The sequence below is a fragment of the uncultured Adlercreutzia sp. genome (genome assembly GCA_910585575.1).
In the GTDB taxonomy this organism is placed as follows: Bacteria; Actinomycetota; Coriobacteriia; order Coriobacteriales; family Eggerthellaceae; genus Adlercreutzia.
The window spans coordinates 27,364-69,633 of record CAJUFS010000004.1; the positions used below are offsets into that span (position 1 = coordinate 27,364).

The following is a 42,270-nucleotide window of genomic DNA, read 5'->3' on the forward strand; positions in this document are numbered from 1 at the left end:
ATATCGTATTTTTTTCAATCACAGAATTCCGAACCTCGCGAAAACGAACGCCATGCGCCGTAGTAGTGATCTTGTTGTTGGCCACGGTAGCGCCACTCATATAATAGCTTCCCTTTTTGATTGCATCTCTATCTGCACCTTTCTTTAAGTTACTCGTCAACGTAAGACCGGCAAGATAGATCCCATCGCTTTCATACCCGAAGTAGCTGTCTTTCCCCTTTATATTTAAAACATTGTTTTCAATGACAATATTTTGATTAGCCAGCGGCGTTTTGTAAGCATTGGGTGTTGATGACTTAGTCTTTCCTTCCGCCGCCAAAGAAGACCCGAAATGAACCCCTTTTTCGAACATCGAGTAAAGCACGATACCACGAGGAGCATTGTCAATCCGGTTTCCACTTATCGTACAGTTAACATAATTCAGCCCATGGACTGCAGCGCTCGTCATATTGGTAAATGTGTTATCAGAGATGACGACTCCAATAACAGGATTGTTCACAACAGCCGTATGGCTGCCTACACCACGCGGAACATTTGAAAAAGAGCAACGAGTTATGGTGACATTTTTGAGAGGAATATCTTCGGAGCGATAGCCCCTCATGTGACGCTGACTCAAAATGTCAAGCTGTATAGCCTCAGGCTCTGGCATTGGATTGTCGGCGGTTAGTACCTGATTGGAAAAAGAACAACCCGTTACCGTCAACCCATCAATGCCAGCCGCCTCCATAAGATGGGAGTTCTTTACATTTTTGACAACCGTATTCTTAAGAACGAGGTTTCGGCCATGGCCCATTTTTACAACAGTTCCCGCTGTATTCTTCCCATCTAAGACGCCTCCCTCGATGGAAATATTTTGATAGAAATAACCCGTCCGCGTATCATCGTTGTCCCCAATCTTTACAACGTTGACGTTTGCGGTGGTTCGTTGCAGCGTAACGCCAGTGAGGATCAGCTTAGTATTGCTGTACAAATGCAAAGCAGTAGAAAGCTTATATGTTCCTTTCGCAATGGTCACCGTGTAGGGGTTCGAAGACGTGGCCCGGCTTTTTGCTTCATCCAGCTTCGCCTGAATGGCTTTTGACGCATCAGAATAAGGCTCTGGACTTACAGTCACACTGACCGCCGCGAAAGCAGACTGAAAGCTCGCGAAAACAAGAACGGAACCGAGCAACAGCATTGCAAAAAAGACCGAAAAGGCCCTCACAGTGACACGAGACATGAAACCCCTCCTCTTTCAGGTTTTGCTCGTATTTCTACCATACCATCCGTCAACAAGCAAGCTGACGGTGGCATCGGAAGCCGACGGTATAGCAACCTTTCAATTGTTGATCACGCCTTACGCGAAACTTGTTCGGGCGCTTCACCTCTTTAAAGAAAGAAGCTATCATTGATCAAGTTCTATTTCGTTTTCTCGAGATGAAAGACCGTCTACCGTGAAGAAACTTTTGGTGAAAGCAGGGTCTAGCTGCCTCAGACTTGCATATCATTTTTGTCGCCTTTTCCCAGTACAAAACCGTATCGTCTGCATTAGCCGTCAAAGCGATGAAGCCCCTCTCGATTTTCAGCTCATAGCCAATTACTGTTGCGCACGCACCCCGCCAATCACCGCCATCCTTCTTCCAAAGCAACTTCGATCTCCTGTCACCTATCTACCGGAAATGCTTCGTCAGGTTTATTACATCGCTACCAGCAAGGCAGTTGTTCTTGACTCCTATTGCATCGTCGTAAGCCTCCTTGGAAGCAGCATCGAAGCACCTGTCGTTCAAATCTGGCACGCATTAGGCAACATGAAAAAGGCCGGCTATACTGCCCTGAGCGATTCTTCGGAAGAGGGGCGCGATCCCCGCCTTGCCAACTTACTGCATATGCACGAGGGCTACAATGCCATCGCAATTTCATCTTTGAGTTTTTCGAGAGACTTTGCGGCGGTCTTCAATGCCGATCCATCGATCATCTTCGAAGCACCGCTGCCACGCGCCGATCTTCTCACATCAGCTGATGGGCGCTCTCGAGCGCGCAAGATGTTTTTCGATAACCATCCCGACCTCAAGGGCAAGCAAGTCATAGTTTACTGTCCGACCTTCCGACGCTCACCATCGCCCGACGCGAACCGCGCGATAAAAGCACTTGTAGGCGAAATCGACTACTCTCGCTATGCCCTCATCTACAAACCACATCCTGTAGATACTCTGACCATCGAAGATAGCCGTCTAACGGTGCTCGTAAATCACGACCCGGATCCTTTATTTGTCGCGGATTATGTTGTAAGTGATTACTCTACCGTGATCTATGAAGCAGGGCTCTTGAATATCCCGGTATTTCTCTATGCCTACGACTGGGACAGCTATCGAGAAAAAAGAGGACTGAACATCGATTTGGAGCACGATGTTCCCACTCTCTTCACGCAAGACCCTCGCCTTATTGTAGAAGCCATCGAGAATAACGATTTCGACGCCAACGCCTACAAGGCATTTACCCAGCGCAATGTCGCGCTCCCGGCCCAGGGTACCTGCACCGAGCATCTGTGCGAGCACATCCTCGCCCTGGCCGAGAACCGCTAGTTCATCCCCTCGTAAAAGGCCACGGCCTCGTCAATGGGGCCATCAAACATTTTCGAGCCCTTCTCCAGCACGATGCCACGCTTGCAGAACTCTTCAGCCGCACCCGACGAATGGGTCACGAACAGCACGGTGACGTTCTCGTCCTCCATGATCTCGCGCACACGAGCATAACACTTCTCTTTGAAGCGTTTATCGCCTACCGCCAGCGCCTCATCCACTACGAGAATCTCCGGGTCGGAAGACACAGCCAGGCCAAAGCCCAAGCGAGACTTCATACCCGAAGAGTACATGCGCACAGGCTGATCGATGTACACACCCAAATCGGCAAATTCGATGGTTTTGGGAATCAGCTCTTCCAGCTGCTCATCGGTAAAGCCCATGGCCTTGCCGCGCAGACGCACGTTCTCGCGTCCCGTGAGAGCCTTGTCGAAACCGGCAGTTAATTCCAGGAGGGCACTTACGTGTCCGTTGACGGTTACTTTGCCCTTTGTGGGATACGCAACCCCCGTCACCATTTTCAAGGCCGTCGACTTGCCAGCGCCGTTTTCTCCGAGAAAGGCCACCGCCTCGCCCCTTTTGATCTCGAAGGACAAATTATTGTTGGCGTTCACTGAAGTAACCAGCTTGCGCTTCTTCTTGCCCCAGAAGATACTGGCAAATCGCTGCTTATCATCTTTGTATAGCTTATACGTCTTCGTCACATGGTCGAACTTGATAGCCACCTCGTCGGAAACGGGGGTGCCGTTCTCGTGCACAGGGGCTTCGCCTTCCGCCTCGACCTCTTCGCGGACCTCCTCGTTCTCCCCTGGCGTAGCAATCACCAGCTGGTCTTCAGCGGGATACTCGCTAGATGACATCGGGCACCTCCTCTCGGGTGCGCTTGTACACCACAAGCATTACCGCCAGCATAGCCGCGAACACAATGGCGAAACCAGCAATAGCCATAGGATTCTCCCAGATCCACGTTTTGTCGTACACCGCGCAGCGGAACAGAGAAGCGATAAACGTAATTGGGTCGAACATCAGAATAGTTTCGAGCCATCCAATGCCCAAATCATACACATTAAAGATAATGCCCGACAACCAAAACAGCGGCGTGGATAGCGTCACAATGAGGTTCTTGAAATCCTTGCTAATAGTCGATAACAAACTCGTGGTCAGGGAGAACATATAGAAGAACACGAACATGAGCACTATAGCCACAGGAATTTGCAGTAAATACCAATCCAACGGCTGCCCAAAGAGGAAGTACACGAGCAGCAGCAGCGCCACCATGCCAAGGTGAATGACCATTTCGGCAAGAGCGAAAATAGTCGGAATTCCCGCCAGCGGAAACTTAATCTTGTTGACCAAATACTTGAATCGGGCGAATACGTTGCAGCCCGTACCCAGCATAGTCTGGATATAGAACCATGGCACCAAACCACCCATGAGCCACAAGATATAGGGCGGCGCGCCCGGTTCGTCAGATCCCGACTTCAAGCCGATTTCCAAGGCAAACCAAAATACAGCGATATACACAATGGGTTTAATGAACAGCCATGCAGGCCCCAGCACGGTTCCGCGGGCCTGCTTGCGCAGGTCGAACATGGCCAGGCTGAAAATCTGCTCACGTCGTTCCCACTGAGACCGGATGATATTGATCAGGGTAGACACGTTCCTCGATTCCCTCCGCCTGTATTGCGAAGCAATATTTTACCATGAGGTTTCCGTCGCCGCAGAACAACCATCCCACTCGTCGGCAGAGACTTCCTATCTCCCATGCTTCCCGTAGAACTTCGGCTTGTCTTCTTGACGCGTGTGACGGCCGTGGTAGTGGTGGCGCAGCACCTTGTCGAAGATGCCCAGCTTCCACAGAATGAGGAACGACGCGGCAATCATCACCGCCATCACCACGAATACCGTGATGCCGTGGGTACTCGACATCACCCAGGCCCCCACCCCCAGAAGCGTCGTCCAGGCGTACACGATGACCACGGACTTCCGCACACCGTAGCCCTTGCGCAGCAGCATGTGGTGCAGGTGCTTGCTGTCGGCCTGCTGGATGGGCTGATGGTGGTACACACGGCGTATGATGGCCGCGCCAGTGTCGGCAATGGGAATGGCGGCGATGACGATGGGCACCGCCATGACGATCACCGTCGGCGAGCGCATGACGCCCATGAGCGAGATGACGCCGATCATAGCTCCCAGCAGAAGCGAGCCCGAGTCGCCCATAAAAATGCTCGCGGGCGCGAAGTTGTAGCGCAAAAACGCCAGGGTCACGCCCAGCAAAATGATGGAGAGCATGGCCGTCTCTTCAAGACCGCGCCCGAACGCAATGATGAACAGGAAAAACGATGCAATGGCGGTAATGCCCGCCGCCAAGCCATCAAGCCCGTCGATAAGGTTGATGACATTCATGAAGCAAACCAGGTACAGCACGGTCAGAGGGTAGGACACCCAGCCGAACTCGATGTAACCAGCACCGAACGGATTGGCAATGCTCGAGAGCAGCAGCCCCGATGCGGCAATGATGGCAGCCCCGAGCACCTGGCCGAGGAACTTCACGCCCGGCTTCAGCGAATACACGTCGTCCATCGCACCTACCAGCACAATGACCAGCAGACCGACCATGACACCGCCGTGGTTGATGCTGTGGTCGGTGCCATGGACATAGAACCCGTACCAGCCCAGGAAGTACTCCCCGAGAATTTCCACCACCAGCGCCACGGCGATACCCATGGCCATGGCAATGCCGCCCATGCGCGGCACGGGCTTCTTGTTGACGCGCCGTTTCGACGGATAGTCAACGGCGTCCAAACGTAGTGCGAGCCTTCTTGCCAACGGGACGCAGATGTACGTCACAGCGAAGGCAATCAGGCCCAGCACCATAAAATGTCGTAGCGTTACTCCCACTCAGGTATGACGCAATTAGAACTCAAGACCCTGAAGCCACTCGGTGAGAGCCTCCAAAGTTTCATCGGTCACACCCAAGCGCTGCTCGCGCTCCTGCAGATACTGCTCGCGCTCGACGAACTGCGTCAGCTGCTCGTCACTGAACTCGGACAAGTCGATGTCGCGCACATCGACGATGCGCTTGGCGAAATCGGGCAGCTTGTCGTTCATAGCCGTGATCTTCACCACATCGCCCGTATGGGGCGCCTCGACGTAGTAGCCGTCGCCCAGGTACATGGCCACATGGTGCACATTGCCGCCGTCGCCGAAGAAGAGCAGGTCACCGGGGAGCAGATCCTGGAACGCCACCTCTTCGCCCACATCGCACTGATAGTAGGTGGTACGCGGCAGCTCGATGTTGAACACCTCGCGATAGCAGTACTGCACCAGGCCCGAGCAGTCAAAACCGGCCGGCGTGGTGCCGCCCCACAGATAGGGCACGCCCAAAAACGACGTGGCCATGGCCGTCAGGTCGTTCAGTGTGCGCTCCTCGCGCACCGGCAGCGCCGCACCCTGGGCGATAAGCTCGTCAAAGCCCTCGAACCGCTGGGCGTTCACCTCGTTCTGGTGCTGCTCCATGGCCGTTTCGGCCTCGGGAGCCTCGGGCTTCTCCAAATACACCGGCACGTTGTACAGCTCTTCAGCGGCGCGGGTCTGCTCTTCCCAGTTGGCCAGGGCCTCCTGGTACTCGTCGTTGGCACCCAGGTACTCCTGGTACTCGGCTACCAGCGCGTCGTAGGCTTCTTTGTCCTTGACCGGGTCGAGCGTGACCTCTTCGCCCGTCTCCTCGTCGACCACCGGCACCACGAAGGTGTCCGTCAACTCGTAGGTGAGCGGCACGTCGAAACGCGTGAGATCGTAGGTCTCGATGAGGTCCTGCAGCTTCTCGGAGTAGAAGATGTCCGTAGCATAGCGCCCCACCAGGAAGTCCGCCGCGTCCACAAAGGTTTCGGTGTTGGACTTGTGGGCACCCGCGTAGAAGTCGCCCATGGAATTCGACAGCAGGTCGGCATAGTCGGACAGCGACTCGTCCACATTCGCGTACTGGCGGAAATCGGACAAGATGGAATAGGTGCTACCCGTGCCGTCGTCCTCGCGCGTGGGCAGCTGCACGCTGTTGCCCTTGTACACGCCCTTGATGCCGAACAGGTTGTTGTTGGGCGCCTGGGCCAAAGTGGAGTTGCCGGAAGCAGACTCGAGAATGGCCTGCGCGATCATCACGGAAGCGTACAAGTCGTTTTCGGCGGCAATGGTGCGAGCCGATTCGCCAATCAGGGAAATGAACTTCTCGGTGGTCAGGTCTTCGCTGTAGTGGCGCGCCACGTAGGCGGAGTTGTCCATATGGGTGAAGCTGATGGACGGCACCATGGCCGCCGCCTGCTTGAGGGGCGTCTGGGCCTTTCCCTTGGCCACGGCCGTGGCATGGGTGGTGGCCGTAATAGCGGAGGCGCCGTTGGCGCTCGGCTTCTGCTGGCCATCCTTCACCGGATCGGAGGTGTCCTCCTTCTTGTCGGACACCGTCGGCTGAGCCGGCTTCTCGGGCTCGGGAGTAGGCTTGACCTCCGGCGTGGGCTCGGGAGCAGGCTCCGGGCTGGGCGTGGGCTCCGGATCAGGAGTAGGCTCAGGGTCCGGAGTCGGAGCGGGCTCGGGCTCGGGAGTCACCGGATCGGTCTCACCGTCACCGCCCTCGGTCTCACCGTCACCGCCCTCGGTCTCACCGTCGCCCTCAGTCTTGCCGCCGTCGTCGCCGTCGGTCTCGCCTTTGTCGCCCTCAGAGGTATCATCCTTCTGAGAGTCGTCATCAGCACCCCCGTTATCGCCCATCGTCGCGTCATCATCGTCGGCAGCGCTGTCGTCCTTCTGCACACCGTCGTCAGTCGCATCTTCGTCGGCGGCAACGTTGTCGTTCGAAGTATCGCCCTTGGAATCGCCAGAAGTCTCGCCAGCAACCTCGGCGGTCACCGACCCGTCAGCCGGAACTTCCTTGTCAGCGCCTTCCGTCTTGTCGGCGTCTTCCTGATCAGACGAATCTTTGGCCGCATCGGCCTTCGCCTGGGCTGCGGCTTTCTTAGCCTCGTCCTTGACCTTGGCGTCTGCCTCGGCAGCCTCTTTCTCGGCTGCGGCGGCGGCCTCATCGGCGGCGAGTTTGTCCTCCAGCACCTTGCAAAGGTCGTCGAACTCGACCTCGGTCAGGAAACCGTCCTTATGAGCCTGGGCCAGCGAAGACTCCGAGGTGATCTTGCCATTGGCAATCCACTCAGACGCCTGCTTTGCAGACTCGGGGACGGGAACCTCTTTCCCGTCCTGGCGCTTCCCGTTGTCATCACCGGCGTAGCTGGTATCGTACGTTGCGGCCACACCGCCCACAGGGGCAACGATCAGCGCCGCCGCCGTCAACAGCGAAACGGCCTTTTTCGATGATGTCATCGTGCCTCCTACTATAGTCTTCTCTCTCGTGCGCACGGTTTTGGGTGCGCAAAGCCAAGCTTTTCCAGCTTCGAAAGTCGTATTATAGCGCGATGAAATCCGCTGTCCAACGGGTAAAACGCCTTTCAGGAACATTTCAGAAGAGCGTCATTAACAGCTCGTCAGGCTCATCCGAACAAAAACGCAAGACTGACCAGGTATTTTTCTGTTAAGCAAGTTAGCCATTATAAACATTTCGCTTGAGAAAGAAACTCACAAAACTTCCTCTAAACGGATGTTTTCGCTGATGAACGGGGTCATTAAATAAGGCGCTTGGCGAAGGACGGCGCGTGGTAGTCGAAGTTCGATCGCTTCACCTGACCGCTGCCCGTGGAGGCATGGATATACTCGCCGTCGCCCACGTAGATGCCCACGTGGTACACGCCGCTGCCGCTGCCCCAAAAAAGCAGGTCGCCGGCAACCAGGGAGTCCATCGACACCGACGTCCCCAAAGCGCTCTGCTCGGCCGCCGTGCGCGGCAGCGAGCGACCCAAGGCATGCTCGTACACCCAACGGGTGAATCCCGAGCAGTCAAAGCCCGAAGGCGTGGTACCCCCGTATACATAGGGAACGCCCTGGTGCTTCAGCGCTTCGGCGACCACCGCCTTGCGATCAGCCTTCTTCTGGGCCTTGGCCTTCTTGGCAGCCGCCTTCTTTTCGGCGCGCTCGGTGGCCTTTTCGGCCACATCGGCCACATAGTCTTTGATTTCCTCGGCGTACTGAGACGTCTCGGTCATGAAACCGAGGGCCTGGGCCTCGGCAGGAGCGGCGCTTACTAACAGAGCCGCAGAGAGCAGGGCGGCCGCCACCGCGGCAGAAGCGCCCTTCAGGCAGTTCTTAAAAGTAACCATGGCCCGATACTTTAAAGACCGCCGCGCTCCTTGCCAACCGCCTCCACAACCCCCACGCGTCCGGCACAGAGAGCCAACAAATCCCCTCCGCACCGTCTCCATTCATGAGGGAAGCTATTAGACTTCCCGAGGCACTTCACCCGTCTCAAGCAGGTGCAGCAACTGAGCCTCATCGAGCACCGGCACGCCCAGCGAGACGGCCTTGTCGTACTTGGAGCCGGCGGACTCCCCCGCCACCACGAACGACGTCTTCTTAGAAACGCTCCCCGACACCTTGGCCCCCATGGCCTTCAGCCGCGCCCCGGCCTCATCGCGGGTCATGCCCGAATTCACCAAGGTGCCCGTCAGCACGAAGGTGAGCCCCGCCAGCACCTGGGGCACCTCCTCGCCGGGGACCAGCGTCTCGGCTGCCATGGTGACCCCGGCAGCGCGCAGTCGGTCAATGACGGGCAGGTTGTCGGGCGTGCGGAAGAACAGCCAGATGCCATGGGCCATCTTCGGGCCCACGCCGTGCACCTCGGCCAACTGGTCCTCGCCGGCGGCCATAAGCGCATCCATGGACGGGAACGCATCGGCAATGAGCTCGGCGGTCGTTTTGCCCACGTGGCGGATGCCCAGGCCGAACAAGACGCGCGCAAAAGAGCGTCCCTTCGAGGCCTCGATGGCGTCCACCAGCTTCTTCGCCACGGTATGCCCCAGGCGGATGGGCTCGCCCTCTTTGTTCACGCGGCCCATGTTCAGGGAGGCCAGCTCGTCCTCGGTCAGCGAGTAGTAGTCGGCCACGTCGGCCAAACGCCCGCTCTCTACCAGGCGCGAGACAATCTCCTCGCCCATGCCGTCGATGTCGAGAGCACCGCGACTGGCCCAATGCAACAGGCGCTCCAAAGCCTGGGCCGGGCAGTCGATGGAAATGCAGCGGAACGCCACTTCGCCCTCGTCGCGCACCACGGGGCTTCCGCAGCTGGGGCACACGCTGGGCATTTCCCACACCCGTGCCTCGGGGCTGCGCAGCGAAAGGACAGGGCCCAGCACCTCGGGAATGACGTCGCCGGCCTTGCGCACAATGACGGTGTCGCCGATGCGCACATCCTTGCGGTGCACTTCGTCCAAGTTGTGCAGCGTGGCGCGGGCCACCGTCGACCCGGCCACTACCACCGGCTCCAGCTCGGCCACCGGCGTCAGCGCGCCGGTACGGCCCACCTGCACGGTGATGTCGCGCAACAGCGTCGTTTTCTCCTCGGGCGGGAACTTGAAGGCAATGGCCCAGCGCGGGGCGCGAGACGTAAAGCCCATGGCGCGCTGACGGGCGAACTCGTTCACCTTCACCACCACGCCGTCGATCTCGTAGGGCAGCGACTCGCGGCGCTCAAGGCAGGCCTCGCAGAACGCGCGCACCTCAGCCGCCGACTCGCACAGCTTCACGTCGGGATTCACATGGAAACCCGCCTCGCGCAGCCACTGAAGCAGCTCCCACTGACCGGTCACTTCGAGCGAGCGATCGTCGGCAATGGCGTACATGAAGGTGGACAGATCGCGCATCTGGGTGATAGCCGGGTCCTTCTGGCGCAGCGAGCCGGCAGCGGCATTGCGCGGGTTGGCGAACGGCTGACGTCCCTCGCTTACGGCGGCGGCGTTCAGCAGCTCGAAGCTCTTCTTCGGCATGTACACCTCGCCGCGCAGCTCCACGCTGTCTACCCCGGGGGCGATGGCTGCCAGAGCGCCCTCGCGCAAGCGCAGGGGCACATCGCGCACCGTGCGCATGTTCACCGTTACGTCCTCGCCCGTGGTGCCATCGCCGCGGGTGGCCGCGCGCAGCAGCACGCCGTCCTCGTAGGTTAGGGCGATGGAGCTGCCGTCAATCTTCAGCTCGCAGCACAGCGGCGGCAACGTGCCCCCGCAGGCCTCGGCCGTGCGCTCCATCCACGCGTCCAGCTCGTCAAGATCCATGGCGTTGTCCAAGGAGTACATGCGCTGCTCGTGGATTACCGGCGCGAACTGCTCGCCCACATAGCCACCGACGCGCTGCGTGGGCGACGAAGGATCCACCAATTCCGGATGAGCCGCCTCCAACTCGCGCAGCTCGCGCATCAGGGAGTCGAAAGCCGCGTCAGAGATTGTGGGGTTGTCGAGCGCATAGTACTGGTAGCTGTGATGCTCGATCTCCTTGCGCAAAGCTGCCGCCCGCGCCGCCGGATCTTCCCCAAACAAAGAAACCTGCCCATCCGCCATGCTGTGCCCTTTCGTACAAAGAGGGCCCGGACGAATCCGGGCCCTGGAATTTCGCGGTGACTATCTTACCACTAGTGGTTCTGCACCATGGTAATGTTCGCCTGGGGCAGCGTGACCCCGTACACCGCCATCTGCACGCCGCGGGCCATCAGGAAGAAGCCCAGGAACAGCGCAAAGGTGCCGGGGAACAGGAAGAACGCAATGCCGCAGAGCACCGAGACGATACCGGCGAACAGCGTCCAGCCCCAGCCGGACAGCTCGCGACGGAAGCGCACGGCCGCCACAATCTCAAAGATGCCATAGGCGCAGACGAAGATGCCCATCACCCACGGAATAACGACGGCCGAGGCAATGGGGTGGATGATAAACAACACGCCCAGCACGATATCGCAGATGGCATAGGCCAGCGCCCAGCCGGACAGGCCCTCGCTCTTGCGATAGCGGAAGTACGCGTAGGCATCCACAATGCCGGCGGCCAAGAACATGCAGCCCGCGATAATGGCGATGGAGACCAACGTCAGCCCCGGCACCATCAGCAATACGAAACCGATGATGATCAACGCGATACCGGCGGCGAACATGCCCCAGTTACGTCCTACTTTCATGTCCATAACGATCACACTCCTAGACCCTGGTTGTATACTGAATACGTCATCATTGTAGGAGCGGGACAACCCGTAGACGGCCTGCACGGTTGACGCGTTGCCGACAGGAATGCGCGACGTAAGCAGGGCGTTTGATGACCATTTTTCTCAACTAAAGGATACCCATGGACGTTACCCTCACACCTGGTCGCAGCAACGAAGATTTGGCGGCGCTGTTACCCTTCCCCGTCGCCGAGGCCAATAAGTATACGCGCGGACACCTGAACCTGGTGGCGGGCAGCGCCGCCTACCCGGGAGCCGCCTGTCTGGCGGCCGCCGGAGCCACCCGCGCCGGCGCCGGCTACACCGAGGTCTTCTGCGCCGGCAAATCCATGATCACCGTGCGCGCCTGGATGCCGTCGCTAGTAGTGCGCGATTGGCGCACCTGGCACCCCGCGCGCCTGGAAGCACCGAAGCCGGGGCATCCCACCGCCTGCGTCATCGGCTGCGGGTTCGATCCCGAAGACAGCGCCCCGGAGCCGCTCGTCATGGAAACCCTGCGCGCCTTTCCCGGGCCCGTCCTTATCGACGGCGGTGCCCTGGCGCTCTTGGCCACGCCCACGGGCCTGCGTCTCGCCGCGGAGCGCGCCGCGGCCGCCCCTGGCTCAACGGGCGAAGGCGGAGCCGCCGCGGCAGGTCCGCTCGTCCTGACGCCCCACGGCGGCGAGGCAGCGCGCCTCGCCCGCGGCGCGCGCCTCCCCTCGTTCGGCAGCGACACAGCGGCCCTGGCCGTCGCCATCGCCCGCGCCTACGAGGCCGTCGTGGTGCTGAAGGGACCCGTCACCTATATCGCCACAGCCGATGGGACGGTGGAAATCATGGACCGCGGCACCGCAGCCCTGGCGAAGGCCGGCACTGGCGATGTGCTTGCGGGTATTCTAGGGGCGCTCCTGGCCCAAGGCCTTGCGCCCGCCGATGCAGCGGCCCTTGGCTGCGCCCTTCATGCTGAAGCCGGGCGCGCCGCCGCCGAGCAGCTTACGCCCATCTGCGTCACCGCCGAGGATGTGGCCAACGCGCTGCCCGCGGCTATCCGCGCGCTTACGCAGTAACCGTCAGCTGGGCCACCACGCGCTCGAGCACCTTGATGTCGATGGGCTTCGCCACATGGGCGTTCATGCCGGCCTCCAAAGCCTCGCGCTCGTCCTCGGCAAAGGCGTTGGCCGTCATGGCCACAATGGGAATAGCCGCTGCGTCGGGACGCCTCAGGGCGCGAATGGCCCGGGCGGCGTCGTGGCCGTTCATCACCGGCATCTGCACGTCCATGAAGATCATGTCGAACTGACCGAGCGCGCTGGAGCGGAACTTCTCCACGGCTTCCTGGCCGTTCTCGGCCACCTCGCTCGTGGCGCCGTGCATGTCCAAAATAGCCGCGATGATCTCGGCATTCAGCTCGTTGTCCTCGGCCACCAGGAAGTGCTTGCCCTCTAAAGCGTGCTCCAGCACCTCGGCCGAGGGGCCGTCGGCCGCCTCGGGGGTCTGGCCCTCGTCCAAGGCCGGCGGGAAGTCCAGATCGATGATGAAGGTGCTGCCCCGACCCAGCGTGCTTTCCACGGAGATGGTGCCGCCCATGAGGTCCACCAGGTTCTTCGTGATGGCCATGCCCAAACCGGTGCCTTGAATTTTGCTGGTAGCCTGGGTTTCCTCGCGGGAGAACGAATCGAAGATGGTGCGCAGATACTCCTCCGACATGCCAATGCCCGTATCGCGCACGATGATGCGCAGATGCTGCAGCTCGCCATGGCGCTTGAGCGACCCATCAATGCGGAAGAGGATGGAGCCGCCATCGGGGGTGTACTTCATGGCGTTGGACAGCAGGTTCATGAGAATCTGGCGCAAGCGCCCCTCGTCGCCCACCAAAGCCTCGTGATCGAGCGTGCCCATCTCGACGGTGAACTCCTGGTGCTTCTCGTCGGTTTGCGGGCGCATCATGGCCTCCACGGCCTCCACCGTCTCAGGCAGGCGGAACACGCTGGCAGCCAAGGTGGTTTTGCCGGCCTCAATCTTGGACATGTCCAGCACGTCGTTGATGAGCCCCAGCAAATGCTGACCCGACGTGGCAATCTTGTGGTTATACTCCCGCACCGCCTCGGGGTTTTCGGCGTCGCGGTCGATAAGGGTGGAGAAGCCCAGGATGGCGTTCATGGGCGTGCGGATGTCGTGACTCATAGAAGACAGGAAGCTGCTCTTGGCCTGATTCGCCTCTTCAGCCGCCTGCTTGGCGTCCACCAGCTTCTGGCGAATGTCATGCTCGTCGGTGACATCGGTCAGCGAGTAGATGATCTTCTCCTGGCCGTCGAGCTTGACCCCGTGGCTGGTGATGCGCAACCACATGGAGCGACCCAGTTTGCTGTTAAAGCACTCGAACTCCCAGCTGCGCAGCGCATCGGGCATGCCAGAGTGAACGATGGCCGCCACCTTGGCGTAGGCCTCGTTGGGGCTCAAGGGATCAATGACGAAGAACTCGCGGGCCGGGATGCCCATGATGTCCTTGATGTTCTCGAACACCGCCTCCACCGTGCGCTCTTCCCCGTCCACAATAAAGATGGCCGTGTCGATATTCTCGCCAATGGCCTGGTAGAGGCTTTGCACATAAAGCTCGTAGCGGTGCTCGCGGCGCCAGCGGTACACGAAGAGCAGCACCAGGGCCGCCACGGCCACGGCCACGGCCACGGCTAGCACGGCCACCATGCGCGTGGTCAGACCCACAATTTCCGTACCGTCCTTCTCCACCACCGAAAGAGGCAGCAAGGTTACCAGCGACCAACCGGGCTTCGCCTCGAGGGGCGTGCTGTAGACGAACTGCTGCTCGCCATCGAAGGAGAGCACCTGGCTGTCCGTCGTGGCGTCCGCAATGTGGCTGAGCAGCTGGTCAACCTTGGCATCGCCATTGCCGGCCTCTTTCAACAAGGAGGTCAGGTCGCCCTTTTGGGCATCGGCGGCACCGCGATTGGCATCGAGCACAATGGTGCCTGCGGAGTCCACCACGTAGGTCTCGCCTGCATTGGTATACGTGGTGTCGTAGGAATTCTGCAGCTCGTCGGCGGGAAACGAGACGTACACCGCGCCAAGCACCTCGTCCGAGGCCAAGTCGCTGTTATCGCCCGGTTCCCGCTCGTCTTTCGAAAGCGGCGCGTAGAACAAGATGCGGCGCTCCCCCGAGTGGCCGAAGTACACCTCGGTGGACCCCGTCTTGCCCTCAAGACCGGGAGCGAACAGCTCTTCCTCGCGCTCGGCGGGGTAAAGGTCCGACTCCGTCGACGAGCACCACACCGTGCCGTCTTTCATGCGCACCCAGCCCGTCGAGGCCCCATGGGTAGCCAGGAAATCATCCACCTGATCGGGGATCTCTTCGGCCGGGGCATGGGAGAGATAGTGGGCCAGGCTCTGCACCCCATCCTGATCGGCGCGCAGGCACTCGTCCAAGTACCGCGCCCGGGAAGTGGTCAGCTCCATGACCGATGTCGTGGTGGTGCTGCGCACCAGGCCCTGAATGCTGTCGCGATAGAAGAGGCTCGTCGCCACAACGACGGCAGCCAGCAGCGCCACGATCACCAGGACCATGGCCATGATTTTACGGCTGTCAACCTTGACGGCGTGCATAGCTCCCCTTCAGCGTTACGCGGCAATAGCCGTGGGAACGCCTGCGCGCGCCCGGGCCTCTAGCTCCCCAGTATAGCAGGGAGACCCCTATCGGCAGCCTGTGAATAGCCCCGCCCCGAAAGCGGTCGTTACTCCACTGTTACCGATTTCGCCAGGTTGCGCGGCTGGTCCACGTCGCAGCCGCGCTTGACGGCCACCTCGCGAGCCAGCAGCTGCAGCGGTACGCTCGCCGTGATGGGGCTGAAAACGTCGCGCACCTTCGGGATGTAAATGACATGGTCGGCATGCTTTTTGATGTCCTCGTCGCCCTCGGTGGCCACGGCCACGATGCAGGCGCCGCGAGCGCGGGACTCCTGCAGGTTCGACACCACCTTGTCGTAGACCGGGCTGTTGGTGGCAATGGCGATGACCGGGAAGTTCTCGTCGATGAGCGCGATGGGGCCGTGCTTCATCTCGCCGGCGGCGTAGGCCTCGGCGTGCAGGTAGCTGATCTCCTTCAGCTTAAGCGCCCCCTCATAGCTGGTGGCGGCGCCCATGCCGCGCCCGATGAACAACGCGCTCTGGGCATCCACCATGGCCTCGGCCGCTTCCTCCACGGCCGGGCCGCACTCGGCCAGAATGCGCTCCACCTGCTCGGCGGTATCGGCCAGCTCGCTGAACAACAGCTTGATCTGGCCCTGGGTCAACTCGCCCTGGGACTGGCCCAGCAGCATGGCCAGCAGCGTCAAGGACACCACCTGGCCCAGGAAGCTCTTCGTGGAGGCCACGGCAATTTCCTTGTTGGCCTTGGTGTAGATGACGCCGTCGGACTCGCGGGCCACGGGGCTGCCCACCACATTGGTGATGCCGAACACCTTCGCGCCGCGCACGCGCGCATCGCGGATAGCGGCCAGGGTGTCGGCGGTCTCGCCGGACTGGGACACAGCCACCACCAGGGTGGTGGGGGTGATGATGGGGTTGCGGTAGCGGAACTCGCTGGCCACTTCCACCTCGCAGGGGATGCGAGCCCAACCCTCGATGAGGTTCTTTGCGATGAGGCCCGCGTGGTAGGACGTCCCGCAGGCGATGACGTAGACACGGTCGATGAGGTTCAGCTCCTCGGCGGTCATGTCCAGCTCGTCGATGACGAGGCTGCCGCCGGACAGGCGCCCGGCCAAGGTGTCGCGGATGACGCGGGGCTGCTCGTGGATTTCCTTCAGCATGAAATCGGGGTAGCCACCCTTCTCGGCCACGTCGATATCCCAGTCCACGTGGGTGGTTTCGGGCTCGATGGCGTTGCCGGCCTCGTCGAAGTAGGCGATGCCCTCGGGCGCCAGACGCGCCATCTGGCCGTCGGCCAGCACCACCACATCGCGAGTGGCGTCGATCATGGCGATGATATCGGAGGCAACGTAGCTGCCGTGCTCGCCACGGCCCACCACGATGGGCGAATCCTTGCGGCAGGCGATGATAGTGCCCGGCTCCTGCTGGGCCATAACGGCCAGACCGTAGGCGCCCACCAGCTGCGCCGTGGCCTCGGCCACCGCAGCGCGCAGATCGCCCTCGCCCGTGGCCAGCATGCGATGGTAGGCCTCTTCCACCAGGTGCGCCACTACTTCGGTGTCCGTGTCGCTCTTGAACACATGGCCGCGGGCCGTCAGTTCCTCGCGCAGCTCGGCGAAGTTCTCGATGATGCCGTTGTGCACCACGGCGATGTCGCCGGCGCAGGACGTGTGCGGATGGGCATTGGCCTCGGAGGGCTTGCCATGAGTGGCCCAACGCGTGTGGCCGATGCCGCAGGTGCCGGTCATCTCGAAGTGCGTGAGGGTGTGGGCCAGCTCGGCCACCTTGCCCTTGCGCGTGACCACCTGAATGCCGCCGTCCTGCTCGACGGCCACGCCGGCCGAGTCATAGCCGCGGTACTCCATGCGCGTCAGGCCCTCCAGCAAGATGGGCGTAGCTTCCTGGGCACCGGTGTATCCGACGATTCCGCACATAAACTGCTCCTATCACAACAGGCGGCTCGGCCGCCCCGTTCACAACCGCGACGCGCTTCAGCCGCGCCAACGAACTGCTTCAACCTCGTTGGCACCAGCAGAGCGTACGGCCCGGCCGCGCCCACGGCGCGCTTCGTGTTCATATCGTCCGCCCATTGTACCGAACCAGGCCAAGCCCGAGGAGCCGCTTCACGAAATCAGGACGGGGCTGCGAAGCGCTTTGGTATCATGCCTTTACAGCAAATCACCCGCGCTAAAGGAGCCCCATGGCCCGCTCGAAGAAATCCCAAGCCATCGTCGATGGCGCCCTGTCCATGGCCGTGCCCGACGATTCCGTCGGCCTCGGCGTCGACATCGTGGAAATTGCCCGCATGCGCAAGATCATGGACCGCTCCCCTACCTTCGTGGAGAAAACCTACTCCGCGGCCGAGCGCGCCTACTGCGATGAGCACACCCATCCCGAGGTGCACTACGCCACCCGCTTCGCCGCCAAAGAGGCCGTCCTTAAGGCCCTGGGCACCGGCTTTTCCGGCGGCGTGCACCCCCTCGACATCGAGGTGCGGCGCACCAACAAGGGGCGCCCCTACGTGGTGCTCACCGGACGGGCCCGCGAGATTGCCCGCGAGCAGGGCGTTCGCGAGATCCCCCTCTCGCTGTCCTTCACCCATACCGATGCCGTGGCCTGCGCCATGACCATCACCGAGGACTCCATCGCCGCCCAGGAGCGTCGCCGCGACCCCATGGAGGAGCTGACCAAGCAGTTCAAGGAAGCCCGCACCATGCTCGACGACCTCCCCGCCAGCGGAGACAGCAAAAGCGAGTAGGCAGTCGCGGCCTCGGGCAGCGCCTCCCCAGCGCGCCGCGATGGCCGCGGGCCCCAGCCCCCCTCAAAACAAAGGGCCGGCCAGGATTCACTCCCGACCGGCCCTTTCTTTTCTTGCAAGCAACCTTACCCGCGGACTTCGGCTCCGGTGGCTTTTTCCACCTTGGTGACCAGCTTGCCGTGGGCCTTCTCCACCTCTTCGCTCGTCAGCGTGCGATCGGCAGCGCGATAGGTGAGGCTGTAGGCCATGGACTTCTTGCCCACGCCCACGCGCTCGTCGTCGCGGTACACGTCGAACAGGGCCACGCCCTCCAGCAGCTTGCCGCCCGCCGAGGTCATGACCTGCATCATCTTCTCATGGGACACGTCCTCCCCCACCACGAAGGCCTGGTCGACAGTGACCGCCGGGAAGGTGGGCACGTCCACATAGGGGCGCGCGGGCTGCGCGGCGCGCACCAGGGCATCCAGGTCAAGCTCGAAGGCCACAATGGGCGCCTGGGCACCGAAGGCCTCGGCCACCAGCGGATGGATCTCGCCCACCCAGCCCACAACCGCGCCGTTGGCCATCATCTCGGCCGCACGGCCCGGCTGCAGCTGCGGCGCTTCCTCGGCCGTCAGCGCGCGGAAGCGCACCTTGGGCAGCGCCAGCTCGCGGGCCAGGTTCTCCAGCACGCCCTTGCCGTCGAAGAAGTCGAAGGGCACGGCCGGGCGGTTCCAGGCGGCCTCGTCCATGGCGCCGGCCAACACGCCGGCCAGGCGCTGGCGCTCCTTGGCCTTCTTGCGCCCCTCGGCGGCGAAGAACACCGTGCCGATCTCGTAGAGCTGGATGTTCTTCACGCCGCGGCTCTGGTTGTAGGCCACCGAGCGCAGAAGACCGGGAATGATGGACTGGCGCATCACCGACTGATCGGCGTTCAGCGGGTTCAGCAGCTCCACGGCCTGACCCAAGCCCTCAGCCGGCAGGCGCAGGCGCTCGATGTCGCCGGGCTCGGCGAAGGAGTAGGTCATGGTCTCGTTCATGCCGGAAGCGCGCAGCGTGTCGTTGACCAGGCGCCGCGTCTGCTGCTCGTCGGTGCGCGTACCCACGCGCTTGCGGCCGCCGGGCAGCGTCGGCTCGATGCGGTCCATGCCCCACAGGCGCAGCACTTCCTCGTACAGATCGATCTCGCGCTCCAGATCGGGGCGGAAGGTGGGAGGCAGCACCTGCAGGGTGTCCTCGTTCTCGCCCGCGGACACGGCGCAGCCCAGACGCACCAGGATGTCACGCACAAACTCAGCGGGAATCTCGGCCCCCATCATGGCGTTGAAGCGCGGAATGCGGAACGGCAGCGGCGCCGCTTCGGTGGGCAGCGGGTACACGTCCACCACGCCCGGGCGCACCGTGCCGCCGGACACCTCGGCCAGCAGGGCCGCGGCGGCCTGCGAGACCACCTCGCACAGGTTGTCGTCCACGCGGCGCTCGTAGCGCATGGAGGCCTCGGAGATGAGACCCAGGTTGCGGCTGGTGCGCGAGGTGCGGCCATGCTCAAAAGTGGCAGACTCCAGCAGCACCGTGGTGGTGCCCTCGGTCACCTCGGTATCCAGACCGCCCATAACGCCGGCCAGGGCCACGGCGCGCTCGGGCGTGGCGATGACCGTCATGTCGCTCGTCAGCTCGCGCTCTTCGCCATCGAGGGTGGTCAGCTTCTCGCCGTCCTCGGCCGCGCGCACAATGACGGACACCGAACCGTCCTCGGCCTTCAGCGTGTCGTAGTCGAAGGCGTGCAGGGGCTGGCCATACAGGTACAGAATGTAGTTGGTCACATCCACCACGTTGTTAATGGGACGGCCGCCGGCGGCGCTCACGCGCTCGGCCAGCCAGTCGGGCGAAGGCCCCACCTTCACGTTGTCGATGACGCGGGCGGTATAGCGCGGGCAGCGGGTCGCCTCGGGAATCTCCACGGAGACGGTGGCGGCCACATCCTCGCCCTCGGTAAGGTCGGCCAGCTTCGCCACGTCGTCGGCCAGAGGGTAGTGCACAGGCTGCTGGTACATGGCGCCCACCTCGCGAGCCATGCCCACCATGGACAGGCAGTCGGGGCGGTTCGGGGTAATCTCCAAGTCGAGCACCGTGTCGCCCGAGCCGATGATGTCGGCAATGGGAGTGCCCACGGGCGTCTCGTCGGGCAGAATCCAAATGCCGCTGTGATCCGACCCCAGGCCCAGCTCGCGCTGCGAGCAGCACATGCCCAGGCTGACCACGCCGCGCAGCTTGGATTTCTTGATCTTGAAATCACCGGGCAGCACCGCTCCCACACAGGCTACGGGCACCTTGATATCGGCAGCGATGTTCGGCGCGCCGCACACAATTTGCACGGGCTCCTCGGCGCCCACATTCACCGTCACCACATGCATATGGTCGGAATCGGGATGCGGCTCGCAGGTGAGCACCTCGCCCACCACCACGCCGTCGAAGGCCTCGCCGAGCGTCTCCACGCCCTCGACGCCCGTACCCGTCAAATCCAACTTATCGCAGAACGCCTTCAAATCCCCCGGCACCGCCGTATAATCCGAAAGCCATTTCAAAGATACCTTCATTGTCCATTCTTTCTCTTATGCGATTCCCGCCGCAAACCAGCAAGAATCGCCCTTTTCAAGCAAGTCAATGCCCAGAGAGACACGGGGTGATGCTCACCAAGCGAGTTCCGCAGCGACTGGAACAGTCCAGTGGACTGTTCCACAAAGCGAGGACTGTTTGAGCGACTGAGCATTACCCCGTGGCTCGACCCCGGGAGAGATTCAGCCCTAGAATTGCCGCAGGAATCGCATGTCGCCCTCGAGCAGCATACGCAAATCCGGCACATTGTACTTAAGACAGGCAATGCGCTCCACGCCGATGCCGAAGGCGAAACCCGAGTACTCCTCCGGGTCAATGCCACTCATAGAGAGCACGTTCGGATCCACCATGCCGCAGCCGAGAATTTCCAGCCAGCCGGTGCCCTTGCACATGCGGCAGCCCTCGCCGTGGCAGATGCCGCAGCTGACGTCGGCCTCGGCCGACGGCTCGGTGAAGGGGAAATAGTGGGCGCGGAAGCGCGTCTTGCGCTCGGGGCCGAACACTTGCTTGCAGAAGTAATCCAGCGTGCCCTTCAGGTCGCCGAAAGTGATGCCCTTGTCGATGACCAAGCCCTCGATCTGGTGGAACTGGGGCAGATGCGACGGATCGGCCACGTCGCGGCGGTACACCTTGCCCGGGGCGATCATGTAGATGGGCAGCTCCTGGTCCTCCATGACGTGCACCTGCACGCCCGAAGTCTGGGTGCGCAGCAGCACGTCGGACTCGCCGCGCACGCGGGCGGCATCGCCAGACAGGTCGCGCACGTAGAAGGTGTCCTGCATAGAGCGGCTCGGATGGTCGGCCGGGGCATTCAGGGCCGTGAAGTTGTAGTAGTCGGTCTCGATCTCGCTGCCCTCGTAGACCTTGTAGCCAAGGCCCATGAAGATATCGGACACCTCGTCGATGATGCCGTTGATAAGATGGCGCGTGCCCATTTGCTGGGAACGGCCCGGCAGCGTCACGTCCACGGCAGCCGCGTCAATGGCTGCAGCCAGCTCGGCCCCTTCCAGCACGGCCTTGCGGGCGCTCAAAGCCTCTTCCACTGCCACGCGCGTCTCGTTCACCGCCTTGCCCACGGCAGCGCGCTCCTCCTTGGGCACCGAGCCCATGGAACGCAGGTAGCCGGTGAGCGTACCTGCCTTGCCCAGGACGCGCACGCGCACGTCCTCGAGGGCGGCGGTGGTGTCCGCGGCCTCGATTGCGGCCAGCGTCTCAGCTTCGAGCGCGGCCAGTTCCTCCGTAATCGCCATCTGTCTTCTGCACCTTTCTCTTGCAATAAAAAAGAGCCCTCTCGCGTCCTTGCTGGATACGAGACCCAATCCAAGGACGAGAGAAGACTCTCGCGGTACCACCCTGGTTGACGAAGCCGTGGACGCCGAGGCGTAAACCGCCCCGCGCACCCGTGCCGCGCCCGCTCTTTCGCTTGGTAACGGAAGCACCCGTCGCCCCCTACTGACCGTCTCGCCAGGGTGTAGCACCCCGCGTCCGGGTTCAGAGACGCTGCTCGGAAGGGAATTGGCGGACGCTTCGATGGAGCCCTTTCAGCGGGCAGGCCCCTCTCTGGGAATCGTCGACGACTCCGCCACTGTCTTCGTCATCGCATGTAACTGCGCATTCTAGCACAACCGCACCCGCAGTGCGGGCCCGTTACAGGAACCGGTAGCTGACGGTGCGCAAACCCCACGCCTTGCAGCTGGAGAAGCCGAAAGCCTTCCACACGCCCGGCTGCAGATCGAGGGCGCGGCTACCGCCGCCCAAGCCACCGCAATCGTTGACCGTCGCGTAGACCGTCTTGCCGCCGTAGGAAATTTCCACCGTGCGGCCGAACAGCTTGCGATAGCCCGAAAGCGACATGGGCACGGCCACTCCCATGGAGCTGTCGTTGCACACCGCGCCCGTAGCCGTGGTGCCCGGGTTGGGGGTGTTCGGGTCAGTTTTGCCGCCGTAAGCGGAGGCCACGCCCGTTTTCCATCCCTCGTTCGAGCTCGATGAGCTTGAAGGCTTCGAAGTGGAGGGCTTGCTGGCCGGCTTGTCATCAGCCGCGGGCTTATCGTCGGCCGCCGGCTTGTCGTCAGCAGGCTCATCGGCAGCGGGCTCGTCCGCATCATCGCCCTCATCTTGACCCGGCGCATTGGCATCGGGATTATCGGCCACCGGCTCGTCGTCGGATACCACGTCCTTGCGGTCGGTCGTGTTGGCGTTGGGGTCTTCCTTGACCTCAGCTCGCTTGGCCGCTTCTTCCTGCTGACGGCGCATTTCTTCCGCTTGACGGGCCAGCTCGGCCAAACGTGCCGCCTGCTCGGCCTTGGCGCCTTCCAACTGGCTCGTGGCGTCGGCCACCACCGCTTCGGCTTCCTCGCGCTTGGCCGCCTGGGTGGCCAGGGCGTCTTCCTGGTCGTCTTTCTGGGCATTCAGCTCGGCCGACACCTCGTCGAACTTTTGCTTGCGCTCTTTCTGCTTGGCAATCTCGTCAGCCTGATAGCTCATGATCTGCGTGACGTACTCCATGTTGCGCAGCAGATCGTCGAAGTTCTGGGAATCGAGCACCATGCCCAAAAGCCCGGCCGTGCTGCCCTCGCGATACTCGCCCACGGCCACATCGCTGAGCGCCTCGCGCCCCTCGAGCATAGCCTGCTGAGCCTTCAGGGCCTTCTTGGCCGTCTTGTCGATTTTCTTCTGGAGCGCGGCCACTTCCGCTGAAATGGCCTCGTATTCTTCGTTGATAGCCGCCATGCGGGACTCGGCGGCATCGAGGGCCGATTGTGCCTGGTCGACCTTGGCCTGGGCGTCGGAGGCAGGATCTGCCTGGGCGGCCGCGGGCCCCAAGGGCACGGCCGTGCACGCCAGCAGCACGGCCAACAGCCACGCCGCCATCATGCGCCCGTATCGTTGCAGGTGTACCAAAGGAACCCTTTCGCTCTACCATTAGGCGCCTTCGCACGAGAAACCGCGCTCAAGGCATCGCTCTATCTTGCCGAATAGCCCGCTTGCTGGCAAGCATCTTGGCGAAAAAGACACGAGCGCCCGAAAAGCCGTGCCCGTCACGTTACCATGGACCACCACGAAAAGCAAACATTTGATCGTTTTTATTGTCTTCGCCACCGAGCTCCACTATACTTCGATGCACGACCAGAAAGGCAGCCCATGATCGACGAACTGCACGTGCGCAACATCGCCCTTATCCGCGAGGCCACCCTCATGCCCTCGCCGGGTCTTACCGTGCTTACCGGCGAAACCGGCGCCGGCAAGACGGCGCTCCTGTCGGCGTGCAAGCTGCTCATGGGTGCCCGCGCCGACAGCGCCATGGTGCGCGAAGGAGCCGATCAGGCCCAAATCGAGGGACGGCTTTTCCTCGCGAACCCTGAAACGGCCAACGAGAACGAAGAGGTCGTGGTCACACGCAAGGTAAGTGCCGATGGCCGTTCCCGTGCTTCGCTCAATGGCTCCCTGGCCAGCGTCTCCGAACTGGCGCGCACCGTCGGCCCCTCCATCGAGCTGTGCGGCCAGCATGAGCATCAGGCGCTCCTCAAGCCGTCCGAGCACGGCCCGCTCCTCGACGCCTGGGCCAACCTTACTGATGTCGCTCAGGCCTATCGTGTGGCTTTCCAAGAAGTCAGTCAGGCGCAGGATCACCTCGACCAAGTCAAAGATCAGGCCAACGCTTCGCACCTCCAGCTCGAAGAGGCGCGCTTCACCCTGAAAACCATCGAGGCCGTCAATCCTCAGCCCGGCGAGTACGAAGAGCTCGTCGACTATCTCGCCAAGGCCGAGCACGCCGAAACCCTCGCGCGCAACTCCCACGGAGCAGCCGAGGCGCTCTCGGGCGACGGCGGCGCCCTCGACGCCCTCAACAGCGCCATCGCCCTGCTCGACGAGGCCTCCCGCGCCGATGAGTCTCTCGCGCCCTACGCTTCGTCCCTGCGGGAAATCTGCTTCGTCGCCGAGGACGTTGCCCGCGATATGGCCACCTATTGCGAGGACATCGACTTCGACAGCGCCACACTTGCCCACGCTCAAGAGCGCATGGGGGCTTTCCAAGGGCTGCTCCGCTCCTTCGGCCCCACCATGGACGAGGTCTTCGCCCGTCAAGAGGAGGCAGCAGAGCTCGTCGCCCTCGTCGACCATGCCGACGAGTCCATCGCCCGCGCCCAGGCTGCCCTCGATCAGGCCGAGGAGCAGCTTGCAGCGGCAGCGGCCTCCTATACCGCCAGCCAGCAAGAGGCAGCCCCGCGCTTTGCTCAAGCGGTCGGCGCTGTTATGGGTCAACTGGAAATGGGAAGCGCGCAAATCGAATGCTCCGTCGAGCCCCTTCCCCGCGAGCGCTGGACGCGCGCCGGCGCTGCCGCCGTGGCCTTCGAATTCCGTCCCGGTAAGTCCATGCAGGCCCGTCCCTTGGCGCGCATTGCCTCAGGCGGCGAAATCAGCCGCGTGATGCTGGCTATCAAGGTTGTGCTGGGAGCCCAAGACCACGCCGGCACGCTCATCTTCGACGAGGTGGATGCGGGCGTCGGGGGCAGTACGGCCACCGCCCTGGCCGCCGTACTCGCCCAGCTTGCCGAAAGTCACCAGATCATCGCCATCACGCACCTGGCCCAGGTAGCGGTCGCCGCCGACACGCACTACGTGGTCGAGAAAACGAAGGGCGATACGCCCGAAACGTTGCTTCGAGTGGTGACCGGCGCCAGCCGCGAACAGGAAGTGGCGCGCATGCTGTCGGGCGACGCCACCGAGGCGTCCCTCGCCCATGCGCGCGAAATGCTGAGCTGAACCAACAGCAGCCTGGCAACAGCGGCCCAAGCGTTCGACGCCCCGGTCCGCGGAACGCTAGGCTAGCCACCAGCAGCCCGGCGACAGCCCCACGTCAACAACGGCCCAAGCGCCCAGCGCCCCCGTCCGCGAAACGCCAGAGGCAGCCTGCTAGCCCATCAGGCTATTCGGCGCTCTCCTGTTCTGCCTGCGCTTCTTCAGCCAGGGCCTTCGCGTCGTCGTAGGCCAGCAGTTCATCGATGGTCACGAACTTATAGCCCTTCTCGATCATCTTCGGCAGGGCAATTTTCAAGGCCTCGATGGTTTGGGTGCGCGGACCGCCCCCGTCGTGCATAAGGACGATATCACCCGATTTTGCCGACATAATGCGGTCGGCAATCGTCTGGGCCCCCGGCGTACGCCAGTCCTCGGTGTCGACGTTCCAGCCAATCTCATAGGAGACATAGGGCGCCACGGTCCAGATAAGGTCGTCGCGGAAATTGCCGCCCGGCGAGCGGAACGCCTTGGGGGCCTCGCCGCCGGTCAGCTCCACAATGGCATTTTGCCCCTTGGTCACTTCCTCCACCTGCTCTTCGGGGCTCATCAGCGTCATGTCTACGCCATTGCCCGAGCCCGAAGCGTGGTCCCAGCTATGGGTGGCAATCTGATGACCCTCTTTCACCTCGCGCTTCATGGCGTCGGGGTAATCGGCAATCTGCTCGCCGATAGTGAAGAAGGTGGCCTTTACGTCGTACTCCTTCAGCACATCGAGCAACTCGTTAGTGGTAGGCCACGGGCCGTCGTCGAACGTAAGCGCAATGACCTTATCGTCGCCCGTGTGGGCGTTGTACTTGAAGTAGGTGTTGTTGACAACAGGCTTGGTAACCTCTTTCACCGTCTTGCCAGAGATTTTCCCCGTGCGCTTCTCCACCTCGCCCGACTCCCCGGGGATGATGGCATGAATGGCACCCTCGCCCAGCTCTACCTGCTTGGGCTTCTTCTCGACCTTCTTAACGTCGTAATCCTCCATGATGTCGGTGCCGGCGTTAATTTGAATGGTGTCGTTCTTATGCACCGGAGTGTTGGGGTCATCGATCTCGGTGCCGTTGATGGTGGCCGTGAACGGCGTACCCTTTCCTTGCTCGATAACCTCGCCATCAACCGCCACCAAGTTGCCCGGCTGCGGGGTCACCACGCCGTCGGCCACCAGATCGCCCAAGGTGGTGCCCTGGTCCACTGTGCGCGTCATGCCGTTGATGGTAGTATTGAAGGTGGGAGGGTTCAGATAGAGAAACGCGCCCACGCCAATGGCGCCCAAAATGAGCACAGCCACAATGATCGAGACGATGCTCGCCTTCTTCTTGGGCTTGTGGGTATAGCGCTCGTAATCGGCGTAGGGAGCTGCCTGCTCTGTGGTTTTGCGAGCCGGGTTCACCCGCGGGTTCGTAGCCGCATAACCCGCGTAGCCCGTGCTGTGCGACGCTCCTTGGTGCACACCGGTAGCAGAGCCAGGATAGGGCTGCTCGGTAGCGGCCGCATATTCCTCATAGGCCGCGCGGGCCGCCTGCTCGGGAGTGAGGCCGCCGGCAGCCATCTGGGAAGAAGACATCGGATGCGATCCGGCCGAATGCGGCCCTGCCGCGTGCGGTCCAGCCGGATGAGAGGAGGCCCCTGGCGCACCCTGAGCCGCGGCCGCAGAAGCAGCCGTCCCCGCCGAAGAGGCGCCCGCCCCCGCCGCGCTCGAACCCTGCCCTTGGGCCGCAGGGCTGGAGCCTTGAAGATGCTGTGTGGGAGCCGTTGAACGGCGCGTGGGCTTCTTGTGCTGACGGGGATTATTGCGCGGATTGTGATTGCCCGCGGGGTTCGATGAGGGCTCTTGGTGCATGGGTCTTCCTTCGAGATACTCCGTTTAAGCTAGGTTTAACGTTTATGGCCAGGTAAAGGCCATTATACGTCTTCCCGTGCAGAGGCCCCCGCACGGCCAGCTTACATTTCCGTAAACTTAATAAGTTCTTCTAGAACAGTATGCAGAAAGTTTGCGAAAGCCGCACAAAAGGCCCCTTGCCGCGAGCGACGACTGCAGCCAGCCGCGATCCGTTACAGCAGCCCGCACGTCCACATCCCGCTCTGGCAACCCGACAGCGCCTCCCCCGCTTGCCCCTAATTCGCGCGGCTGCTGCCGTAGGCCGCGTGCTTGCGGTTACCGAAGGCGCTGCCCTTGCGCGCGGTCTTCTTCAAGTCCTTCAGCACGTCGTCCTCGGACGACCCCTCCACCGACGAGCGCAGCTTGACCACCTGATCGCGCAGGCGCGCCGCTTCCTCGAAATCCATGTCGCGCGAGGCCGCCGCCATGTCGTCCTCCATGGATGAGATGATGCGGAGCACCTCTTCGCGGGACAGCTCGGCCAGCTCTTTGTTCACCTGCTCGGCCGTGGTGCCGGCTGCCTCCTCGGTGATGTAGCCCATGATGTCGTTGATAGCCTTGCGAATGGTCTGCGGCTCGATGCCATGCTCTTCGTTGTAGGCCATCTGGATTTCGCGGCGGCGCTTCGTCTCGTCAATGGCGCGGCGCATGGAGTCGGTAATGCGATCGGCGTACATGATGACCTGGCCCGATACGTTACGAGCCGCACGACCGATAGTCTGGATGAGCGAACGGTGATTGCGCAGGAAGCCTTCCTTGTCAGCGTCCAGAATGGCCACCAGCGACACTTCGGGCAAGTCCAGGCCCTCGCGCAAGAGGTTGATGCCCACCAGCACGTCGAACTCGCCGCGGCGCAGATCACGGAGGATTTCCGTACGCTCCAAGGTGGCAATGTCCGAGTGCATGTAGCGCGCCTTCACTCCCTGATCCAGCAGGTGATCCGTCAGGTCCTCGGCCATCTTCTTCGTGAGCGTGGTGATAAGCACGCGCTCGTCGCGCCCGGCGCGCTCCTTCGCCTCGTCGATGATGTCGTCGATCTGGCTGGTGCTCGAGCGCACGATGATTTCCGGATCGAGCAGACCGGTCGGGCGGATAACCTGCTCCACCTGGGCCTGGCTGACCTTCTCCTCGTAATCGCCGGGCGTGGCCGATACGTAGATGAACTGCGGAATGCGGTCCTCGAACTCATCGAAGCGCAAGGGACGGTTGTCCAAGCAGCTGGGCAGGCGGAAGCCATGCTCAGCCAGGGTGATTTTGCGGGAGCGATCGCCCTCGTGCATGCCGCGGATCTGCGGCACCGTGACATGGGACTCGTCGATGATGCAGAAGAAGTCCTTCGGGAAGTAGTCGATAAGCGTGTAGGGAGGCTCGCCCGGCTGGCGCCCGTCCAAGTGCCGCGAGTAGTTCTCGATGCCGGAGCAGAACCCCATGGTCTCGAGCATTTCCAAGTCGTAGTTCACGCGCATTTCCAAGCGCTGGGCCTCCAGCAGCTTGCCCTCTTCCTTGAACTGCTGCAAGCGCTCGCGCAGCTCTTCCTGGATAGTGCCCAGGGCGCGATCCATTTTGGGACGCGCCGTGACGTAGTGAGATGCCGGCCAGATGGGCAGGGCCTCGTAGGTACCCAGCACTTCGCCGGTAACTAGGTCGATCTCGGCGATTTCCTCAATCTCGTCGCCCCAGAACTCAATGCGGATGGGATTGTCGGCGTAGGGCGGGAACACATCGAGCGCGTCACCCCGCACGCGGAAGGTGCCGCGCTTCAGCTCGTAGTCGTTGCGGTCGTACTGGATGTCGATAAGTTCGTAGATGACTTGGTCGCGGTCCATTTCCTTCTGCTTGTCCACGAACACTGCCATGCCGGCGTAGTCCATGGGGCTGCCGATGCCGTAGATGCACGACACCGAGGCCACCACAATGACGTCGCGCCGCGACAGCAGCGCCGAGGTGGCCGCATGGCGCAGCTTCTCCACCTCTTCGTTGATGGAGGCGTCCTTCTCGATGAAGGTATCGGAGGAGGGCACATAGGCCTCGGGCTGGTAGTAATCGTAGTAGGACACGAAGTACACCACCGCGTTGTCCGGGAAGAACTCCTTGAGCTCGGCAGCCAGCTGCGCGGCGAGCGTTTTGTTGGGGGCCATAACCAGCGTGGGCTTCTGCACCGCCTCGATGGTCTTCGCCATGGTGAAGGTTTTGCCCGAGCCCGTGACGCCCAGCAGCGTTTGGTAGCGCAGGCCATCCTCAACGCCCTTGGCCAAAGCCTCGATGGCCTGGGGCTGGTCGCCCGAGGGCTCGAAGGGAGAAACCACTTTGAACGGGGTGTTGGCCAGGCGCACCTCGGGCAGCTTGCCCTCCATGGCCATACCCTCGATATTGGAAAGATGAGTAGACACGCAGTCCCCTCTCTTGAGTTATTCGTTATAAGGAAAACTAGTCTAGCACGTTGAGAAATACTTGAACATATGTTCGTATATTATCCATAGACCTTCGCACGGTGAAAACCTATCAGGATCACGCCTCAAACCACCAAGATTCGCTCCGGTCCGTCACGGCCTCCCCGAGTGTTATACTCTCCAACCGTTCTATTCCTTCTCGGAAAGGCTTTTCGTGGCAAACCTGGCAACCATTGTTCCCGGCATTGGCATCTGCGCGGCCATTGCTATCCCCTGTTGGTTTCTCGGCGAGGCGCTCCCCGTTATCGGCGGTCCCGTCTTCGCTATCCTTCTGGGCATGCTCATTGCCGTCTGGTGGAAGCAGTCTCGTCGCGGCTCCGTTCAAAGCGGCATCGCCTTTACGGCCAAGAAAATCCTGCAGTACGCGGTTATCCTGCTGGGCTTCGGCCTCAACTTGGCGCAAATTGCCGCCGTGGGCGCCGAAAGCCTGCCTATTATTCTTTCCACCATCGCCACGGCGCTCATCGTGGGCTACGTGCTTTTCAAACTGCTGCATATGGATTCCGCCATCGCCACGCTCATTGCCGTGGGCTCCTCCATTTGCGGCGGCTCGGCCATTGCCGCCACCGCCCCTGTTATTCACGCCAAGGACGAGGAGGTGGCCCAAGCCATCTCAGTCATCTTCCTGTTCAACGTGGTAGCGGCCCTCATCTTCCCCACCCTGGGCAACGCCCTTGGCATGACGAACGAGGGCTTCGGCCTGTTCGCCGGCACCGCCGTGAACGACACCTCTTCGGTAACCGCCGCGGCCGCCGCCTGGGATGGCATGCATCCGGGCTCCAACGCCCTCGACGATGCCACCATCGTAAAGCTCACGCGCACCCTGGCCATCATTCCCATCACGCTGGTACTGGGCATGTGGGTGGCCCGCCGCGAAAGTGCTGCGAACACCAACACCTCGCCGGCTGATGTCACAGCCGCGTCCCGCACAACGGAATCCGGCCCCGCCGCTGGTGCCGTGGCGGGAATCGCCGACGCTAACTCCGACATCCCCACTGCCGAGACGTCCGCCGTCACTGCTAGCAACGGTCACGCATCGAGTAAACCGGGCCTTCTTGGCAGCTTCTCTCTCAAGCGAGCCTTCCCGATGTTCATCCTGTTCTTCCTCCTGGCTTCTGTACTCACCACCATTGCCGTAGCCTGTGGCGCCGACGTAGCGGTCTTCGCCCCGCTGAAAACGCTCTCGAAGTTCTTCATCGTCATGGCCATGGCCGCTATCGGCCTGAACACCGACATCGTGAAGCTGGTCAAAACCGGCGGTAAACCTTTGCTCATGGGTCTTATCTGCTGGATCTGCATCGCTGGTGTCAGCTTAGGCATGCAGCAGCTTTTGGGACTGTGGTAAGCGCAAGCCCCGTTGCAGTATCGACGAACCCCTTGGTCAGAATCTGCTCGAAGCGGGGCTTTTGTTCGAAATCGAGCGTTTAAGGTCAAAAAGTTGCCGAGGTTGAAGGCTCGGCAACACGAAAACGGGCGATTCTCATCATCTGGATGGAAATCGCACCGTTTTTGACCATCGTACGGTCAAAAAGCCGGTAATGTCACAACCAAATCCCCGCCTCGAGCGATTCTCGACCGCAAAACCCTCATTTGGAACAAAAGCCCCGCCTTGGTGTCTTTTTGACCACGGTGAACTACCGGAAGCGCCCATCAACCGTCATCACAGGCAAACTGCAGCCCCCACGCACCTAGCGCGCCTCGCCTTGCACCTCCGCGGTTCATCCTCGTTTCTCCATGCTGCAAGGCCATTCCTGAAGCGCGCCCTCCACCGACCCCTTGTCAACCTCCACCCACCACCCCTCACAACACAAAAAGGGAGCGGCATTTCGCCGCTCCCTTCATGACTAGCACCTACGGACTGCCTACCGCTAGATGCTCTTCTTGTAATCGTTCCACCAGGCGATGACTTCGTTGCGCAGCTCTTCGGGGGTGCCGTCGTTGTTGAATACCACGTCGGCAGCTTCGATGCGGTCGGCGTCGGTAATCTGGCGGGCGATGCGGGCACGCACGTCCTCCTCGGGGAAACCCGAGGCCACGGCACGCTGAATGCGCACATCGAGCGGCGCCAGCACCGCCATGACCACATCGGCCCCATAGGCCAGCGAGCTTTGGCGATTGCGGAACACCGAGTACTCTACCACCACGGCCGGCTTGCCCTCGGCGGTGAACCCGTCGATGAGATCGGTGTAGCGCTCCTCGATGCGCGGCATGGTGATGGTGTTCAGCTTGCGCGTAGCCGCCGGCGTGGCGAAGGCCTTGGCAGCCAGGGCAGCGCGCACCACTTCGCCGCTTTCGTCGAAGATGTCGTCACCGAAGGCGCCGCGCAGGTCGTCCTTCACCGTATCCCAGGTAAGCACCTCATGGCCCACCTGGTCAAGATCGATCCAGGCCAGACCCTCGTCGGTCAGCGCCTTGCGCGCCGTAGACTTGCCAGCGCCCATGCCGCCGATCAGAAACAGCTTCTTCATACTGCCCTCCTCCACCGCCCTGAAGGCGGAACCAACTTCGTTGCCACTACTATACACGAAAATAAATGAGCCGCCCCTGAGGGCGGCTCATCAAAATGCCAATGTTGGGAAGGCAGGGCGGAACTACTCGGCGTCCTCCACCGTCTCCACCTCGACGACCTCGGCCTCGGCCGGAGCCTCGTCCTTGTCGGCCTTCTTGCGCTTGGCCGGCTTCTCCTCGGCCTGGATGGACTCGTCCACCTCGATCTCGAAGCCCAGCTCCTCGGCAGCGGCCTTCATGGACAGGCTGATGCGGCGACGGTCGGGGTTGATCTCCATGACCTTCACCTTCACATCGTCGCCGGCCTTGACAACCTGGGCCGGGGTGTCGATGTGACGGGCAGCCATCTCGGAGATGTGCACCAGACCCTCGATGGAGTCGCCCAGCTCGACGAAAGCGCCGAAGGGAACGATCTTGGTGACATGACCGTCGACGATGGTGCCCACGGGGTAGTTCTCCACCAGCTTGATCCACGGATCGGGCGTGGTCTGCTTGAGACCGAGCGAGATACGCTCACGCTGCAGATCGACGTCGAGCACCTCGACCTCCACCTCGTCGCCCACCTTGACGACCTCGGAGGGATGGTTGACGTGGTTCCAGGACAGCTCGGAGATATGCACCAGACCGTCGATGCCGCCCAGGTCCACGAAGGCGCCGAAGTCCACGATGGAGGAAACGGTGCCCTTGAGGCGCATGCCCTTGGACAGCTTGGAGAGGATCTCGGCGCGCTCGTTCTTGCGGCCCTCCTCCAGCAGCACGCGGCGGGACAGCACGACGTTGTTGCGGTTGCGATCCATTTCGATGACGCGGGCCTCGATCTCGGTGCCCAGGTACATGTCCAGATCCTTCACGCGACGGAGGTCGACCAGAGAGGCGGGCAGGAAGCCGCGCAGGCCGATGTCGAGGATCAGGCCGCCCTTGACGACCTCGATAACCTCGCCGGTAACCACTTCGCCGGCCTTGAACTTCTCTTCCACGGAGATCCAGGCACGCTCGTACTCGGCACGCTTCTTGGAGAGGATGAGACGACCGTCCTTGTCCTCTTTCTGAAGCACCAGAGCCTCGATCTTGTCGCCCAGGCTGACGATGTCGGACGGGTCGGCGTCCTTACGGATGGACAGCTCGCGGGAGGGAATGACGCCCTCGCTCTTGAAGCCGATGTCCACCAGCACCTCGTCATGCTCGAGCTTGACGACGGTGCCGTCGACGAGATCGCCCTCGTCGAAGTCGGTCAGCGTGCCATCGATCATCTCGTTCATCTGCTCGTCGGAGATATCGGAGAAATCGATAACGGACGTGTTCTTGATTTCGGTCAAAACGGACCCCTTTCAAAAACTAAATCGGGGACCCTTCGTCATGATGGTTGATACTTACCATGTTCGCTTGCACGGGGCAAGAGATCGCTGTACAACAAACATGTCTCGGGGGCCAACAGTTACTTGCACTTGCCCACTTCGGGCAAGCTTGCCCAGTATAGCACCGCTGCCGCCTGAGTTATTGTGAATTTTGCCGCTTTGAAGGGAAATTCACGACCGCGGCATGAGGAAGCGGCACCAAGCGGAACGCCACCGCACAACCTGGGGAAGAAACGCGCCTCCCCTTCCGCGTATACTGGCGCTCCGTTGCACGCTGGACGCGCTACTGTTGCGCCTGAGCCTCGCGCAGGGCCTGGGCCATCTGGTCGGCGCAGGAGGTGGAGCGACGGCCGCAGGTGTGGCCCTCCATCATGGCCACAATGTCGTCGACCTTTTGCCCCTGCACCAGCTTGGCGATAGCCTTCAAGTTGCCGTCGCAGCCACCGGTGAACTGCACGCTCTGAATGGTGTCGCCGTCCAGCTCCACGTCGATCTGGCGGGAGCACACGCCCTTGGGGATATAGGTATGCATGGGATTCCTTTCTCGCCTGTTCGCGAGAGATTGTACCCTAAACCGCCTCTTCCCCGCGCTCGCCGGTGCGGATGCGGATCACTTCCTCGACGGGAGCCACGAAGATCTTGCCGTCGCCCACCTCGCCGGTGCGCGCCGCACCGATGATGATGTCCACAAGGCCGTCCACGTCGTCGTCGCCCACGACAATCTCGAACTTCACCTTGGGCACCATGTTCAGCAGCACCTCGGTGCCGCGGACGTACTCCGTCCATCCGTGCTGGGCACCGCACCCGTGCACCTGGGAAATCGTCATGCCCGACACATTCGCTGCGAACAAGGCGTCCTTCAGCGGCTCCATTCGCTCGGGCCTCACAATAGCCGTTACGCGCTTCATGATTTTTTCTCCTTTGATCAGCGTCGCCTTCCCGCCATGACAGGACCGCGGCGCGTCGTTGCTTCCTAGTCTAAGCCAAGGTAGGCCGGGTAGGCCGATTCGCCATGGACGGCAACGTCCAAGCCCACAGCCTCGTCCTCGGCGCTCACCCGCAGGCTGCCCTTGAAGCACGCCTTCACCGCCAGGGCCAGCACTATATCGGCCACCACCACGAACCCAACGGTCACGATGATGCCGAGCACCTGGGCACCCAGCAGCGACCAATCGCCGGTGTACAGCAAACCGCCATGATCGGTCCAAGACAACTCGGGCACGCAGAAAAGCCCCGTGAGAACACCGCCGACGATGCCGCCCACACCGTGGCACCCGAAAGCGTCGAGGGCGTCGTCGTAGCCAATCTTGCGCTTAGCCACGGAAATGGCCGCATAGACTACGGGGCTCACCATGACGCCCATCACCAGGGCCGCCCAAGGCTCCACGAACCCGGCCGCCGGCGTAATGGCCACCAAGCCTGCCACCAGGCCCGTGGCTGCGCCCACCAGGGTGCACTTCCCCACCTTTACGCGCTCGACCACCAGCCACGACAGCACACCAGCTGCGCTGGCCGCCACGGTGTTCAGCAGCGCGAGACCCGCCACGCCGTCGGCGGCGAACTCCGAGCCGGCGTTGAACCCGAACCAGCCGAACCACAGAAGCGCCGCGCCCAGGGCCACAAAGGGCACGTTATGGGGACGGTAGCTCAGCACGGCGAAACCTTTGCGACGCCCCAGCATCAGGCAGAGGATAAGCCCCGTCAAACCCGAAGAGATATGCACCACATCGCCGCCGGCGAAGTCGAGAGCCCCGATCGTCTCACCGATGAGCGAGCCCTCCCCGCCCCACACCATATGGGCCAACGGGGCGTACACGATCACCACCCATACGGCCACAAAAGCGCACACCGCGCCAAACTTCATGCGCCCGGCCACCGCACCGGTGATGATGGCGCAGGTAATCATGGCAAAGGCCATCTGGAACACGATATCGATGATGGCGGGGTAGGCAGATCCCAGCTCGGGATCGACCGCCAAGGCCCCCTGGCTCGCCAATATGCCGTAGGCGTCGGGCACGCCCTTTGCCTCGGCCAGCACATCGTTGACTGCGCTCAAGCAGCCCAGCTGGTCGATGCCGCCGAAAAAGGGCAGCGAGCCGTCGCCGCCATAGGCGAAGGACCAACCGCACACCACCCAGATCACTCCAACGATGCCAAGCGCCGAGAAAATCATAACCATGGTGTTCACCACGTTCTTGCGCCGCGACAATCCCCCGTAGAAAAATGCCAACCCCGGCGTCATGAGCAGCACCAGCATAGTGCACACGAGCATGAACCCGGTTGAACCCGTATCAATCATGGCTCTCGACCTCCTTTGCCCTGCGTCGCTTCGGTGGTCAGAGGCCGAGAAACGGTCTCGTCGGTTTTTCGGCCTCTTGCCACCCAGCGCCCTCTTCGTTTGCCACAGGCCCATTGTTCCATGGAGAAACTGCAGGAAAGAGGTCATCGATGATTGTTAATCCCCTCAAAAAGAAGTGTTAACAGGGGCGACCTCGGCTTGTTACCCACTGGAAACAAGCCGAGGTCAGCTCCGAGACACCCCACTCCCTTGCCCCTCCGAACATACGCAGGCACCCAGTGGCAGAAAAGGGGACTTCTGATCAGCAAGCGGGGCACGGAAGCGCTCCCGAACGACCTTCGTGCCTTGAAATTGCGTGAAATAGGTCACATTACGTTTAAAAACTCACCGAATTCCTCGTCCGTAGCCCCCAAGAGCCCTAGAATCTAGTCAAGAGTCGTATTTTTTGCCACTCCTAAGGCAATCTCGGGACTGAGAGCCCGCGGGAAACGAAAGGACGAACCATGAGCGTAACCTTCAGGCAGGTCGAGCGCGACGAAGAGGTCGAGGCACTGGCTCACATGGCCTATGTCATCTGGAACGAGTACTGGCCGGCCATCATCGGCCAGGAGCAGACCGACTACATGGTCGAGAAGTTCCAAAGCCTCAACGCCTTCCGCACCGATATCGCCGACAACAACTACGAGTACTGGTTCATCATGAGCCACGAAGACGAGACGCCCCGCGAGCTTGATCAGGCCGCCCATGGCGCCGATGTGCATGACGAGGGCGATACCGCCCCCGCCGATGCGCCGGACGCCATCGAGTCCGACCGTGACGCCGAGCTGGCCCGCGACGCCGAGGACTTCGCGCGCACCGCCGCCGCGCCGCGCATCGTGGGCTATACAGGCGGCTATGTCGATCAGGCCACCAACCGCTTCTTCATCTCCAAGATCTACCTGCTGAAGGAGCACCGCGGCCAGGGCTTCTCGTCGGCCACCATTCGCTTCTACGAGATGATTGCCCGCAAGCGCGGCCTGGACGCCCTGTACCTTACCGTCAACAAGAACAACGAGATGGCCATTCGCGCTTACAAAGCCAACGGCTTCGAGGTTATCGACGCCGTGGAAACCGACATCGGTGAGGGCTTCGTCATGGACGACTACATCATGGAACGCAAGGTTCGCTAAGCGCACGAGGTGCGCTTAGCACGCTCGATCCGCTAGGCGCGTGAAACGCGCTCGGCACCTTGGCCCCTCGATACTGGCCGCGCTAACCGCCCGGCGCCAGAATCGCCGGGCGCCACTCCAAGGGGCGCCGCGCAATCGGCACCCTACGCCATAAGACGAACCACCGCGTCGAGCACCGGGTCGGCGTGAACGCCGGCCATCACCACCAGAAAGCGCAGCGCGCAGCCGCCCGCCAGCGCTCCGGCCGCTCCCGTCACCGTGAGGGCGGCCGGTCCGTGCTCGGCGCTTGCCAGGGCCGCCATGGCCGCCCCCAGGGGCAGGGCAAGCCCGAGCACCACCACGAGAATCCAGAACGGTGCGGCCAGCGGGCCACTCACAAGCAGCGCCGCCGATTGCGCTCCCTGAACGGCGAAGGCCCCCGCCCCGGGCGCTCCCGCCATGGTCACCGTAACGAGCAGCGTCGCCAAAACCGCTCCTTCCACCAGCACCAATGCCACCACGACCCCCGACAGCAGGCGCGCAAGCGAGCGCCCCAAGGGCTCCCGACGAGCCAGCGCGCAGGCGATAAGCTCAACGAGGGCCACCCCGGTGTCGAGCGCCGATACAGTGAAGAGGCAAGGCAGCAGCCCAGTATTCCACAGGGGCACGCCCGGGGCGGACATCAGGAGAATGCCCGTATAGGCAGCCACCCCCACGGCCAAGGCGGCACCCAACGTCCCCAGCACGTTCCCGGCCCGTCGCGCCTTTTCGGGCCACGAGGGCCAGCGCCGCGCCAAGCGCGTTCCCAGCCACGGCGACAGGCAGATCCCCGTCAAGGCGAACACGGCCACAGCGGCGAACACCACCCAGGCGCCCACGGTCATCCACGAGGTGGGGTTGATGAAGCTCTGCCACATCATCATGCCCCGCAACGGGCTGATCAGCTCGCTCAGCAACAAGAGCAAACCGGCCACCAGGCACACAACCGCGGCAACGATACTCGCCGCCACGAGGCGACGGTGATCGTCGCCCGCGCGAAAGTGCACCATCATGGCCGCCAGAAACGCTCCGGCTCCCATGCCTCCTAAGAACAGGTACAGCGCCGGCTGCCAGCCCCATACCATTTGCAACGACTCCATAGATCCTCCCTTTCGCTAGGCCAGCACGAACGCCGGCTTGGTCGATGCCTCCACCACCTGTGCGCCCTCGTCGGCGTTTTTCAAATCGTCGAGGGGCCCGAAGTGCAGGGCGTCGAACTTGCAGGCGCGCACGCACCAGGGATCCTCCCCCAGAGGCACGCCGTTGCCCTGGCAGCCATCGCACTTGTCCATGCTCACCTTGTTGTAAGCCGGCACGCCGAAGGGGCAGGCCTGATAGCAGTACTTGCACCCGATGCAGCGCTCGGGCTGCACCGTCACCAAGCCGCCGTCTCCCTTGACGATCGCTCCCGCGGGGCACACCGCAACGCAGGCCGGTTCGACGCAGTGCATGCAAGAGGTCGAGAGATAGACGTCCTCTGCGCCGTCCGAGTGGTACACCGTTACCTTGCGTCGCGCGGGCGCCCCCGCGGGAGTCTCGTTATGGCGGCGACAGGATCGCACGCAGGCCTGGCAGTTGACGCAGTGGCGCGCCTTCACCAGGAAACCGAACTGGGGCTGGCGTATCTCGGCCTTTTCCGCCTCAGCCTGCGCATCCTGAGAAGAGAGCGTCGGTACGTCGGCCAAGACGACGCCGAGCTCCTTCGAGGAGCTCGCCTGCGCCCAGGGCGGCACGGCCAAAGCCGCCACGCCGGCGGCCGCCGCTGCCGCGCCAACTTTCACCAAGCTCCGTCGGCTGAATTCGTTCTTGCTCGTCATAGGGCTCACGCTCCCTTCGCGGGCAGCGTCGCCCCGTGGCAGCTTTGGCAGGATTGCTGGTCGGCCGCGCCGTCGTGGCCGCGATGGCAGTCAAGGCACGTAAGCTCCAGGGCGCGCGGGTGCACCCGATGGGGATTGACGGGCTCGCCTGCTCCGTCCACAATGCGCCCCGAGGCCTCGGCCTGATCGGGAGCGTAGGGGCCGCTGTGGCAGGACAGGCAGCTGGCAGGATCAACCGCCGTCGGGAGCCCCTCGGGATCGGCTTCCTCGTGGGTCAGCTGCAGCGCGCGGTTGTTCTCGTGGCAATCGAGACACGTTCCCGCGTGGTAGGGGGCGTTCAAATGGAACACGCCCAGATCGTCCGCGTCGGCCTCGCGAAAGTTGCGATGGCAGTCCCGACAGTCGCGCTCGGGGTTCCAGCCCTCGGCTGCATAGTCGGCCGCTTCGGCAAGCTCGCTGGTGATGCCGAGAGCGGACGCGCCTCCCTCCTGGGTGCATCCCCAGGCCGCCAGCGGCAGCACGGCGCACAGCACCGCTCCTGCCAGCATCCTCTTCCTTCTTGTGCGCATAGTCGCGCCTCCTTTCCTCGGCTGCCTTGGGGCAGACCGTCAACGGAAAGGGAGTGTAGAAAGAGGGGGAAGGGGCTGTAAATGTCGAAATGAGCCACTTGTTTTCGCAGGTGAAAGCAGTGTTAACCAGCACGTGACAGTTTTCGTTACATGAGGCAAATCCCTTGCGCCACAGCCGCCCCTCCGTATAATGGGCGATTATTTCCAGGACCTGTCCATCCCGCAGAAAGGATGCTATGGGAACCTCCGATCCGACGTTGAAGCAGCTCCTCGCCACCGCGCGAGACCATCCCGCCCTTCTCGCCGCCGTCCAAGAGTTCATCAGCGCCCCTGCCCCGCCGCCCAGAACGGCTCTTCCGTCCCTCGAGGGCCTCGACTCCGATACCGTCGCTCAGCTTCTCGCCCTTCTTCGCCGCCTCAACGGCTTTCCGCGCCTGCGGGCCGAAGAAGCCCTGGGAGAAAACGACGACTTCTGGATTCTGCCGCCCTCGCTGCTGGTCTCCATGCACGATATCGCCAGCCGCGCCTCGAGCCACTCGCAGCTGTGGCATGCGGCCCGCGCCCGCCCCGGCCGAGGGCTGCCGGCCCAGCGGCTCTTCGAGGACATCCGCGCGGCCGCCTACCGCGATCGGCTGACACTGCCCGGCGAGCTCATTCGCGATCTGGTCTTGGGCGAGCGGCAGCCCGGCACCGACGGCGAGCAGCTCGTTGCCAACACCTTGCGCTTCATTCGCGAGTCCGCTGTCGGTCCCGCGCCGGTGCGCCGCGGCGACTACGAGGGCGTGTTCCAACACATCACTGAAGGCACCGTGTTCGCGTGGCCGCGCGGCTCCGAGCCCGACCCGGCGTTCCAGCCGAGCCTCCTTCTGGGATTGCGGCGCTGGGGCACGCATCCCCTATTCGGGCTGCTCATGCACTCGGTCATCCTCTGGCATCGCCGCCCCTTCCCCGCCTGCAACGGCTTGATGGAAGTGGCCTGCCGCCATGCGGCCTGCCATGGCATCGGCATGCCGGCCCTGGCCCTCGTGCCCCTCTCGAGCCTGTACACTCTGGGATCCGCGTCCCCGGCGCCCTCCCTCACCCGCGCCGACGTCTCTTTCGGCAACGATCGCACGGCCGAACTCATCGAGCTTATCGGCCTCATTACCGACTCGCTGGTCGAAGCGGAGCAGACGCTCCTCGCCGAAGAGGAAGAGCTGGCCCTACGCAAGCGGCGCGCCTCCCTCGACTATCGCCTCAACCACCGCCAAGTGGCCCTGGCCCACCGCATGATCGACGATCCTACGCTCACCATCGACGTGGGCTCCTACCGCCAGCAGTTCGACGTGGCCCTGACTACGGCCCGCGACGACCTCAAGCGCCTGGTGGAATTGGAGTACTGCGCCACCGCCTACGAGGGCAAGCGCCAGGTGTTCTGGCCCAACCGACGGAGCAGCCGCAAAGGCGCCTCCGCATCACGTCCCTCGAGCCTGCGCTAGCAGTCCAACAAAAAAAGCGGCCGTGACGGCCGCTTTGCTTTCCCCTCTTAAGCGCCTGGCTTCAAGGCCGCTCGCACAGCCCGAGCAATGCCCGGACCATCGAGGCCGATCTCGGCGAAGAGCTTGTCCACCGGTCCCTGGGCCACGAAGTGATCGGGGATGCCCAGCGTCAGCGCCGGCACCGTGGCGCCTTGGCGCGCGAGCACCTCGAGCACGCCCTCGCCGGCACCCCCGGCAATGACGCCCTCCTCGACGGTCACCACCAGCGGCGTGGCGGCCGCCGCTGCAATGGCCTCCTCGTCGAGGGGCTTTACCCAGCGCATGTCCACCACGCGCGCCTCAACACCCTCGGCGGCCAGCACCTCGGCGGCCGCGCACGCCTGCCCCACCATGCGGCCGAAGGCCAGCAGGGCCACGTCGTCGCCTTCGCGCACCGTGCGCGCCTTCCCCACTTCCAGCATCTGGGGTTCTTCGGGCACCGCCGCGCCCTCGCCCGTACCGCGCGGATAGCGCAACGACACCGGGCCCTCCAGAGCCAGAGCCGTATGGAGCGCATGGACGAGCTCGGCCTCGTTCGAGGGCGCCAGCACCCGCATACCGGGCACCATGCGCATGTACACCAAGTCGAACACGCCATGATGGGTGGGGCCGTCGTCGCCCACCAAGCCTGCACGGTCGAGGGCGAACACCACGTTGGCCTCGGGCAGCGCGCAGTCGATGATCATCTGGTCGATGGCCCGCTGCATGAACGTGGAATACAGGGCCACCACGGGCTTCTTGCCGCCGGCCGCCAAGCCGGAGGCCATGCCCACGGCCTGCTCCTCGGCAATGCCCACGTCCACAAAGCGATCGGGGAATTCGGCCGCATAGGCCTTAAGCCCCGTGCCGCCGGTCATAGCGGCGGTGATGGCCACCACATCTGCGTCCCGAGAGGCCTCGGCCGCCAGCGCGTGGCCGAACACCTCGGTATAGGAAGGATGGGCCGCCGGCGGCTTGGTCGACTGCCCCGTGGCAATGTCGTAGGGCCCCACGCCGTGGAAGCGCTCCGGGTCGCGACGGGCGGGCTCGTAGCCCTCGCCCTTGCGCGTAACCACGTGCACCAGGGCCGGGCCGTCCATCTCCAGCACGAGCGACAGCATGTCGCGCAGCTCGGCGATGTTGTGCCCGTCCACGGGCGTGGTGCACACAATGCCCAGGGCCTCGTAGATCATGGTATGGGGAATCACCATCTGCTTGAGGGATTCCTTCATGTTC

30 protein-coding genes are annotated in these 42,270 nt (G+C 62.4%); 7 read left to right on the forward strand and 23 right to left on the reverse strand.

The features are described 5' to 3' along the window. The first annotated feature begins 1,433 nt into the window (after positions 1-1,433). The gene (locus tag QZ307_RS00830) at positions 1,434-2,561 is read left to right on the forward strand and encodes a CDP-glycerol glycerophosphotransferase family protein (RefSeq protein WP_295994392.1); all 1,128 of its coding nucleotides are present in this window, start codon (positions 1,434-1,436) and stop codon (positions 2,559-2,561) included. On the opposite strand, the gene QZ307_RS00835 is transcribed toward QZ307_RS00830, so the two are convergent. The 7 genes from QZ307_RS00835 to QZ307_RS00865 form a co-directional block, all read right to left on the reverse strand. After that, a complete protein-coding gene (locus tag QZ307_RS00835; protein ID WP_295994394.1) occupies positions 2,558-3,418 on the reverse strand; it encodes an ABC transporter ATP-binding protein in 861 nt (286 codons plus the stop codon). The two genes, QZ307_RS00830 and QZ307_RS00835, sit on opposite strands and share 4 nt — an antisense overlap. Further along, positions 3,408-4,217 carry an ABC transporter permease gene (locus tag QZ307_RS00840; RefSeq protein WP_295994396.1) on the reverse strand — a complete coding sequence of 270 codons (810 nt, stop codon included), beginning with the start codon at positions 4,215-4,217 and terminating at the stop codon, positions 3,408-3,410. Before QZ307_RS00840 ends, QZ307_RS00835 begins: the two co-directional genes overlap by 11 nt. Before the next feature lie 96 nt (positions 4,218-4,313). After that, positions 4,314-5,363, reverse strand: a complete 1,050-nt coding sequence (locus QZ307_RS00845; RefSeq protein WP_295994399.1) for an MraY family glycosyltransferase — start codon at positions 5,361-5,363, stop codon at positions 4,314-4,316. 111 nt (positions 5,364-5,474) lie between these two features. Beyond that, entirely contained in the window at positions 5,475-7,925 is a 2,451-nt protein-coding gene (locus QZ307_RS00850; protein WP_295994401.1) for an NlpC/P60 family protein, read from the reverse strand. 299 nt (positions 7,926-8,224) lie between these two features. Next, the gene (locus QZ307_RS00855; protein ID WP_295994402.1) at positions 8,225-8,815 is read right to left on the reverse strand and encodes a C40 family peptidase; all 591 of its coding nucleotides are present in this window, start codon (positions 8,813-8,815) and stop codon (positions 8,225-8,227) included. Positions 8,816-8,932: 117 nt separating this feature from the next. After that, on the reverse strand, positions 8,933-11,044 hold the full coding sequence (gene ligA, locus QZ307_RS00860) for an NAD-dependent DNA ligase LigA (protein WP_295994404.1): 2,112 nt from the start codon (positions 11,042-11,044) through the stop codon (positions 8,933-8,935). Between the two features lie 71 nt (positions 11,045-11,115). After that, complete coding sequence (locus QZ307_RS00865; RefSeq protein WP_295994406.1) at positions 11,116-11,655, reverse strand: DUF308 domain-containing protein; 540 nt, start codon at positions 11,653-11,655, stop codon at positions 11,116-11,118. Between the two features lie 158 nt (positions 11,656-11,813). Here QZ307_RS00865 and QZ307_RS00870 point away from each other — a divergent pair, with 158 nt between their 5' ends. Continuing rightward, positions 11,814-12,737 (forward strand): NAD(P)H-hydrate dehydratase, encoded by a 924-nt coding sequence (locus tag QZ307_RS00870; protein ID WP_295994408.1) that lies wholly within the window; start codon positions 11,814-11,816, stop codon positions 12,735-12,737. On the opposite strand, the gene QZ307_RS00875 is transcribed toward QZ307_RS00870, so the two are convergent. Beyond that, a complete protein-coding gene (locus QZ307_RS00875; protein WP_295994410.1) occupies positions 12,727-15,288 on the reverse strand; it encodes a hybrid sensor histidine kinase/response regulator in 2,562 nt (853 codons plus the stop codon). The genes QZ307_RS00870 and QZ307_RS00875 overlap by 11 nt on opposite strands. A gap of 128 nt (positions 15,289-15,416) precedes the next feature. Next, on the reverse strand, positions 15,417-17,264 hold the full coding sequence (gene glmS, locus QZ307_RS00880) for a glutamine--fructose-6-phosphate transaminase (isomerizing) (protein ID WP_295994412.1): 1,848 nt from the start codon (positions 17,262-17,264) through the stop codon (positions 15,417-15,419). A gap of 266 nt (positions 17,265-17,530) precedes the next feature. On the opposite strand from glmS, the gene acpS reads away from it, so the two are divergent. Continuing rightward, positions 17,531-18,088 carry a holo-ACP synthase gene (gene acpS / locus QZ307_RS00885; RefSeq protein WP_295994415.1) on the forward strand — a complete coding sequence of 186 codons (558 nt, stop codon included), beginning with the start codon at positions 17,531-17,533 and terminating at the stop codon, positions 18,086-18,088. Positions 18,089-18,213: 125 nt separating this feature from the next. On the opposite strand, the gene pheT is transcribed toward acpS, so the two are convergent. The 3 genes from pheT to QZ307_RS00900 all read right to left on the reverse strand — a co-directional run bounded on the left by pheT (position 18,214) and on the right by QZ307_RS00900 (position 23,560). Further along, complete coding sequence (gene pheT, locus QZ307_RS00890) at positions 18,214-20,664, reverse strand: phenylalanine--tRNA ligase subunit beta (RefSeq protein WP_295994417.1); 2,451 nt, start codon at positions 20,662-20,664, stop codon at positions 18,214-18,216. A 207-nt stretch (positions 20,665-20,871) separates the two neighbouring features. Continuing rightward, positions 20,872-21,933: a phenylalanine--tRNA ligase subunit alpha gene (gene pheS / locus QZ307_RS00895; protein ID WP_295994420.1), complete on the reverse strand. Its 1,062-nt coding sequence runs from the start codon at positions 21,931-21,933 to the stop codon at positions 20,872-20,874. Positions 21,934-22,330: 397 nt separating this feature from the next. Further along, on the reverse strand, positions 22,331-23,560 hold the full coding sequence (locus QZ307_RS00900) for a hypothetical protein (RefSeq protein WP_295994421.1): 1,230 nt from the start codon (positions 23,558-23,560) through the stop codon (positions 22,331-22,333). 267 nt (positions 23,561-23,827) lie between these two features. Between QZ307_RS00900 and recN the strand changes: the two genes are divergently transcribed. Continuing rightward, positions 23,828-25,450, forward strand: coding sequence for a DNA repair protein RecN (gene recN, locus QZ307_RS00905; protein WP_295994424.1), 1,623 nt, complete (start codon positions 23,828-23,830; stop codon positions 25,448-25,450). A 163-nt stretch (positions 25,451-25,613) separates the two neighbouring features. Here recN and QZ307_RS00910 read toward each other — a convergent pair whose 3' ends face one another. Then, positions 25,614-27,038, reverse strand: a complete 1,425-nt coding sequence (locus tag QZ307_RS00910) for a polysaccharide deacetylase family protein (RefSeq protein ID WP_295994426.1) — start codon at positions 27,036-27,038, stop codon at positions 25,614-25,616. Between the two features lie 551 nt (positions 27,039-27,589). Further along, the gene (uvrB, locus tag QZ307_RS00915; RefSeq protein ID WP_295994454.1) at positions 27,590-29,713 is read right to left on the reverse strand and encodes an excinuclease ABC subunit UvrB; all 2,124 of its coding nucleotides are present in this window, start codon (positions 29,711-29,713) and stop codon (positions 27,590-27,592) included. A 244-nt stretch (positions 29,714-29,957) separates the two neighbouring features. On the opposite strand from uvrB, the gene QZ307_RS00920 reads away from it, so the two are divergent. After that, entirely contained in the window at positions 29,958-31,148 is a 1,191-nt protein-coding gene (locus tag QZ307_RS00920; protein WP_295994428.1) for a YeiH family protein, read from the forward strand. A 523-nt stretch (positions 31,149-31,671) separates the two neighbouring features. On the opposite strand, the gene coaE is transcribed toward QZ307_RS00920, so the two are convergent. The 5 genes from coaE to QZ307_RS00945 all read right to left on the reverse strand — a co-directional run bounded on the left by coaE (position 31,672) and on the right by QZ307_RS00945 (position 35,965). Then, the gene (gene coaE, locus QZ307_RS00925; protein WP_295994430.1) at positions 31,672-32,271 is read right to left on the reverse strand and encodes a dephospho-CoA kinase; all 600 of its coding nucleotides are present in this window, start codon (positions 32,269-32,271) and stop codon (positions 31,672-31,674) included. Between the two features lie 123 nt (positions 32,272-32,394). Beyond that, entirely contained in the window at positions 32,395-33,627 is a 1,233-nt protein-coding gene (gene rpsA / locus QZ307_RS00930) for a 30S ribosomal protein S1 (RefSeq protein WP_295994431.1), read from the reverse strand. A gap of 322 nt (positions 33,628-33,949) precedes the next feature. Further along, a complete protein-coding gene (locus tag QZ307_RS00935; RefSeq protein WP_295994433.1) occupies positions 33,950-34,198 on the reverse strand; it encodes a TIGR03905 family TSCPD domain-containing protein in 249 nt (82 codons plus the stop codon). 37 nt (positions 34,199-34,235) lie between these two features. After that, positions 34,236-34,574, reverse strand: a complete 339-nt coding sequence (locus QZ307_RS00940) for a P-II family nitrogen regulator (protein ID WP_295994435.1) — start codon at positions 34,572-34,574, stop codon at positions 34,236-34,238. A 65-nt stretch (positions 34,575-34,639) separates the two neighbouring features. Then, on the reverse strand, positions 34,640-35,965 hold the full coding sequence (locus QZ307_RS00945; RefSeq protein ID WP_295994437.1) for an ammonium transporter: 1,326 nt from the start codon (positions 35,963-35,965) through the stop codon (positions 34,640-34,642). A gap of 503 nt (positions 35,966-36,468) precedes the next feature. On the opposite strand from QZ307_RS00945, the gene QZ307_RS00950 reads away from it, so the two are divergent. Next, entirely contained in the window at positions 36,469-37,134 is a 666-nt protein-coding gene (locus QZ307_RS00950; RefSeq protein ID WP_295994439.1) for a GNAT family N-acetyltransferase, read from the forward strand. A 143-nt stretch (positions 37,135-37,277) separates the two neighbouring features. Here QZ307_RS00950 and nrfD read toward each other — a convergent pair whose 3' ends face one another. The 3 genes from nrfD to QZ307_RS00965 are packed head-to-tail and all read right to left on the reverse strand — an operon-like array spanning position 37,278 to position 39,517. Continuing rightward, positions 37,278-38,252: an NrfD/PsrC family molybdoenzyme membrane anchor subunit gene (gene nrfD, locus QZ307_RS00955; protein ID WP_295994441.1), complete on the reverse strand. Its 975-nt coding sequence runs from the start codon at positions 38,250-38,252 to the stop codon at positions 37,278-37,280. 15 nt (positions 38,253-38,267) lie between these two features. Further along, entirely contained in the window at positions 38,268-38,969 is a 702-nt protein-coding gene (locus tag QZ307_RS00960; RefSeq protein ID WP_295994442.1) for a 4Fe-4S dicluster domain-containing protein, read from the reverse strand. Between the two features lie 5 nt (positions 38,970-38,974). Then, positions 38,975-39,517 (reverse strand): cytochrome c3 family protein, encoded by a 543-nt coding sequence (locus tag QZ307_RS00965; protein WP_295994444.1) that lies wholly within the window; start codon positions 39,515-39,517, stop codon positions 38,975-38,977. Positions 39,518-39,774: 257 nt separating this feature from the next. Between QZ307_RS00965 and QZ307_RS00970 the strand changes: the two genes are divergently transcribed. Beyond that, a complete protein-coding gene (locus QZ307_RS00970) occupies positions 39,775-41,016 on the forward strand; it encodes a hypothetical protein (RefSeq protein ID WP_295994446.1) in 1,242 nt (413 codons plus the stop codon). A gap of 47 nt (positions 41,017-41,063) precedes the next feature. On the opposite strand, the gene QZ307_RS00975 is transcribed toward QZ307_RS00970, so the two are convergent. After that, on the reverse strand, positions 41,064-42,270 hold a 1,207-nt coding region (locus QZ307_RS00975; RefSeq protein WP_295994448.1), incomplete at its 5' end, for a transketolase C-terminal domain-containing protein.

What these genes read in the sequence shown, in the direction of transcription:
- QZ307_RS00835 (WP_295994394.1), bottom strand. Translation starts at nt 3,418, where the DNA reads ATGTCATCTAGCGAGTATCCCGCTGAAGACCAGCTGGTGATTGCTACG.
- QZ307_RS00850 (WP_295994401.1), bottom strand. Translation starts at nt 7,925, where the DNA reads ATGACATCATCGAAAAAGGCCGTTTCGCTGTTGACGGCGGCGGCGCTG.
- QZ307_RS00855 (WP_295994402.1), bottom strand. Translation starts at nt 8,815, where the DNA reads ATGGTTACTTTTAAGAACTGCCTGAAGGGCGCTTCTGCCGCGGTGGCG.
- ligA (WP_295994404.1), bottom strand. Translation starts at nt 11,044, where the DNA reads ATGGCGGATGGGCAGGTTTCTTTGTTTGGGGAAGATCCGGCGGCGCGG.
- QZ307_RS00865 (WP_295994406.1), bottom strand. Translation starts at nt 11,655, where the DNA reads ATGGACATGAAAGTAGGACGTAACTGGGGCATGTTCGCCGCCGGTATC.
- QZ307_RS00870 (WP_295994408.1), top strand. Translation starts at nt 11,814, where the DNA reads ATGGACGTTACCCTCACACCTGGTCGCAGCAACGAAGATTTGGCGGCG.
- QZ307_RS00875 (WP_295994410.1), bottom strand. Translation starts at nt 15,288, where the DNA reads ATGCACGCCGTCAAGGTTGACAGCCGTAAAATCATGGCCATGGTCCTG.
- glmS (WP_295994412.1), bottom strand. Translation starts at nt 17,264, where the DNA reads ATGTGCGGAATCGTCGGATACACCGGTGCCCAGGAAGCTACGCCCATC.
- acpS (WP_295994415.1), top strand. Translation starts at nt 17,531, where the DNA reads ATGGCCCGCTCGAAGAAATCCCAAGCCATCGTCGATGGCGCCCTGTCC.
- pheT (WP_295994417.1), bottom strand. Translation starts at nt 20,664, where the DNA reads ATGAAGGTATCTTTGAAATGGCTTTCGGATTATACGGCGGTGCCGGGG.
- pheS (WP_295994420.1), bottom strand. Translation starts at nt 21,933, where the DNA reads ATGGCGATTACGGAGGAACTGGCCGCGCTCGAAGCTGAGACGCTGGCC.
- QZ307_RS00900 (WP_295994421.1), bottom strand. Translation starts at nt 23,560, where the DNA reads ATGATGGCGGCGTGGCTGTTGGCCGTGCTGCTGGCGTGCACGGCCGTG.
- recN (WP_295994424.1), top strand. Translation starts at nt 23,828, where the DNA reads ATGATCGACGAACTGCACGTGCGCAACATCGCCCTTATCCGCGAGGCC.
- QZ307_RS00910 (WP_295994426.1), bottom strand. Translation starts at nt 27,038, where the DNA reads ATGTCTTCTTCCCAGATGGCTGCCGGCGGCCTCACTCCCGAGCAGGCG.
- uvrB (WP_295994454.1), bottom strand. Translation starts at nt 29,713, where the DNA reads ATGGCCATGGAGGGCAAGCTGCCCGAGGTGCGCCTGGCCAACACCCCG.
- coaE (WP_295994430.1), bottom strand. Translation starts at nt 32,271, where the DNA reads ATGAAGAAGCTGTTTCTGATCGGCGGCATGGGCGCTGGCAAGTCTACG.
- QZ307_RS00935 (WP_295994433.1), bottom strand. Translation starts at nt 34,198, where the DNA reads ATGCATACCTATATCCCCAAGGGCGTGTGCTCCCGCCAGATCGACGTG.
- QZ307_RS00940 (WP_295994435.1), bottom strand. Translation starts at nt 34,574, where the DNA reads ATGAAGCGCGTAACGGCTATTGTGAGGCCCGAGCGAATGGAGCCGCTG.
- QZ307_RS00945 (WP_295994437.1), bottom strand. Translation starts at nt 35,965, where the DNA reads ATGATTGATACGGGTTCAACCGGGTTCATGCTCGTGTGCACTATGCTG.
- QZ307_RS00950 (WP_295994439.1), top strand. Translation starts at nt 36,469, where the DNA reads ATGAGCGTAACCTTCAGGCAGGTCGAGCGCGACGAAGAGGTCGAGGCA.
- nrfD (WP_295994441.1), bottom strand. Translation starts at nt 38,252, where the DNA reads ATGGAGTCGTTGCAAATGGTATGGGGCTGGCAGCCGGCGCTGTACCTG.
- QZ307_RS00960 (WP_295994442.1), bottom strand. Translation starts at nt 38,969, where the DNA reads ATGACGAGCAAGAACGAATTCAGCCGACGGAGCTTGGTGAAAGTTGGC.
- QZ307_RS00965 (WP_295994444.1), bottom strand. Translation starts at nt 39,517, where the DNA reads ATGCTGGCAGGAGCGGTGCTGTGCGCCGTGCTGCCGCTGGCGGCCTGG.
- QZ307_RS00970 (WP_295994446.1), top strand. Translation starts at nt 39,775, where the DNA reads ATGGGAACCTCCGATCCGACGTTGAAGCAGCTCCTCGCCACCGCGCGA.